Genomic DNA, 57,671 nt, shown 5'->3' with positions numbered 1-57,671 from the left:
CGCATGTGACCGCCGTGGCCGACAAGGCCGCCGACAAGGCCGTGCAGCAAAAGCTGATGCCCGTGACCGTGGGTCTTCAGGCGGACGGCAACGCCACGCCTGCGCTGCTGAAAAAGCTGCAGGCGCTGGGCGCCGATGTGTCCAACCCCGCAGCCGCTGTAGCCGCCTTGAAGCGCGCGCAGGACGGCAAGGCCGAAGCCCTGTTTTACGACAGCGTGGTGCCCGGTGCCACGTTGGCGGCGGGCCTGCAAAAGGCGCTGGACGAAGCCATTGCCAAGCTCCCTATCCCCAAGGTGATGAGCTACCAGCTCGAAACCGACTGCGAGCTGCCCGGCTGGACCAGCGTGAACTTTGTGCGCCCCGCGCACGGCCTGGTGGCGCTGCATGGCAGCACCGTGGTGCCCGTGAAGGCGCTGGGCCTGACCGCTGGCAACAGCACCACCGGCCACCGTTTTGAAGCCGCCGTGTCGCCCGTGGTGCTGGCCGATGCCGACAGCTACGCCGCCACGCTGCAAAAAGACGGCGCCGTGATTGCCAGCTTTGCCGAGCGCAAGGCCGAGATCGTGCGCCAGCTGGCTGCGGCTGCTGCGAAGGTGGGCAACGGCGCCCGCCCCATCGAAGACGAAGCCCTGCTGGACGAGGTGACCGCGCTGGTGGAGCGCCCCAACGTGGTCATCTGCCAGTTTGAAGAGCAGTTTCTGGGTGTGCCACAAGAGTGCCTCATCCTCACGATGAAGGCCAACCAGAAGTACTTCCCGCTGCTGGACGCCGCGGGCAAGCTCACCAACAAGTTCCTGGTGGTCAGCAACATCAGCCCCGAAGACACGAGCTTTGTGACCGGCGGCAACGAGCGCGTGGTGCGCCCCCGCCTGGCCGATGCCAAGTTCTTCTTTGACCAGGACCGCAAGAAGACCCTGGCCTCGCGTGTCGAGGGCCTGGGCAAGGTTGTCTATCACAACAAGTTGGGCACGCAGGGTGAGCGCGTGGAGCGCGTGCGCGCCATTGCCAAGGCGATTGCATCCCAGCTGGGCGACGCGCAACTGGTGCAGGATGCCGATCTGGCCGCGCAGCTGGCCAAGACCGACCTCGTGACCGATATGGTGGGCGAATTCCCTGAGCTGCAGGGCATCATGGGCGGCTACTACGCCCTGAACGACGGCCTGGGCGAGACCGTGGCGAACGCGATCGAAGACCACTACAAACCCCGCTTTGCGGGCGATGCACTGCCGCGCAACACCGCTGGCGTTGTGGTGGCGCTGGCCGACAAACTCGAAACCCTGGTCGGCATGTTCGGCATCGGCAACCTGCCCACGGGCGACCGCGATCCGTTCGCGCTGCGCCGCCATGCATTGGGCGTGATCCGCATGCTGGTCGAAAAAGACCTGCCGCTGGACTTGAGCGCGCTGCTGGCCGGTGCCTTGCCTGCCTTTGGCGACAAGATCACCGACGCCACGCCCGCTCTGGCCGACTTCATCTACGACCGCCTTGCCGGCAGCCTGCGTGAGCAAGGCTACAGCGCGCAAGAAGTGGACGCCGTGCTGGCACTGCGCCCGCAGCGCCTGGCCCTGGTCGAGAAGCAGCTGGCCGCAGTGCGTGCCTTTGCCGCCTTGCCCGAAAGCCCCGCCCTGGCAGCCGCCAACAAGCGCGTTGGCAACATCCTCAAGAAGGCCGAGGTCGAAGGCACGGTGGATGCCCACGTCAACCCCAACCTGCTGCAGGAAAAGGCGGAGCAGGACCTGTACGCCGCGCTGCAGCGCTTTGTGCCCGAGGCCAATGCCCAGTTCGACGCGGGCGACTACACCGCCAGCCTGCAGACCCTGGCCGTGCTGCGCGCGCCCGTGGATGCGTTCTTTGACGACGTGATGGTGAACGCCGAGCAGCTGGACCTGCGCCTGAACCGGCAGGGCCTGCTCAAGACGTTGCACGAAGCCATGAACCGCGTGGCCGATTTGTCCCGTCTGGCGGCCTGACCCCTGGTGCTGGTAGGCTGGTGGTTCTCACAAGGCAAACCCCTCCTATGAAACTCGCCATCCTCGACCGCGACGGCACCCTCAACCCGATGGGGGATGAATACATCACTTCGGCCGACGAGTGGGCGGCGGTGCCCGGCGCGCTCGAAGCCATTGCCCGCCTCAACCATGCCGGCTGGCATGTGGTGGTCGCCACCAACCAGCCGGGATTGGGCCGGGGCCTGTTTGACGTGGTGGCGCTCAACGCCATCCACGCCAAGATGCACCGGCAGGTGGCGGCGGTGGGCGGGCGCATCGACGCGGTGTTCTATTGCCCCCATGCGGCCGACGAGGACTGCAGCTGCCGCAAGCCCGCCCCGGGCCTGCTGGAGCAGATTTGCGACCGCTACGGCATGGAGCGCAACGAGGTCCGCGTGGTCGGCAGCTGCGAGGCCCACCTGCAGGCGGGTGCCGCCCTGGGGGCCCAGTTGCACCTGGTGTGCACCGGCCGGTCTGCCGCGTTGCGGCCGGGCGGGGCGTTGCCTGCGGGGTTGCCGGCGGGTACGCAGTTGCACGCCAGCCTCGGAGATTTTGTGGACCAGTTGCTGCCGGTGGTGCCAAGCGCCGCAGCCGCCGTGGCCGCAGCGCCCTTGCCGCTGTCGTGACAAGGCGCAGCAGCATCTTGATGCTATTTAATTCATAGCTGTTGGCGCATATTTCACTAGCGCTTGCGGCCAAAAAGACATCCCAATGGCTCTTATCCGTTCTGTCATTCACCTTCTCTGGATGGGCATCACCGTGGTGCCCTACGCGCTGGCCATCATGCTGGGCACGCTGCTGGGCGTGCGGGGTGTACCCCTGTACCGCATCGCCCGGGCCTGGCTGTCGCTGTGCATCAGCGGCGCGCGGGTGGTTCTGGGCATCCGCGCCGAGGTGACCGGCATGGAGAACCTGCCGCAGGGCGCCAATGAAGGCGCGATCCTGCTGGTCAAGCACCAGTCCACGTACGAGACCTTCCTGATGCCGGTGATCATGCCGCACCCCCTGGCCTACGTGTTCAAGAAGGAGCTGCTGCATGTGCCCTTCTTCGGCTGGGCCATCGGGCGGCTGGACATGATTCACATCGACCGCAACCAGCGCACGCAGGCCTTCAACAAGGTGGTGCAGCAGGGCAAGGACCTGCTGGCCAAGGGCATCTGGATCATCATGTTCCCCGAGGGTACGCGCATCGAGCGGGGGCAGAAGGGCAACTACAAGACCGGCGGTACGCGCCTGGCGATTGACACCGGTGCGCCGGTAATTCCGATCGCCGTGACCTCGGCCAAGGTGTGGCCGCGCAAGGCGTTCGTCAAGCGCCCCGGCGTGGTGGATGTGTCGATTGGCAAGCCCATCTCTAGCGTGGGGCGCCAGCCCGACGAACTGATGCGCGAGGTGGAGGCCTGGATCGAGGCCGAGATGCGTCGTCTGGACCCAGAGGCTTACCCAGCCCCTGCGGCCAACACCGCGGCCCCCAGCGGGAAGTAAACCGACCGTGATGCAGCGGCTTGTGCAACTGGCGCTGGACCTGTTCGACCCGCCCGGGGCCCCTGCAGCAGGCCCCAGTCCTGTGGCTGCAGGTTTCAAGCCCAATCAGCCACAAGCTCTAGTCGATCAAGCGCCGGTAGCTCCTAAAACTATAGTGATCCGGCCTGCGGCGCCAGCGGTGCCGCTGCCTTCGCTGTTGTCGCCCGCCGAATTCCGCCACCCCCAGGCCAGCCGCGAGGTGTTGCTGGGAGATGCCGTCGTGGCCTATGCGCTGCAGCGCGCGCGCCGCCGCAGCATCGGCTTTACCGTGGGGGCCGATGGCCTGTCGGTGCGGGCCCCCAGCTGGGTGACGCTGGGCGCAGTGGATGCCGCGCTGCGCGAGAAGTCCGACTGGATCCTGCGCAAGCTGTCGGAGGCGCGCGAGCGCCAGCAACGCATGGAAGGCGGTCGTATCGTCTGGGCCCATGGCGCAGAGCTGCCCTATCTGGGTGAGCCGCTGAGGCTGGTGCTGGACCCGAGCCACGGCTTTGCGGGCAAAGGCGGAGCGCTGGTGGCGGCGGTGGAGCCGGGCGGCGCAGCCACGACGCCCAGCCTGCACATTGGCCTGCCGCACAGCGCCAGCCCCGCACAGGTCCGCGATGCCGTCCAGGCCTGGTTGATGCGCGACGCGCGCCGCCACTTCACCGAGCGGCTGGACCACTTTGCCCCGCTGCTGGGCGTGCGCTGGGCCAGCCTGCGCCTGTCGAGCGCCAATACCCGCTGGGGCAGCGCCAAGGCCGACGGCTCCATCCGCCTGAACTGGCGCCTGCTGCACTACCGCCCGGCCATCATCGACTACGTGGTGGCGCACGAACTGGCCCATCTGCGCGTGATGGACCACAGTCCCCGCTTCTGGGACACCGTGGCCACCGTGGTGCCGGACTACGCGCAGCTGCGCAGCCATCTTCGTGATGAACCCGCCCCTCTATGGTGAATCCCCCCTGAGTCGCCTTCGGCGCCTTCCCTCAAGGGGGACGACGCCCTCGCTGCGGGGCGGCCCTTGACTTGCGTCCCTCGCGCCGGTCGCGCCCAGTCCAAACGTTTTGCCTAGTGCCCAGAAAGGATCGAAACCATGACAAATACGCTCTCCACCGTTACTCCCGCCGAAGGCTATGCCGGTGACGTGACGCCCCAACAGGCCTGGCAATGGGTGCAGGCGGGGCAGGCCGTGCTGGTGGACGTGCGCAGCGACGCCGAACGCGAGTGGGTGGGCCACGTGCCCGGCGCCGCTGCGGTGGCCTGGAAGCAATGGCCGGGCATGGCGATGAATGCCGACTTCGATGCCCAGATGCGCGCTGCTGTGCCGGAGGGTGGACGGGCCGTGCTGCTGTGCCGCAGCGGTGTGCGCTCCATTGCCGCCGCGCGCCGCGCCACCGAGTTGGGTATCACCGCTTACAACATCCTCGAAGGGTTCGAGGGCGATGCGGATGCGCAAGGCCAGCGCGGCAAACGTGGTGGCTGGCGCTTTCATGGCCTGCCGTGGAAGCAGGGCTGATTCGCTATCAAAAAAAGAGCTGCCAGCGCTTTTTCTACTAGCGCTGGCAGCTCAGAGGGCTTGAATCTGCGAGAGATTACTTGGTCAGTGGCGGAATCCGCAGCTTCTGGCCGGGATAGATCTTGTCGGGGTGGCTCAGCATGGGCTTGTTGGCCTCGAAGATCACGGGGTACTTGTTGGCGTCGCCATAGAACTTCTTGGCAATGGCGCTCAGCGTGTCGCCGCGCACCACGTCGTGGTATTGGGCTTCGGGCTCGGGGTTGGTCACATCCATCAGGTTCTCGACGCTGGTCACGCTGGCCACGTTGCCGCAGCACAGGGTGACTTTTTCCTTGGCGGCCTGGGTGGGCGCGGTGCCCTTGACGGTGACCTTGCCTTGCGTGCCGTCGAATGCCACCTGTACGTTGCTGGCGCCCAGGTTCTGGGACGCGATGTAGGTCTCGATGGCCTTGGATGCCTTGGCGTTGAGTTCATCCTGCGTGGGGGCGGCTGCCGTGGCAGCCTGCGCTTCTTTGCCGCCAAACAGCTTTTCGCCGGCTTCCTTGATGAAACTGAAAAGACCCATGTCGTACCTCCTAATGTTGCAGAAACAGGGAGGACCACTGTAGCGGGTACGGGCGGCTGCATCGTGTCGGACAGGGGCGCGACACGATTTTTCACAATTTGGGGGTCGGGGAGAGGTGGTGCCGCCGTGGCTGTCGCCCTCGGGCAGGGGCGCATCGCAAAACTCGGGATAATCCGCCGCATGACTTTTCTGGCCATCGACGTCGGTAACACCCGTCTCAAATGGGCGTTGTACGACGCTCCCCGCCCCGGGGCTGCGCTCATTGCGCATGGCGCCGAGTTTCTCGACCACATCGACCGCCTGGCCGAAGGCAGCTGGGCCTCGCTGCCCCATCCGACACGCATGCTGGGCTGTGTGGTGGCGGGAGATGCCGTCAAACGCCGCGTACAGGAACAGATGGAAATCTGGGACGTCACCCCCTCGTGGGTGGTGTCATCGGCGCAAGAGGCGGGGTTGACCAACGGCTACGACCACCCCTCGCGCCTGGGCTCGGACCGGTGGGTGGCCATGATCGGCGCACGCCACCATGTGCTGGCAAGTGGCCCCGCACGGCCGCTGGTGGTGGTGATGGTGGGCACGGCCGTGACGGTGGAGTGCATCGACACCGAGGGCCGCTTCATGGGCGGCCTGATCCTGCCCGGCCACGGCATCATGCTGCGCGCGCTTGAATCCGGCACCGCCGGCCTGCACGTGCCTACGGGCGAAGTGCGCCCGTTCCCTACCAACACCAGCGATGCGCTGACCAGTGGAGGCACCTACGCCATCGCGGGGGCCGTGGAGCGCATGTACCAGCACCTGTTGCAGCACTGCGGCCAGGAGCCTGCCTGCATCATGACCGGCGGCGCCGGCTGGAAGATGGCGCCCAGCATGACGCGGCCGTTTGAACTGGTGGACAACCTGATTTTTGACGGACTTCTGGAGATTGCCGCGCAGCGGTTTGGGGGCTGAGGGCTTTTGAGCTCCGCATCCATAGCAGCGCGACACGGCAATCTACTGCAAACCTCTGTGTAAAACTGGCGCTGCGCAAGCCAGAGACACCGAGCAAGGGCCGTCCCGCAGCGAGGGTGTCGTCCCCCTTCCCGAATGGCGTAGCCAGTCGAGAGAAGGGGGAAGCGGCAAAGCCGCTCAGGGGGATGCCTCTTACTCTTCTTCCAGTTCCGCCCGTGCCATCTCCACATCCAGCCGCTCCATGGCATCCATGGGTTCCGCGGTGGCGGCCTTTTCGTAGAGCGCAGTGGCTTCCTTCATCTTCTTGTCGCCTTCCAGCATGACGAGGGCATTGGCGTACTCAATCATGGCGATGGCCGATCCCGGGTTGAGCTTGAGGGCCTCCTGGAACAGCTTGAGGCCCGTGTCCTTCTTGGCGCCATAGGTCATGCCGCCAATCAGCGAACCCACCTTGTCGATCACCTCCGCATGGAAGGCACCCAGCGCAATGCGCGCATCGGCGTGTTTGGGCGACAGGGCGATGGCCTTTTCCAGCGACTCCTTCACCTTGCCGCCCAGGCCCTGCGCCAGCGCCTTGGCCACGCTGATGCCCTGGCTGTAGCGGCCCAGCGCATACGCATGCCAGTACCAGGCGTTGGCGTTGTTCGGTTCTGCGGCCGCCTGGGCCTCGGCCCTTTCGGCCACCTGCATGAACAGGTCCAGCCGCGTCTTTTCCTTGGGCTCCAGGTAGTTGGCGTAGATGGAGGTGGCCTTGTTGGCCGCAGTAATGCCCGCGCCACCGGACGCCAGGCCTGCAGCCGCCGCTTTCTCAAAGTCGCCGTTGTGGAACAGCGCCCACGCTTCCAGCACGGCTGCGTCCTTGGGGCAGGGTTCGGCATCACCGCCATGCAGTCGTGCCCATTGCTTCTTGACGCTCGCAGCGTCGAACTGGTAGTCGCCGGCGTGGGGGAAGGGGGTCCATTTGGCCATGGTGTGTGTCTCCGGAAGTTCTTGTGGTTGGGTGTCTGTGGTGGGCCGTCTCTGTATCAGCCAGGCACTGCGGCGTAGGCGCCGACCAGCTCCAGCAGGTGGGCCCGCTGGCCGCTTTCGAGGTAGGGCATGAGCAGGTTCAGCACATGGTGGGCTCCGCGCAGCAGCGCGGCCTGGGCGCTTTCAGGCTCCAGCGCGCGGCGCGGGTCGCGCACGTATTCAAAACTGAGCCAGTAGGTGAGCACAACGACCATGCTGGTGGCGGTGGCCTCCAGCTCGCGCGCGTCGATGTGCAGCGCGTCTGCGCGTCCCATGCCATCGAGCATGGCGCGCACGGCGCGGGTCTTGTTCTTAAGGATGGCCTGGAAGTGCGTCTCCAGGCGCCGGTTCTTGGACAGCAGGTCGTTGAGATCGCGGTACAGAAAGCGGTACTGCCAGATCAGCTCGAACAGCGAGTGCATGAAGAACCAGGCGTCCTCCACATTGCGCACACCATCTGCTGCGGCCAGCAGCTCGGTGAGCGAGCCTTCGTAGCGATCAAACAGCGCGTTGATCAGCTCGTCCTTGGCGGGGTAGTGGTAGTAGAGATTGCCAGGGCTGATGCGCAACTCGGCCGAGATCAGGGTGGTGGAGACGTTGGGTTCACCGAACCGGTTGAACAGGTCCAGCGTCACTTCCAGAATGCGTTCTGCGGTGCGGCGTGGCGCTTTCTTCACCATGTGTGTGGGCCCCTTCGCGTCGTTTGGCGTCGTTGTTGCGTTGTCTCTGATGGCTACTCTAACCCACACGGTCATGCTGCAGTGCGACATGAACGCGGGGTGTGTATGCAGTACCTAGGCTGCTTGTAGCGCACTTCATGGGTTTCACCAAAAAAAGAAAAGCGGTCCAAACGCCTTGGCGCGTGGACCGCTTGGAGCGGGCTGGGTGCTTGCCGGTGGCAAGCCGTGATCAGCTGGCCGATGGCGTGCTGGTGGCTGCGTCGGCAGCGGCACGTGTCGCGGTCTTCTTTGCAGCCGCCTTCTTGGTGGGGGCCTTGGTAGCGGGCTTGGCAGCTGCCTTTGCAGGAGCCGCCTTCTTTGCCACTGCCTTCTTGGCGGGAGCCTTGGCTGCGGGTTTGGCGGCTGGCTTGGCAGCAGCTTTGGCGGGTGCAGCCTTGCTGCCCTTGGCCAGGGCGTCCACACGGGCGCTCAGGGCTTCCAGGTCGCGGGCCGAGGGCACGCCCAGCTTGGCGAGGGCCTTGGCCACGCGGTCTTCAAAGATGTTTTCGAGCTTGTCCCACTGGCCCTGGGCCTTGGAGCCGATGTCGCTGGCCATGGTGGTCACGCGGCTGGTAGCTTCGGTGATCTTTTCTTCGGCCACGGCCTGGGTCTTGCGCTGGATGGTCAGGCCTTCCTTGACCAGGGCTTCAAACACCTTGCCACCTTCTTCCTGCGCCTTGGAGAAGGCACCCAGACCGGCCAGCCAGATCTGCTGGGCGGAGTCCTTGACGGTGCTGGACAGTTGGGCGTTGCTCTTCTTCTTGTCAGCGCTGAGTTTCTGCAGTTTCTTGACCATAAGGCCTCCATGGTGCGGTTGGTTGGGGTTGCCGGGGCGATTTTGCCTTCGACGCATGGCCGCACTGTACGCCGCACGGTGCGCAAGGTGTAGGCGCGCGCTCCTAAAAATGTAGAGCGTGCCATCTAGCCCAGCCTGCCGGCTGGGCACCTAGCATCGGCGCGGGTTTCTGCTGAATCGGGGTGTGCAGGCCTTGGGCAAGAATGAAGCTATCTCAGAGGAGTTATCCATGCAGTATTTCGTGACGGGGGCAACGGGGTTCATTGGCAAGCGGCTGGTCAAGAAGCTGCTGGAGCGCAAGGGGGCGGTGGTGCATTTCCTGATCCGCAAGGAAAGTGCGGACAAGGTGGCCGACCTGCGCAGCTTCTGGGGTGTCGGGCCCACGCGTGCGATCCCTGTGTTTGGCGATCTCACCGCGAAGAAGCTGGGCGTGGCGGCAGACGACGTGAAGAAGCTCAAAGGCCAGATCGACCATTTCTACCACCTGGCGGCGGTGTACGACCTCTCTGCTGACGAAGAAACCCAGGTGGCCGTGAACATCGAGGGAACGCGCAACACGGTGGACCTGGCCAAGGCGATTGATGCCGGGCATTTCCACCATGTCTCCTCCATCGCGGCTGCCGGGCTGTACGAAGGCGTGTTCCGCGAAGACATGTTCGAGGAAGCCGAGGGCCTGGACCACCCGTACTTCCAGACCAAACACGAGAGCGAAAAGATCGTGCGCCAGGACTGCAAGGTGCCCTGGACGGTGTACCGCCCGGCCATGGTGGTGGGCGACAGCCAGACCGGCGAGATGGACAAGATCGACGGCCCCTACTACTTCTTCAAGCTCATCCAGCGCCTGCGCCAGTTGCTGCCGCCCTGGATGCCCACCGTTGGCTTGGAAGGGGGGCGCGTGAACATCGTGCCGGTGGACTTCGTGGTCAATGCCCTCAACGTCATCAGCCACCAGAAGGACATCACCAAGAAGTGCTACCACCTGGTGGACCCAGTGGGCTACCGCGTGGGCGATGTGCTCGACATCTTCAGCCGCGCAGCCCATGCGCCGCGCATGAACCTGTTCGTCAACGCCGCGCTGCTGGGCTTCATTCCCAAGAGCGTGAAGAAGAGCCTGATGGCACTGGCGCCCGTGCGCCGGGTGCGCAACGCGGTGATGAAGGACCTGGGCCTGCCCGAGGACATGCTCACCTTCGTGAACTACCCCACGCGCTTTGATTGCCGCGAAACGTTGGCCGCGCTCAAGGGCTCCGGCGTCACCTGCCCCAATCTGAAGGACTACGCCTGGCGGCTGTGGGACTACTGGGAGCGCAACCTGGACCCCGAGCTGTTCATTGACCGCACGCTCAAGGGCACGGTGGCTGGCAAGGTGGTGCTGATCACCGGCGGATCGTCCGGCATTGGGCTGGCGGCAGCGCACAAGTTTGCTGAGGCGGGTGCGACCACCATCATCTGCGGGCGTGACCAGGACAAGCTCGACGAGGCGTGCTCGGAGGCCAAGGCCAAGGGCTACCAATTCATCGCTTACTCGGCGGACATTGCCGACATGACCGACTGCGACCGTTTTGTGCAGTTGCTCATCGACAACCACGGCGGTGTGGACTTCCTCATCAACAACGCGGGCCGCTCCATCCGCCGCGCCATCGAGTCGAGCTACGACCGCTTCCACGACTACGAGCGCACCATGCAGCTCAACTATTTCGGCTGCCTGCGCGTGACCATGGGCTTTCTGCCCGGCATGGTGGCTAAGCGCAAGGGCCATGTGGTCAACATCAGCTCCATCGGCGTGCTGACCAATGCGCCCCGCTTTTCGGCCTATGTGGCCAGCAAGGCAGCACTGGATGCCTGGACGCGTTGTGCCTCCAGCGAGTTCGCGGACCAGGGCATCACCTTCACCACCATCAACATGCCCCTGGTGCGCACGCCCATGATCGCGCCCACCAAGATCTACAACAACGTACCTACGCTGAGTCCTGAAGAGGCCGCAGACATGATCGCCCAAGCCTGCATCTTCAAGCCGGTGCGCATCGCCACGCGCCTGGGCATCACTGGCCAACTGCTGCACGCGCTGGTGCCGCGCGTGGCGCAGATCACCATGAACACGAGCTTCCGGATGTTCCCGGATTCCACCGCCGCCAAGGGCGCCAAGGATGCTAAGCCTCAGTTGTCCGCCGAGGCGGTAGCGCTGCAGCAAATGATGCGTGGCATCCACTTCTGAAGCTGCGCCGCCTTCCTCCAAGGGGCCCGTGTAGAAATCTGTTACCCAGAGGTCAGGCGGGCAGGGATAATCACAGGCTTTGCCCAACGGGCATCACACACAGCCTCCCTATGATTCTGGTAACTGGCGGCGCGGGTTTCATCGGCGCCAACTTTGTCCTTGACTGGCTCGCTGCCTCCAGTGAGCCTGTTGTTAACCTCGACAAGCTCACTTATGCGGGCAATCTGCACAATTTGGAAAGTGTGCAAGGTGATGCGCGCCATATCTTTGTGCAAGGGGACATTGGTGACTCTGCATTGGTCGCCCGACTGATGGCTGAGAACAAGCCGCGCGCGGTGGTGAACTTCGCCGCCGAATCCCATGTGGACCGTTCCATCCACGGCCCCGAGGATTTCATCCAGACCAACATCGTCGGCTCATTCCGACTGCTCGAAGCCGTGCGCGCTTACTGGACTGCGCTACCCGAGGGCGAACGTGCCGCCTTCCGGTTGCTGCACGTATCCACCGACGAGGTGTACGGCTCGCTCGCACCCACTGACCCGGCCTTCACCGAGACACGTGGCTTCGAGCCCAACAGTCCCTACAGCGCCAGCAAAGCCGCAAGCGACCATCTGGTGCGCGCATGGCACCACACCTACGGCCTGCCGGTCCTCACCACTAACTGCAGCAACAACTACGGGCCGTACCACTTCCCTGAGAAGCTGATCCCGCTAATGATCGTCAACGCGCTGGCCGGCAAGAACCTGCCGGTGTATGGCGACGGCATGCAGGTGCGCGACTGGCTCTATGTGAAAGACCACTGCAGCGCTATCCGCCGCGTGCTGGAAGCCGGTACGCCCGGCGAGACCTATAACGTGGGCGGCTGGAACGAGAAGCCCAACATCGAGATCGTGAACATGGTGTGTGCGCTGCTCGACGAGCTGCGCCCCCGCGCTGACGGCCAGAGCTACCGCACCCAGATCACCTACGTGAAGGACCGTCCTGGTCATGACCGCCGCTATGCCATCGATGCGCGCAAGATCGAGCGGGATCTGGGCTGGAAGCCCGCCGAGACCTTCGATACCGGCATTCGCAAGACTGTGCAGTGGTATCTGGACCATGCTGACTGGGTGGCCAGCGTGCAGACGGGGGCTTACCGCGCCTGGGTGCAGACCCAGTATGCGCAGGAGGCCGCCACTGCAGTCGTCACGGACGTTGCTGCATGAACATTTTGCTTTTTGGCAAGGGCGGTCAGGTCGGCTGGGAGCTGCAGCGCAGCCTGTCGGTGCTGGGCGCGATCACGGCGCTGGACCACGACAGCACGGAACACTGTGGCGACTTTGCCAACACTGCGGGTGTGGCTGAGACGGTGCGCACCCTGCGCCCCGACGTCATTGTCAATGCCGCAGCCCACACTGCCGTGGACAGGGCCGAGAGCGAGGCCGATTTCGCTCGCACGCTGAATGCCACCACTCCCGGCGCCATCGCGCTGGAGGCGGCGAAGCTCGGCGCATGGCTGGTGCACTACAGCACCGACTACGTCTTTGACGGCAGCGGCAGCCGCCCCTGGGTCGAGACCGACACGCCTGCTCCCTTGAGCGTGTACGGCCGCACCAAGCTCGAGGGCGAGCAGCTCATCGTGCAGGCGTGCCCCAAGCACCTCATTCTGCGCACCAGCTGGGTCTATGCGGCGCGCGGCGGCAACTTCGCCAAGACCATGCTGCGCCTGGCGCAGGAGCGCGATCGCCTGACCGTGATCGACGACCAGTGGGGCGCGCCCACGGGGGCGGACCTGCTGGCCGACGTGACGGCGCATGCGCTGCGTCACCTGCAGCAACGCCCGCAGGACGCAGGCCTGTACCACTGTGTCGCAGCCGGTGAAACAAACTGGAACGAGTACGCAAAATTCGTGATTGCGAAGGCGCAGCAAGCGCAGCCTGCTATCAAAATAGAAGCAAATGAAGTTGCGCCCGTCCCGACGAGCGCATTCCCCACTCCTGCCGTGCGCCCGCACAACTCGCGCCTTCATACCGGCAAGCTGCAGACCACCTTCGGCCTGCAGATGCCGCACTGGCAAGCGGGCGTGGCGCGCATGCTGGCTGAAGTTCTCTGATCGGTACTATCTACATGACGCGACGCAAAGGCATCATCCTGGCTGGAGGCTCCGGCACTCGGCTGCATCCGGCCACCCTGGCTATCAGCAAGCAGCTCCTGCCGGTGTACGACAAGCCGATGATCTACTACCCCCTGAGCACGCTCATGCTCGCGGGCATTCGGGACATCCTCATCATCAGTACACCGCAAGACACGCCCCGTTTTGAGCAACTGTTGGGTGACGGCAGCCAGTGGGGATTGAACTTGCAGTACGCAGTGCAGCCAAGTCCAGACGGCCTGGCGCAGGCTTTCCTGATCGGCGAAGCCTTTTTGAGTGGAGCTCCTAGTGCGCTGGTGCTCGGTGACAACATCTTCTACGGGCACGACTTCCACGAGCTGCTGAACAACGCCCGGCAGCGAGAAGTGGGGGCCAGTGTTTTTGCCTACCATGTGCAGGACCCTGAGCGCTATGGCGTGGCTGAGTTCGATTCCCGGGGCAAAGTGCTTTCTCTGGAGGAAAAACCAGCACAACCCAAGAGCAGCTATGCGGTCACAGGCCTGTACTTTTACGACGACCAGGTGGTTGAGATGGCCAAGAAACTTCAGCCCTCGCCGCGTGGAGAGCTGGAGATCACTGATTTGAACCGTCTGTATCTGGAGCAAGGGCAGTTGAGCGTAGAGATCATGGGGCGGGGTTATGCGTGGCTCGATACAGGTACGCATGAAAGTCTCCTGGAGGCGGGCCAGTTCATCGCCACGCTGGAACACCGCCAGGGGCTGAAGATTGCGTGCCCCGAAGAAATCGCCTGGCGTTCACAATGGATTGATAGTGCGCAGTTAGAGCGGCTATCTCAGCCGCTGGTCAAAAGTGGGTATGGTCAGTACTTGATGCGCCTGCTCAAAGACAAGATTTATTGATAGGCGCTGTTCATGCAAGCTACACGGTTGGCTATTCCTGATGTTGTACTGATAGAGCCCCAGGTATTTGGAGACGCGAGGGGGTTCTTCTATGAGAGCTTCAATCAACGGGTTTTCAACGAGGCGACAGGTACATCCCACCAGTTCGTCCAAGACAACCACAGCCGCAGCGCCCAAGGGGTGCTGCGGGGGTTGCACTACCAGATCCAGCAGCCTCAAGGGAAGTTGGTCCGTGTAGTCAGCGGTTCGGTCTTTGATGTGGCTGTTGATATCCGCCGCAGTTCACCCACCTTCGGTCAATGGGTGGGAGCTGAACTCAGTGCGGACAATCATCATCAGCTGTGGGTCCCTCCAGGATTTGCACACGGTTTTGTCGTGCTCAGCGAAACGGCCGAATTTCTGTACAAGACCACGGACTACTATGCGCCTGCACACGAGAGGTGCATAGCCTGGAACGATCCAGTTCTGGCCATCGATTGGCGGTTGACCGCAGAGCCGCGCCTGTCCGTCAAAGACGCTCAAGGGGTCAAGCTGTCTCATGCCGAGGTATTCCCCTGACGCTGGGTACCAAATCTCTATTGGCGCGGTGGATTGGTAGTACCTTGGCTCAGTGCTTGCCGCATTGACTCGTAGAGTGCGTCAGATCCGAACTGGGGGTTGTCTGGGTCGAACGAAAAGATGTTGTGGCCTCGTGCCACAAGCTTGCCCTCCCAGCGGGGCTCCATGAAAAAAGACAAGAATTCAGCCCCCCTGGCAGCATGCTGGTCCAGTGTGCGCTGAAGCATCGGCGTATTCATGGCCTTGAGTGGGTGAAATTCTGTGACTGCGTAACCCCGGTGTCCCGTGGCCTTGTACCACTGTCCAAACGCCTGCCCGTAACTCGCATCTCCGTACAGGCTTACCCCGAGGCGTATTCCTTGTTGCTCGCGCAGCGACGCATCAATGGCGAACTTGTGAGCATCCCAACTAGGATTCGCGAAAGGAACGATCTGGTGTGTGTAGTGAGGTACGTTACTAAGACATGACTCACGAACTACATCGTTAAAGAACCGAAGGTAGTCCACCACCTGCTGTCCTCTGAACTGGTGCCACAACGGTACCAAGGGGTTGTAGTAGTAAGAGGATTCATCAACAGGCATGTCGATGCTCGCAGGGGGTGACGGTATGGCGGTCGTACTGGGTGGAAGTGGTTGTTGAGGTAGCTGCTTGGGAGGTGTTTGCGCCCTGTCCATGATGGCAATGCGCCGCGTGCCGAGAGGTGTGAGGCGTCCCGGGGTCTCTTCCAGGAATACGTCGATGCGATGTATGCCGGCAGGCAGGCGTCGGAAATCCATGTCCAGTCGCCAGCCGGTGTCGGCGTTGCCAAACTCTGGCTTTGCTTTCAGTACATCCTGTCGCCCCTTGTCCACCGGCGTTTTGCCCACGAACACGCCGTTGCGAAACACATGCACCCAAGCCGGTCCCGATCCTTCGGTGCGCGAGACATAGGCCCATCCGGAAATGGGCAGGGTTCCTTGCGCAAAAGAATCGATGTGCTCGGTGTATCGCTGCAGTGGTTCAACGCGAATGTCTTTGGAAGGAGGTATTACTTCGTCAAAAGAGGCGTAATCGGCCCCCACCGCTCGGTTGAGCTTTCCAACGCTTTGAAACTCGTCGCGCAGGAATGTACGAAATGCAGCAATGGATTGCGGGCTGTAATCGGTAACGCGGTAGGGGGGGGTGAATCCCATGCCACTTTCAAAATCAGGAAACAGGTGATGCAGTTCGCCTAGAAGAGTGACTCCACGAATTTTGGCGATGTCGTGTGCGGGTAATCGACACACCGCATCCAACATTGCGCGTGCAGCTTGAACGCGGCGCTTGGTCAGCTCCGTGTGAGGGGTTGCAAAAGTCCAGTTATGGATAGGCGCACCGTAGTAACTGCTTTGTACGAGGGGGCCGTCACGTGTTTGCGCAAGGTTGCCAGCATCCTGGGCCAGCGCCTTTTCCAGTGAGGCGTTTGTAGAGAAGTGTGTCGAAAACAGGTACAGGATCAAAGGCCGGTCGGTATCACGGATCGTTCGCACCAAGCGATCAACCATGGGGCTATCAATTTCCCAACCGCCATGGATGTCCTTGCGAAACAGTTGTAGCAAAGGTACTGGCAGTGTGTAACCCAGTGGATACGCGTTCTGTGCGCTGGACGAGGGGCGCAGCGTGGAAAGCGTTGATTCCACCAATGCCGCTGCTGAGCCTCGTGGGCCCATGCAACTGCGTGCTAGATCCCCCGTGTGGGGCTCCTGGGTGGTGTCTGTAGGCGCAGCAATGCACGTATCGATGGCGCCAATCATGGGTGCGAGCAGCATTGGCGCTTTGCTGTGCAAGTTGTTTTTCGTGTGGTTGTACAGCAGGTGTACTCCTGCAGCGCCTGCAACGAGCACGCAGCACGCAGCGAGGATGGTGGAAAGCGCCGTCGTGCGACTGGCTGGATTAAAAGGACTCATATTTGCATGCCTGGATCGGATTACCAAGTGCCGACGAATGTAAAGCACTGGCACTTGTGCACTTCTTAACTGATTGCGCAACGGTCGGGCGAAAGTGGGCTTTGCGTCAGTGTTTCATGGTGCAAAGCTATCTAATTTGTAGCGCTTGCGCCGGATCTGTGCTTCCACTGCCCATCCTGGCTCGGGAACGCATTCTGCAGGGGTGGGTGCTGGACTTGGCCGCAGCTACACTCCTGCCAACGCCTCTGTCGGATGGGGGCTCTTGCACGCCCATCGTTTTGGCCTCATGTCGGGGGGCTATATCAACATTTTTCATGACGACAAATACACTTTTGGTCGAGCCGGCCGGCGAGGTCATCGACTCGCGCCCCCGGATTGGCGAACTTCTCGTTCAGGCCGGGAAACTCTCGTCGCGTGACCTGGAGCGCGCGCTATCTGCCCAGCAGGAAATGGGCGGCATGCTCGGACGTGTGCTGGTTAGGCTGGGACTGGTTTCCGATGGTGATGTGGCCGGCGTCTTGTCCGTGCAGCTGGGTGTTTCATTGGTGCAGGCGGAAGGTTTTCCTGACCTCATGCCGGAGGTTGAAGGGTTGCTGCCTGAGTTTCTTCAGGCCCATGCCATTTATCCGCTGCGCCTGGAGGATGGTGTCTTGCACGTCGCCATGTCTGTGCCGCAAGACGCGTTTGTGGTCAAGGCGCTCCACCTTGCTACAGGCCTTGCGATTCGGCCTCACCTCGCTCTCGAAAGCGATATTGAAAGAGCGCTTGTCGAACCGGTTGAAGAACCCGAGGATGCTGACGACGGCTTTGGCGACGGACTGGATGGTGGTGACTTTGTCGAGCATCTCAAGGATCTCGCCAGCGAGGCCCCTGTCATCCGCTTGGTCAATACCATTATCGGTCGCGTGATTGACTTGCGTGCCTCTGATATTCACTTGGAGCCATTCGATGATGGTTTGCATGTTCGCTATCGCGTTGACGGTGTGATCCACCCCGGTGAACTGGTACCCCCACGCCTGTCTGCAGCTGTCAATTCGCGCGTTAAACTCCTGGCGCACCTCGACATTGCCGAGCGCCGTTTGCCGCAGGATGGCCGTATCAAGACACGTGTGAAGGGCCGTGAACTGGATTTGCGCGTGTCTACCGTCCCGACGGTTCACGGCGAAAGTGTGGTTATGCGGGTCCTTGACCGGGCCAGTGTGCGGCTGGAACTCGAAAAGATGGGTTTCGAGAAAGACACGTTGGTGCGCTTCAACCATTTGCTGGCTCGCCCACACGGCATTTTGCTGGTCACTGGCCCTACCGGCTCAGGCAAGACCACCACCCTGTATGCAGCCTTGGCCAAAATTGACGCCAGTGAGCAGAAAATCATTACCGTCGAAGATCCGGTGGAGTACCAGCTCGAAGGCATCAACCAGATCCAGGTCCACTCGCAGATCAATTTGACATTTGCAAATGCGCTGCGCTCCATACTCCGTCAGGATCCGGACATCATCATGATCGGTGAAATGCGTGACGGGGAAACAGCGCAAATTGCCGTGCAGTCCGCCCTGACGGGCCATTTGGTGCTGTCCACGCTGCACACCAACACCGCCGCTGGTGCGGTGATTCGTATGCAAGATATGGGTGTAGAGCCCTATTTAATCACCTCCGCTGTCAACGGTGTTTTGGCCCAGCGCCTGGTCCGCACACTTTGCGAGCATTGCAAAGAGGCGTACGAGCCGGGCGCTGAGGTGCGCGAGAGTACCGGGTTGTCGCGCTTTTGCGCCCCTGGAAAACTTGTGTACAGGGCGGTTGGCTGTGAGCAGTGTCGTCAATCGGGCTACCGGGGGCGCACGGGCATTCATGAGCTGCTCCTGATCGATGAACCCATGCGTCGAGCCATCATCGAAGGGCGTGATGCCAATGTACTTAACTCGATTGCAGCCCAAAGTGGCATGCTCAGCCTGTATGAGGATGGCCTGCGAAAGGTTGCTGCAGGCTACACCACACTCGATGAGTTGGCTCGGGTGACGCAGGACCAGTCTGATGCCTGAGTTCGCATGGCGAGCCGCCAACAGTGCGGGCAAAGTCGAAGAAGGGCGCCTGACCGCGTCCACTCCTGCCCAGGTGCTCAAGCAATTGCGCGATCAAGGCATGACGCCACTGCATATCGGTGATGCCAGTGCAGCGGCGTCTCTGTCTGATGCCTCCGGTCAGGCCCATTCCTATGGAGGCTTTGCGCGCCCCAAGGGACGCCAGGCCAGGGGGCCTGTTACTTCGCCAGATGTTTTGGCTCTTACATCTGAATTGGCCATCATGCTGCGCGCGGGATTGGCGCTCGACAACGCTTTGCGAGTGCTCATCGACATGAGCCACAAGCCGAGTGTCGCCACTCTGGTGCAGGGCATTCTTGACGCAGTCAAAGGCGGTACGCCGCTCAGTCGTGCATTGGCGGCCCACAGAGACCTGTTTGGCGATTTTTATATCAACATGATCCGGTCTGGCGAAGCCAGTGGCCAGATGTCTGCAGTGCTCGATCGCCTGGTTGAGCATATGGAACGTCAGCGCGCATTGAGGGAGAGTGTTATTTCGGCGACTATTTATCCAGCCATCCTGCTGGGAGTGGCTGTACTGTCGCTGATCGCCATGCTTGGTTTCGTGGTACCGCAGTTTGAGAAGTTGTTCACTGATATGGGCGATGCGCTGCCGGTGCCTACGCGTCTCGTGATGGGGTTGGGGCATGCGTTTACCCAGTATGGTCTGGTGATGGGACTCGTGTTTGCGGGTGTGGGGGTAGTGGCACTACGCTGGCTCAAGTCACCTGCAGGTCGCCGTTGGTGGCAAACGTTGGTTTTGCGCTTGCCACTCATGGGGCCCCTTGCACTCAAATACCAACTGACTCTGTTCTCTCGTTCCCTTGGGACGCTGCTCGGTAACGGCGTACCAATGCTAACGGCGCTTCACATCGCCACAGAAACCGTGGGCAACACTGTGCTTCAGCAAGCGCTTGGGCGAGTGGCGCCTATCGTCAAAGAGGGGGGGAAAGTCGTGCAGGCCATCACGGCCACTGGCATTTTTGCGCCGTTGGCCATCAACCTCATTCGTGTAGGTGAGGAGACGGGGCGCATTGGACCCATGATGCTGGAACTGTCGAATATATTGAACCGGGAGGTCGAAACTGGCATCAAACGCCTGTTGACGCTCGTCGAGCCAGTGCTCATTCTGGTGCTTGGCGTGCTGATCGCGGCCATTATTGTTTCCATCTTGCTCGGAATTCTGTCCATCAATGACCTCGCCATATAATTTTTGTTTGTCCAAGGATTCCTCTCTCATGGTGAGTACAAGTGTTGGCCGCGCTCGCGGCACCGTGTTTGCGGCCCGGCGTTCGCGAGGCTTCACGCTGATTGAGTTGCTGGTGGTGCTGGCAATCCTGACGCTGCTGGCAGGCTTGGTGGGGCCCCGTGTTCTAGGTCAACTGGGTGGGGCCAAGTCCAAGACAGCAGGCGTGCAGATCGCCGATCTGGACAAATCGCTGGAGCTTTTCAAGCTCGATGTGGGGCGCTATCCAACCACTGAAGAAGGCTTGGATGCTCTGGTCAAGCGTCCTGGCTCTGTCAATGGTTGGTCCGGCCCTTACCTCAAGGGGGGGGTTCCCTCCGATCCTTGGGGGCGTCCTTACAAATACGCAAATCCTGGCCCGAATGGCGGCATAGAAATTCTCTCGTTGGGGGCCGATGGGGCATCCGGCGGTGAGGGTGAGAACGCCGACATTCGCAACACGCCCTGAGTGCATCTTCCTCGGTTGGATTCACCGTGCGGCGTGAACGCGGCTTTACGCTGGTTGAGTTGCTTGTAGTGTTTGGCATCATGGCACTCTTCATCGGGTTGGTGCCTGTGGCCTATGAGCGCATGCGAGAGGCATCGCAGTACCGTGATGCCGTACGCTCTATGTTCAATCAGTTGCGCTCGGCCCGCGCCACGGCTGTTAGTGAGGGCCGCGAGGTCCGCTTCACGGCAGACTTGGCTCGACGCCGCTATGGCGTCGAAGGTATGGAAGTCAAGGCTTTGCCTGAGCCGCTGCAGTTGCGTGCAGTCGTGGCAGACCGCGAGATTGGCCCTCAGGGGCTGGTGTCTATCCGGTTTCTTCCGTCCGGTGGTGCCACTGGCGGCAGCATAGAAATCCTGCGCTCTCCTGGCTCTGGAACGCGCTTGCGTGTGGACTGGTTATCCGGAAGAGCCACGCAGGAAGCATTGCTGCCATGAGGGCATTCAAGAGGCAACGTGGTCTCACGTTGCTCGAATTGTTGGTCGCGTTTGCCATCATGGCCATGTCGCTGGGCTTGCTCTACCGAGTTATGGGTGGCAGTGTTCGCAGTGCTGGGGACATAGAACGCTACCAGCGTGCAGTCGTCCTTGCCCAATCACTGTTGTCGTTGCGCGATACCGTGCCCGAGGGCGGGTGGCAACAATCGGGCGAATCGGCCGGTTACCTTTGGCAGATCCAGTCCGTACCTTATGCCACTGGGCTGTCGGGCCCCAACATTCCGGCGCTGCATGAGGTGAGTATCTCAATTACCTGGTCAGAGGACCGGCGTCCGCGCAGTTTTGATCTCACCACTTTGCGTCCTGAGCGCAAGCCCCCAGTACAGGTCCGCCCGTGATACAGAGTTTTATAACTCGTCGATCCGAAGAGCGAGGCTTTACTTTGGTGGAGCTCTTGGTCGTCATGACGTTGCTTTCGCTCGTGATGGTGGCTATGGCGTCTGCCTTGCGCACGGCATCACAAACGGAGGAGCGGGTGGATGTTCGCCTGCAGCGCGTGGATGATTTGCGCACCGTCAGTGGTTTTCTGCGTTCGATATTAGGACGAGTTTCTGCCCAAAAGATCGGCACCCCTGTGGCTAATGGTGCAAGTCCTTATTTTTTCAGTGGCTCGGTGTCGTCCATGAGTTGGGTTGGCGTCATGCCCGCCCGCTATGGAGCTGGTGGCCGGTACCACTTCCGACTCGAGTTAACAGATGCCGGGATCCTATTGTTGCAGTACATGCCTTGGGAGGGTGCAGCTGTGCTGCCTGATTGGGCCTCGGGAGAGAGTACGCCGCTTCTTGCCGGGGTGACGGGGCTGACGTTTCAGTACGAGGATGCCGCCGTCGAGCCTCCTGATTGGTCTGCCCCATGGACGATAACCGACCGATTGCCTGATCGGGTCTCGATTTCAGTGCGGACGAATTCTGGTCCCTGGCCAGAAATTGTCGTGCCGTTGAGGGTTTTGCCGGGTAGCGATCCTAGGACGAGCGGGCCTGTGTTTGGAGGTACCTGAACATGGCTCGAGATAGCGTGAATCTGCCTGTGCGTAGCCAGCGTGGCATGGCATTGTTGGCGGTGCTGTGGATCGTTGCGGCCTTGAGCATTATTGCGACGGGGACCATGCGTACCGTACGAACAGAAAGCCGAGCCATTGTGCAAGCTCGGCAGCAAGTGGAGGCGCAAGCACTGGGTGACGGTGCCATTCAGATGGCCTTGCAGGCGCTCGTTGCAAACAATCAGCCTCTGACGAAGGCTACCTTGACCGAGATTGCATACCGTAACGTCACCATGCAGGTACAGGCGATGCCTCTGAACGGGCTCATCGATATCAATATGGCGGGGTTGCCGCTGTTGGAGCGACTCCTGTCTGTAGCCGGCGGGCTCCCTGCTGAAGCAGCGCAGGCAACAGCCCAGGCCATAGTCCAGACGCGCATGCGCCGAGACACCAGAGGCGGCCCCCAGCGCTTTGAGGCAGAAGAGGACCTACTGCGAGTACCCGGTGTTGACTACGACCTCTATGCTAAACTGGAAGGCGTTTTGACCGCAGACTTGCAGGGTTCGGGGCGTGTGAACCCACTGGCGGCACCCGTCGAGGTGCTTGCGGTTCTGGCTGGCGGCAACACAGCTGCTGCTATGCAGATTGCAATGGCCCGAGATGCGGGCCAAATCGGCGTCGACACCACGGCATTAGATGGTAGTCTGCTGGATGCATCTGTATCCCGCCGCGTTCGAGTCCAGGCTCGCGTGCCCTTGGCCGATGGGGGGTACGTGCGCGTCTCGCGCAGCGTTGACCTCAATGCCCGCACACCTAATGGCGCGCCTTGGCACACCTTCCGGACTGCTGTGCGCCTTGAGCCCCGTAAATCGTAAGCCCCCCGATTCATCTACTAAATGCCAACCATTCAAACCGACGCCCGTTTTCTGGGGCTTGACCTGAGCGCCTTGGGGCGTAGCGTCCGACAGGCGTGGTCGGACATGCAGGGCTCACCGCCGTTTTCGTGGCTTACTCCGGATGCTTCTGTGATTCTGCTCCAGCAAGATGGTGGTGAGTCGCTGTGGAGGGGGGGCTCGCGTCGCGGCGTGAGCGGCAAGGGCATCCAGGCTCCATTCGTAGCAGTGGAGTTGCCCGATGAATTGCTGTTGCGCCGCACCTTGACAATCCCTGCCATGGGAGAGGTTGACACCGCAAGTGCAGCCGCACTTCAGGTGCGTACGGTCAGTCCCTTCATTGAGCAGGACCTTGTGTGGGGCTATCGTACCCGGCCTGGTGCAGCGGGTGGGGCGAACTTTCTGGATCTCGCATTGGCGTCCCGTAAGCAGATTGCGCAGTATCTTGAGGCGCAAACTAAGCGCTTGGGGGGCAAGACTCCAGAGGTCTGGGTAGACCTGGCTGCAGGGGCTCCCATCGTCTTCAATGGTTACGGCGAAGGAGCTCGGCTTGCTTCGGGCGCGCGAGGGCGATGGGCCCGTTACGGTCTTTTGGCCTCTGCGCTGATCTTGATGGCGGCCATTTTTGTAACTCCTACTTTGCAGTTGCGGGCGCGTGCTATCGAGGCTGTGGGTGCTTATGACGACGTCGTGCACCGCACGCCTGCTTTGGTGAAGGAGCGCGAAGTGCTCATGCAGTCGGTAGAAAAGCTCAACGTATTGTCTGAGCTGCTTGCAGGCCGTGTGGAGCCGATGAGAGTGCTTGATCGGCTTACTAAAGTGCTGCCCGACGACACGGCTCTCCAGGGGTTCACGCTCAAGGGGCCGAAGGTCACGATCACGGGCTTGACTGCCAATGCCTCTGCACTCATGCAGATCCTTGGCGAGCAACCAGGTATTCGCGATGTTCGTGCACCTACCCCCACTACGCGTGTTGCGGGCGCGAACTCCAAGGAAAACTTCGTCATCGAGTTTTCGCTTGACCCGCAAGAGTTTGGGGTTGCCTTGGTACCTCAACCTGCGGCCATGACGGCATCAATGCCTGCTTCAACCGTTACATCCGCAGCTCCTGCAGGAGTTGTGAACGCTCCGTCTACCCCGGTGGCTAAGCCTGCCTCCGCACCAAGCGCGGCTGCAAGTGCGTCGACGGCTACCGCTCCGCCCGCCGCCCCGGGCGCTCTTGTTCCTGTGTTTGGCGGAAGTCCGCCCCAAGTGCCTGCAAAGTCTTCCTCGGCAAAACCCGAGCGCAAAGGAGCTCCATGAACACGCTCGCAGTACGCCGAACGGCACTTGTCGTGCTGCTGCTGGCCGTTGTACTGCTCCCTGTCATTGGCGGAGCGGTGTATGTGCGGACCAAACACGCCTGGGGTAAGGAGCGTCTTGCGCAGATTGAACCCCGGTATGCGCGGCTGCTGGGGCTTGAATCGCAACGGGGCGAACTCGAAGCCGCACGCCAAAGAGCAACCGAGTTGCGCGCGCAGTACGTGTACCCTGCAGCTTTGGACGGAACCCAAACAGGCAACCAGGCTCAGCAAAAGGTGCGTGACCTGTTTTCATCCGCAGGGCTGCAGGTCATTACCAGCCAGGTTCTCCCTCCGAAGGAAGAGAAAGGTTTTGACCGTATTCCACTCGTCCTGCGTGCAGAGGGTGAATTGCTGGGTTTGCAAAGCGCGTTGGCAGTGCTTGGTGCTCAGCAGCCGGTCATTGTGATCAATGAATTGGATGTACAGGTATTGGGAGGGCTGGCAAACATCAACCCCAAATTGCCTCCGCGCCTGTCGGCGCAATTCACTCTGAGCGTGCTGAGAGAGCGGCCATGAAGAAATACTCGCTGCATGTTCTGTTGTTCGTCAATGCCGCATTGGCATTGGTGTTGGCGAGGCTTTGGATTGATTCATCGGGGCACCTGCGCAACATTCGCTGGCAAGCGCCGGCCCCGCAGACAGCGGACTATCCATCAATGGTGCCGGCGCTGCCGCGTGCGGTGCCGACCGATACCTCCCAGTTCATTGCCATGCTGGATCGGCCTGTCTTCTCGCCCACGCGGCGTCCTCCGCCTCCGCCCCCGCCGCCGGAGGAAAAAGCGCCAACTGACAATCTCAGCACTGCGCAGCTCTCAGGGCTCTTTATGGGGGATGGCGATGGAGGTGCCATCATCCAGATTGCGGGCAAACACAGGCGCGTCAGGTTGCGCGAGGTGGTCGAAGGCTGGGCGCTTTCGGTCATTCAAGACCGCAGTGTTACCTTTACGCAGGGCGGGCAGAGTCGAGTGCTCCAGCTGCCGCGTGCAGCATTGACCGCGTACACCGGTTTGCCCCCCAGTGCGGGCACCGCGGCCCCCCCGGTCGCTCCTCGGCCGGCTGCGGCGCAGAATTTGCCGCCGTCAGCCGCTAACAACGGTACGCCTGTTCCGCAACCGACGGCGCGTCCAACCGGGCGCCCGCTGGTGCCCGTCTTTGGCGGTAGCGCACCGCAATAACACAAACTGCTCGCCCCGCGCCGTGTCCAACTTCACCCCACAAGGGCTTGTGTAACTCTATGACTTCCACCCGATTTGTACTGACCGCCATTGCCCTTGCGGCTGCTCAGGCGGCACTAGCTCAGGATGTGCAGCCCGCTTCTGTAGAGGCTGCCCAGTCGCCTGCTGCGCGCACCCAGGCCCCTACCGCTCCGCGAGGCGCGGTCGCTGCGCCAGACGCGCCCGGTGCGGAGGTTGCTCCTTCCTCTGCCAGTCCGTCGCCCACCACTGCGCAACCCCGTTACATTCAGGGCAATGATCAGGTGTTGGCGCCCGCGCGGCCGGTTTCACCTATTGAAGGGGCTCCGCTCTCGTTCAATTTTGAAGAAGCGCCCGTTGCCGAGGTGGCTCGAACGATTTTGGGGGACATCCTCAAAATTCCTTACGTGCTGCACCCGCCGCTTGCCGGAACTGTCACCCTGTCCACGCGCACCCCCATCCAGCCAGACCAGGCTGTATTTTTGCTGGAAAGCGCATTGCAGGCCAATGGGCTTGCCATGGTGCGGGACGTACGGGGCACGTACCACGTCGGCAAAGCCGATGCACTCAAGAGCATCGGTAGCGCCGTACGCCAGTTCGCGGGCGGTAGCGGCGCACCCCTGCCTCCAGGGTATGGAGCCATCGTAGTTCCGCTGCGCTTCATTGGTGCGGGGGAGATGGCTACTATTCTCCGGCCGCTGGCACCCGCCGACGCCATCGTTCGTGTGGACAATGTGCGCAATCTGCTGGTGCTTGCCGGCACCCGTAGTCAGGCGGAGGGTTGGCTGGATCTCGTCAATACGTTTGATGTGGACCTGCTCAAAGGCATGTCCGTGGGGCTCTTTCCGCTGAAGTACGCCACCATCAGGGAGGTCGAGGCGGCCTTGCGGCTGGTCAGTGGTGCGGCCCAGGTGCCGTCGGGCGCCCCCAGCGGTTCCTCCCTGGCAACCACGGCAGGCGCAGCATCTGCGGCTTCGGGCGCGTCCGCAGCGGCTGCTATGCTGGGCGAGGGCAACCCGCTGTTTGGAGCCCTGCGAGTCATGCCGGTGGAGCGGCTCAATAGCATCTTGGTGGTGACACCTCGCGCTGCTTACCTGGAAGAGGCGCGCAGATGGATCGAAAAGCTCGACCAACCCAGCGACAACGGTGCCGAAGCGCAATTGTTCATCTACCGTGTCCAGAATGGCAATGCCAAGCACCTAGCCAGTGTGCTGTCCGGCATCTTTGGCTCTAGCCAGACCAACACGGCCACAGCCAACAGCGGCGTAGCTCCGGGTCTGGGTGGGGCGGCGGGTACGTCACAAGTGCAATCGCCCTTTGGCGGCACAGGCTCTGCATTCGGCAATAGCGCCTGGGGCAACTCCGGCAATACCGGCTACGCCACGACGAACCGCACCGGCTCGACCATGAGTGGCTCTAGCGCCTTTGGCAATACCAACTCCTTCCAGAACCGCAATAGCCAAACAGCAAACACCACATCCCAGGGCATGGTGGCAGCCAATGTGGGCGGAGTTCGCGTCATGGCGGACGAGCTCAACAACTCCATCCTGGTGTGGAGCACACGCGCTGAGTTCCAGAAGATCGAATCCACCCTGAAGCGGCTGGACCAGCCGCCTACCCAGGTGCTCATTGACGCCTCGATCGTCGAAGTAACATTGAACGATACGCTGCAGTACGGCCTGCAATGGGCATTTAGTGGTGGGACAGGGGGGGGCAACACCGGGGTGGGGCAGTTGTCCACGGGTACCAACAACTCCACAAACAGCGGCAGCCTCAATGTGGCCGCCGGCAGCGGGTTTACCTACTCTCTGATCAATTCGGCTAGCAAGGTGCGAGTTATTTTGAACGCGTTAGCGGGCCAGAACTTGTTGAAGGTGGTGTCCAATCCCTCACTGATGGTGTTGGACAATCACACTGCAATGATGGCTGTCGGGGACCAGGTGCCTGTGCTTAGCAGTACTACCGACTACATAAACAATAGCAACGCTTTGACCAGCACCGTGCAGTATCGGGACACGGGCGTGAATCTAGCGGTGACGCCGTCGGTGAATGCGGGCAACTTAGTCACCATGCAAATCGATCAGAGCATGACCGATCTTTCATCAGCCACAGGCGCTAACAGCCAGCCTGTTTTTCTGCAGCGGCAGATCAGCAGTAAGGTTGCAGTGCGCAGTGGCGACACCATTGTTCTGGGCGGTTTGATTAAAGACAATCGCTCGTCTCGGAAAAATGGCGTGCCCTTGCTCAAGGATGTGCCGCTACTGGGTAACTTGTTCAGCAACACCGACAACAGCGCAAGCCGCACCGAGTTGTTGGTGATACTTAGCCCCCGGGTGGTCCGCACCGACCCCGAAATACGCGAAGTGAGCGAAGACTTACGTGATCGCCTTCGAGGGCTGAACATCATTGAAATGCGCGATGGCGCCAAGGCGCGCCCTGCTCCTGCCGTGCAGTCCGTCAGCCCGCAGTAACTCGCGTGGTAGTTAGTGTTAGTAATCAATCAAACGTAGATTGTTAATAGAAGGAAACCATCAAGATGAAGACTCTTTCGTGGATTCGCCAGCGCCAACCTCTCTGGATGCCCGCGCTGGCCACAGTGGCTGCCATGGCGTTGGCTGGTTGCGCTACTTTGGCGGCTCCGCCAGAGAAGGTGGTGGAGAAGCGCGCCACCGAATACTGGAAGGCGCGCATTGCCGGCGATTACGCCAAGGCCTATTCGCTGTCCACACCCGCCTACCGCAAGCTGCATACTGCCGAGCAGTTTCGCGCGCAGTTCGGTGAGGGCGCATCCTTGCAGGGTGCAGAGCCCATCAATGTCACTTGCGAGCCAGAAAAATGCACGGTGCGCATCAAAATCAGTGCCGCACCTGCTCTGGCGGGCATGAATTTGGGTACCATTGCAACCCACCTGAGTGAGACTTGGCTGTTGGAAGACGGCCAGTGGTGGCGCTACCAAGATCTGTAAGCGATTGAGGCAGCTCCCTTGCAGGCCAAGGGGATGATGTTTGGGTTATTTGGGACTGTTGTATTTGGTCAACAAACACCAGCAGGCCCGCGTAATCAAGTGTAGTTCCCAAGAGCGCTGTGCTACGATTCTCTAGCGTAATCAATCGTGGTAGTTGCGCTTACCAACTTTTTAACTGGAGTTCTTGTATGAAAAAAAATGTGATGGCCCTGAGCATTGCTGCCATGATTGGTGGCCTGGGCTTCGCGGGTGCTGCGTCGGCTGACGTCGTCGTCGGTACCGATGCAGCCCAAACTGCTGCTACCTACGCCGGCAAGATCATTGCCAAGCCAACGGCAACTGCTCTGGCAGTGACGGCTGGTGGTGTGGGCCACGCTCTGGTGGTGCCTTACTTCAATGCGCAAAACGGCAACATGACCGTGCTGCACATCACCAACACCGACCAAACCAACGGTAAGGTCGCCAAGGTGCGTTTCCGCTCCGCTTCCAACTCTGACGACCTGCTGGACTTCCAGGTTTTCCTGTCGCCTGGCGACGTGTGGACGGCTGCTGTGACGGCTGATGCCAATGGCCTGGCTCAAATCACCACCGCAGACAACACCTGCACGGTGCCCGCACTGACCACCCAGTCCTTCAACAACTCCACCAGCCGCCTGCCTGGCTACCTGACGGAAGCTCAGCGCACTGCACTGACCCGCGAAGGTTACGTGGAAGTGTTCAACGTGGCTGACATCACGGCTCTGAAGTCTTTCGACACCAACGGTGCTCTGAATGCTGCTGGTCCTAACCGCTCCCCTCTGTACACTGCTACCAAGCACGTGTCTGGCGTGGCTCCTTGCTCTGTTGCCGGCTCTACTGCTCGTTCGACTCTGAACGCTGCCGCTATCGCCGACTACACCACTGAAGCTCAAGTGGCTGCTGCTGGCCTGGACAGCCCCACCGGCGGTCTGATGGGTGACTGGTACATCATCAATGTGCCCCAAACCACCGTGTTCTCGGGTGCTGCAACTGCTATCGCCGCCACCGTTGGTGCTGGTGGTGCGAATGGCGTGGGCAACTTCCGTCACTTTGCACAGCTGGGCAACAGCCTGGTTACGGGCAGCGCTGACGGTGCAAACGGCGTGACGGCTGATCCGTTGTTCCGTTCTGCGAACGTGTTTGATGCAACGGGTGCTGTTGTCGCTGCAGCTGCGCTGCCGATGCTGAACTACGACGCGCCTGACATGTCTACGCCTTTCTTCGGTGCGGCTACCTCTGCTAATACGCTGGCACAAGCGACGAACCTGCTGACGGCCCTGGCTGTGAAGTCGGTGACCAACCAGTACGCTCTGGACGCATCGATCACCGCGAAGACTGACTGGGTGTTCTCCATGCCCGCACGTCGTTACAACGTGGCTGCCAACTACGCAGCTGTGACTGGCACGAGCGGCGCTACTGGCCCAACGTCGTCCAACGCTAAGTACCGTCTGTTCACTGACTTGAACGCTTCCGCCACGCAAGCTGGTGAGTGGTTCTATCCTGCAGTGAATGGTGCTGTTTACGCTACGGGTGGCGGTACCTACAAGGCTGGTGGCAACACCACTGTGGACACCAACGGCAACATCTGCGTGTTCGCCGATGGTCAAAAGTTCTTCGACCGTGAAGAAACCTCTGCTACTGCAGGTCCAGTGTTCTCCCCTGGTACCGCTAGCTCCGTCTCCTTCTGCGGCGAAGTCAGCGTGCTGGCCTTCTCTGACACGGGCAACTCCGTGTTGGGCGCTTCGGTTGCTCGTAGCACCATCACTTCCGGCATCTACACGAACGGCTGGGGCGTGATCGACACGACCAACGCTGCTCAAGGTCTGCCACTGCTGGGTAACTCCTTCATCAAGCTGACCAACCCACAAGCTGGTGTCGGCGTGTCGGGTACCTACGGTATCTCTTGGCCACACCGCTACACGAAGTAATTCGTGGGCACTTAATCGCGGCAACGCGATCCAAAAAAGGCGGGGGATTCCCCGCCTTTTTTTCATTTCATATCTCCTTTTTATCCATGAAGCTTCTGACTACAACTTGCATCTCGCCGCTGCGCGGTATTACCTTGGCTGCTGCTTTGCTCGCCTGTGGTTCGATGGCCCAGGCAGCGGGCCCTGTGCCCTTGACTCAGGGCGGGAAATTTGCCATTACCAGCGTTGATCTGGAGGCAGATGCACTGATGCGCATGCCCGCAGAAATGCGCCCTATGGTGCTGGGCAACAAGCAGAGCGTGAGCCAAGTGGCCATGAATATGTATGTGCGCCGTGCGCTGGGCCAGCAGGCCTTGAAGGAAGGACTGGACAAGGACCCGCAGGTGGTTGCCATGCTGCAACTGGCGCGCGACAAGGTTCTGTCTGACATGATGCTGGCGCGCATTGATCAGCAGGCGGCCCCCAGCGACGCTGCTGCCCTTGAAATGGCTCGCAGCATTTACCGTGCGAAGCCTGAACGCTTCCAGGTGGGCGAGCAGGTACAAGCGCGGCACATTCTCATTGGAGGGGTCACCCCGGAATCGCGTGCCAAAGCCGAAAAATTGCTTGCGGACATCAAGAAGGGTGGCGATTTCGCCAAGCTGGCAGAAGAGCACTCCACGGACAAGGGCAGTGCAGCTCGTGGCGGCGATCTGGGTTTGTTCCCAAAGGGCCGGATGGTGCCCGCCTTTGATGAAGCTGTCTTTGATCTCAAGAAAAAAGGCGACCTCAGTGGTGTGGTGGAAACCCAGTTTGGATACCACATCATCCAGTTGGAAGACCGCAAGCCGCCAAGCAATCGCTCCTTCGACGAGGTGAAAGATGAGTTGCTCAAGGAAGTGCGCGCCAGCGTCACGCAAGATGCTCGCGTGAAGGCAGCACAAAAGCTGCAAGACGGTGTGGAGCCCAATGCCAAGGCCATTGAAGACTTTGCGGCAGGCTACGCCAAAGGAGCTAGCATCCCGGTGCCAGCCAAGTAATATGGGTAGCGGGCGGCCAATTGCCCAAGGCCTGATCGCCTGAAGCCAAGGCCAGACGAGCCACGGTGGGCGGCTGTCCGCCTGCAACCTTCTTCTGATGAATATTCTCTGGAGCGAAGCGCGCGCGCTGTGGCGTGCGCGCACATTGGTGTGGGTGCTCACGCGCCGGGAGGTGGCTTCACGCCACTCCGGTACGGCACTGGGCATTGTCTGGCCCTATCTGCAGCCACTGCTCACTGTGGCTGCGTACTATCTGGTGTTTGATGTGGTGTTTGGCATGCGCCTGGGCGAGCAGGCCCCTACAAGGGCCGTTGGCGCGTATCTGGTAGTTGGCGCCTTGCCGTGGATGGCGTTTTGCGATGCCGTACAGCGCGGCATGACGAGCTTGATCGACGCTGGCAGCCTGCTGCACAAGAACCCTCTGCCACCTGTGCTGTTTACGTCACGCTCAGTGTTGGCCAGCTTCTCTATTTATGGCCCGTTGCTGCTGCTGGTAGCGGTGGCTTACATTCCTGCGCATGGGCTGAAGCCAGCCATCCTGGCTCTGCTGCCTTTGCTGCTGCTGCAAATGCTGTTGTGCATGGTGCTGGGTTACGCACTGGCCATACTGGCTGCGGCGCTGCGAGACGTTGCGCAGCTGGTGGGCTTTCTGCTCTCCGTGGGCATTTATCTGTCACCCATTTTGTTTCCCATTCAGCTCTTTCCCCAAGCCTGGCGCTGGGTGCTATGGCTCAACCCGATGACGGGTCTGGTCATGGGATATCAGCAAGTGCTGCTGCAAGGTCTGTGGCCCCAGTGGAGCGTATGGTGCGCAACACTTGTGTGGGTGTGTGCACTGTCAGTGGTGCTGAACGCCCTGGTGGCCCGCAGCCGTGACCAATTGGTGGACTGGTTGTGAGCGCCAAAAACTCCCCCAATACGCCGAGCGTGGTGCCTGACACCGTGCTGTCAGTGGCTGGCGTAGCTAAAGAATACAAGCTTTATCCCACCCCCCGGGCCAGGCTGCGTGCGCTGTTGACGGGCAAAGCCACCCACCGCAGCCACTGGGCACTGAGCGATGTGTCGTTTGAATTGCGGCGTGGCGAATGTATTGGTGTGATCGGTGACAACGGTGCAGGCAAAAGCACTTTGCTCAAACTGTTGGCGGGTACTTTGCAGCCCAGCCATGGGCGTATTGATCGCGTAGGCAGGGTGACTGCCATTCTGGAGCTGGGCGCTGGCTTTCACCCCGACTTCAGCGGCCGCGACAATCTTTACTTCGCGGGCAGCCTGATCGGTATCAATCATGATGAGATGGCGCGCCTGGAGCCTGAAATCATCGATTTCTGCGAACTGGGTGAGGCGCTGGACCGGCCGGTAAAAACCTATTCGTCGGGCATGACCGTGCGCTTGGCGTTTGCCCTGGTGACTGCGGTGCAGCCCGACGTTTTGATCATCGACGAAGCGCTGGCCGTAGGGGATCAGAATTTTCAGAAAAAGTGTGTCGAGCGCATCACGGCGTTTCGTAACAGCGGCTGCACCATCCTGTTCTGTTCACACAGCCCCTACCACATTCGCCATCTGTGCGACCGGGCACTCTGGCTCAAGGGGGGGCGGGTGGAGCAGTTCGGCAATACAGAGGCGGTGCTTGCCGCGTACGACGTACACACGCGAGCGCGTGAAGCCGCGGCCGAGGGCGACGCTCCTGGTGGGCCCGTGCCAGCTGTGACCGAAGGTGCTGGTGCAGGGCATCCTCCAGATGGTTCAATGGCTGACCAGTCGCGGCATTTCACCGCCCCAAAGGCGGCAAGTGATGGCGGCAGTGCCTGCATTCTGTCGGTGGATGTGGCGCACCTCAATGATGCGGTGGGCGACCAGCCGCCGGTGCTCCAAGGCCATGATCTGGTGGTGACCATCCGTGCCCGAGGGCGGGGGATGGAGCGCCCGAATATCGGGTTCATGATCGAGCAGTCAAAGGGCGTGGGCATCACATCACTTGCTACGCACGAAGATGGAGCAGTGCCTGTCCAACTTGACGACGGCACCTGGCAATCCGTCCTGACCTTCCCGGATCTCCCTCTACACAGCGGCGACTATGTGATCAGTGCTTTTTTGTTCGACGAAACGGGGCTGGCAGTGTATGACCAGTGGTTTCAGTTTTTGCACTTCCGCTTCATTTTCCCCAAGCCGCTGCCTGGTTTGGTGCGGCTGCCCCACCGCTGGGGTTAACGCCCGCAGACCCTCCCGCAGATCCTCGGCTGACTCATTTGCGTACAGCGGGGCTGTCAAAGCACCAAGGCGCAGGATGTCGCGCTTGCATGTGCACCTGCCCTGCGCTCCCGAGTCTGCATCTTCCAGCTGCTCCCCGATAATCTGTGGTTTCTCGTGCATTCCAACACCATGACAGTTCTTCCAACATCGACATCCACCCTTGGCCAACAACTGCTGCGAGAGGGGAGTGAGCTGCTGGCACGGGGCGACAGGGAGGCTGCAGCGCAAGTGCTGGTGCGTGCGCGCGATGAACGCGATGTGGTGCTGGCCGCCCACGCACTCATAGAGGCGAATGACCTGATCGGGTCCTTCAACAACGTCATGGGGCTGAACTGCACCATCTCTGAGCAAGACGACATTTTCGGCTTCTTTCGAAGTCACCACTCAAGCCGTAACCCACTGCGCGACTACCTCGCGGACGGCTGGAGAACGTTGTCGGAGCTGATGCTGCTGCTGGAGGCGGTGGACCAGCCACTGTTGAGGACGCCCCGTGTGTTGGAATTCGCCAGCGGCCATGGCCGGTTTACCCGGCACTTGGTCAAGGCGCTGGGTTCTTCGCGGGTCGTGGTGTCGGATGTAGTGCCGAATGCGGTGGAGTTTTCTCGTAGCACGTTTGGTGTTGATGGCTTCTTGTCGACCAGCGTGCCTGAGAGTGTGCAATGGCCTGCCCGCTATGACCTGGTATTTGTGTTGTCTCTCTTCAGCCATTTGCCAAGCGCGACGTGGTCGCGTTGGCTCAAGGTGTTGTACGAAGCGGTTGCCCCTGGCGGGCTGCTGGTGTTCAGCACCCACGGTATCAAGGCGGCCGACTTTGATCATGTGACGCTGGACGAGGACGGCTATTTTTTTGCGGCTTCCAGCGAGTCCACCGCCATCGACGAGCAGGAATACGGCACCACTTTCACCTCAGAGGCGTTTGTCCTGGCGCGCATTGCCGAAACAGTGGGGGCCGACAGGCTGGTGCACAAGGCACCAGTTCATTTCTGGAACCACCAGGACGCTTACGTGCTGCGCAAACCGTGAAAGGAGCACTTGGGTGGAGCGTTGGCAGTGTGGCCAAGCAGCCCAGACTGCTTGCAACATGGTGCTGCTGCGGGAACGTAGGAAGCGATGGATCACAGTGCTATCCCTGGAGAAGCAATGAACAATAGTTGGTGGTTAAAGTTGCAGGAGCGGCTGTGGGGTATGGCTCCATGGGATGCAGAGCGCATCAGTGACGAGTGGTTTCGGGCGCATTTCGATTACGCCGCCAACGTGGTCCACCAGTGGATGGGCAGCGCGCTTGATATGCGCACTGCAAGACTGCTAAATTTTGGCTGCGGCGATGGCATTACCGATTTGTCTCTGGTGCTGCGCCATGGCGCTACCGCCATTCATGGCATCGATATTCGCAGGGAATACACCAAACTGCCGCGCATTGCCAGCGAGCAACTGGGCATGCGCCGTATCCCGGCTGCGCTGACGTTTGAGACCATCGCGCCGGGCGCGCGCCTGTCGGATCGCCATTCGGGTATCGATGGCATTATGAGCTGGTCTACTTTCGAACATGTGCAGCGCGACCAGTTGCTGCCGATCTTGCAGGATCTGCACGCCTGTTTACGCCCGGGGGGGGTGTTTTTCTTGCAGATCGAACCGTTGTTTCATTCACCCTATGGTTCGCACCTGCGCCGCTATGACGAAGTGCCGTGGCACCATTTGCTGGTGCCCGAAGAGGTGCTGTGGTCCACCATCGAAGCCCACGAAGGGCCGATCAACGCGGAGGAAGTCGACTTTGGGTTTGCTGACTTTGGCGTAGACGGCTACAAACGCTTCGTATTCAAGGAGTACCAACAGCTCAACCGCTTGACGGCGGATGAACTGGTGGATCTTGTGCGTCAGGCTGGTTTCGTGGTGGAGCAACAGGAGCGACGCAGCGTAGACCTGCTGCCACCGCAGCAATTACTTGTTCAATACAGTGAATCAGTGCTGCGCAACAATGAGATTTTTTTGCTGTTGCGCAAGGGTGCTTAGGAAGACAAGTCGTTCACGAGGGCTTGCGTGCCATGACTACAAAGCCATGTGCGGGCTGGCCCTTTTGGGTACGCAGTACGGTGTTTTCGACTTCCACCACAAATCCGGCATCCCGGCACAGGCTCTCGACATGGCTGCGCTTGTGGACGTACCGTTCAGTAGACCTATTCAGGACGAGGTCAGGTCCATCCTCTGGCCCACTTTCGCATGAGAAGAACAGTCTTCCACCTGGCACCAGGGTGCGCCACACCGCGGGAATGACTTTACTCAAGTCGCCCACATACACGCAGACATCCAGTGCAACGACTACATCGTAGGACGTAGCTTCAGCCTCGCTGAGTGCGTCGTGCAGGTCAGCGACGGTCAATGTGTCGTACAGGTTGTAGCGGCGTGCCTGATCAAGCATTTTTGGGGATAAATCCACGCCCGCCAGGCGACCTTGTAGTCTGCCCAGTTGGGCCCCCAGCAGTCCTGTTCCGCAGCCTAAGTCGAGCAGGTTGAGCTTCCTGTCCGGATAAAAAGCGATGATTTTCTTGGCAATCTGCTGTGGCAACCTGTAGTTCAAGCCCTGGACCAGCTGGGCGTCGAAAAAATGTGCAGCGTTGTCGAAAAGTTGCCGGTTGAGTTCGGTGGGCTGGTGTGCTGGAGTTTGTCCTTGTGCGCGCTCTTCGTAGTAGGCGTAGACGGGATTGGTGGGGTCGAGCGCTCGCAGATGGGCTGTTGCGAGAGCAGCTTCTTCCAGACGCCCTGCAATCAAGAGCATGTGCATGCGCCCTTCGAGCGCTGCGCGATCCTCGGGCGAGTCTGCAATGAGCCCGTCCCAGAGAGCAAGGGCCTCGTCATACTGCTCCATCTGACCCAGGGCGGAGGCGAGCATCATTCGCAACTTGGCATCGGAGGGTTGCCGGGCCAGGCCTTGCCGGATACGGCGCACGGCGAGGGCGAAGTCACCAGTGAGTTGTGCGACGTCAATTGCACCATCCAGCACGACGCGGCTCTCGCTGTCAAGTTGAAGCGCTGTGGCGGCGTTCTCGCTCGCTTCTTCATACTGACCCTGTCTCGCCTGCAACTGCGCCAGCACAATAATTCCGGGAGCCCAGTTGGGGGCGAGCGACAGCCCGGTTTGCATGAGTTGAAACGCTCCGGCCACGTTGCCAGCTTTTTCTGACATGACCCCTGCCATCATGTATACGCGTGGGTCGTTGGGGAATTGGGCTCGTGCTTGATTGAGCGCGTCGGCAGCCTGAGCAAGTTGGCCTTGCTCTATCAGCGTGCGGGCGGCTTCGATGAGCGGAAGGTTGGGGTCGGAAATACTGTTCATGGTGGTGATTGAAGTAATTTACTTTTGCAGCCAATTCTTGATTCGACGCTGCCAGTGCGCAGGAATACGGCGGGCTGCAGTGCGCAGCAGAGGGAGCGAACGCAGGTAAGCGAGTGCGTTCAGCGCCTCAGAACGTGCTGACGCGCCCCTGGGTGCCAGGTATTGGGCTAGCAACGCGGCAGCCAATGGTGGCTGCGCGTCTGCTTTGGCCGACATGCCCATCAAATAGTCGTGCTGGTATGTCCAGGGCGCGCTGCTATCAGGTACAGGTTGGGCGAACGTGGGTGCTGGCGGCAAGCCAGGCACGAAATGCTCGGCACGCAAAGCTGTGAAAAAGCGGACCCATTGCTTTCCTTCCTGGTCCCACGGACATACCCAGCTCCAAGGCCTGCCAACAATGCGTTCTGCAAATGCGCCGATGTCCGGAACGGCCACCGGCAAGCCTGCCTGCAAAGCGGCGCTGAGCGTATAGCTGTAGGTCTCAGGCCAGAGGGCGGGGAACCAGACTATGTCGGGTTGCAGCCAAGCCAGCAGTCCCGGCAAGTCCTCGTCCTGGTAGGCGCCATGTACGGTAAGCCGTGCGCGTGGCTGGGTTTGCAGGTGGCGGTAGCCATAGCCGAGCAGATGGAACTCCACAGGCGCACCTGTTCTGGCGGCTTCCTGGGCCGCCGCTTCAAGCACGTCAGCACCCTTGATGGCACTGAGTGCGCCGAGGACCACCACTTTGAGTGGTGCGTCCGGGGGCAAATTTTTGGCCTGCGGCAGTGGCGTTCCCTTGCTGCCAGGCGTGGCCATGTCCGTGTGGGGAATGGCCCGCACACGCGCACTGGGGGCAAATGCAGCGATGCGCCGTGCAGTGTCTGCGCTGGGGGCGATAACCAGGCGAGCGCTAGTCAAAAAGTGACGGTTGCGGTGTCGCCAGTCCGCCACCGTGCCGTTGCCCATGGGGGCGGGGTCATGCGGGGAGCAACAAGCGCATTGCCCAGGGGCGGGTTCCCCAGCAAATCGGTTGTCGCTGCCCGTCAGGGAGATGTGAGCGCAATAGCTGTAGTAGTCGTGCGCGGTGAAGTCATAGTCCACCCCCAACTGTGCTGGCAGGTCCAGAACCAGCGGATCATGGCCAAGGATATGGTGGTAGTGGATATGCCGCACACCCAAGATACTGAGCACCTGAACGAGGTCTGCGAACTGGTCGGAGAGCCGGAACAAGAGTTCAAAGCCTTCATCCTTGCCAGCCAGTTCCAGGCGTACGCGCTGGTCTGGTGCGGGCGTGAGTGTGAGGAAGGTCGCTTGGTCACTCAAATGTTGCGCGAGTTCGCGCACATGGCGAAGGGTGCCGCCCGCCCTGTCGTGCAGCACAGCCAGCACGACGGGGCGTTGAGCCCGCTGTATGCGTGCCATATCCAGCGCGAGGCGATAGGGTTGCGCCGGATCTGCCTGCACAAATGCCATGACCTCTCGCTCGTAGCGGGGGTGCAGGCGTCGCAGGGTTTCCATGGCGGCCCGCTCGCGCGGGCTTTTGCTGTCGCCAAAGCTCACGCCACCGGTGTGCAGCACAAAGGTGTCTAACAGATGGAGATTGCGCCAGCCCGCCTTTGCCGCACGTTGGCAGAAGTCGTTTTCTTCGCCGTAACCCTTGCCGAAGTTCTCTGTGTCAAACAGTCCCACCTGCTGCAGGCAGTCGCGGCGGATGTACATACAAAACCCTACACCGGTGGGCACGTCCACCACGGCGCCCGGATTGGTTTGCGCACACAGTGCGTCCAGCCGTGCCGTGTCGTAGTCCGGCGGCAATGCGTTGTCCTTGCAAAAACGAGGGTAGCTGCAGATCGTGGCGTTGTTGGAAAACGGCGTAACCGAGCCTACCTTCTGGTCTCCGTAGGCTGCGCGGCGAATACGGTCGAGCCAATCATTGGCGACCTCAGTATCGCTGTTGAGTAGCAATACATCGTGGCTGTCGCTCAGCGACATGCCTCGGTTCACCGTTCCTACAAAGCCCAGATTTTCCGGGTTTTCCAGCAGCGTGATGCGGCTGTCTTGCTGTGCACGTTCCCGCAGCCATTCGGTGACTTCTGGTTCCGGGCTGGCGTCGTTGATGACGATCAGGCGCCAAGGCGTTTCGCATTGGCTTGCCAGGGCTGAATCGATACACAGTTGTGTATCGGCCAGCCCTCGGTATACGGGCACGATAACGTCTACAGGATGAGTGCTTGGCGCCAGTGGCACGGGTGCAGGCTTTGCGGGTTGCACGGTTGCCGGGACGCGGCCCAGCAATCGATCAATGTGCATCTTGGCGTGGACCAGGGGGCGGGTGGCTCTGAACACGGTGGAGTTTTCTATGGTCTTGAGGTGGTCGGCCAGTGCTTGGTAGTCCTTGTTCAGGCGAGTAGCTTCCTGCTGCCACGTGGCGCGTTGCTGTGCAAGTGCCTTATTGCATTCTTCTAGAAGGCTGGCTCTGCCACTCACCGCCTGTAGTTGGTTCTGCTGTTGCTCTATCCGGCTCTGTGCATCACGTGCACGGCTCTCCAGTAGGTCGATGCGGTCTCCCAGCGGTTTTACCGTACTGGACAGCGCCAGATAGTCGGCAGACATGGGCCAGCCCAGTTCAACGTCCAGCCGCGCGCCCGAGAGGCTGGCAGACGTAAAAGCCTCGGCGGGGATGGGCAGCTCCAGCCAGGGGTCAGTGCCGGTGAGAAGTAGCAAGCTTGCGCCGGACGCTGGTGGCATAGGGGCTTGCCAGGCAATTTGGCTGTGGGGGGTGGACGCCAGCAAGGTGCGGCTGGAGGTGTCTGCCGACCACTGCCAAAGTGCATCGCCTTGCTCGTTGCGCAGGGTGATGCCGTACAAGTGCAAAAAACCAGCTCGGTCTGCTGGGTCGAGTCTGAGCCGTGTGATGGCCTCGCCAACCGCGGGTATTTGAAAGCTTACGGTTTGATGCTCGGAGCCAATGACGCCGGTGGCGCTGAGCTTGTCACTTTCCGCATAGCCATCATGTCGCCCTATATACAACTGTGCGGTGAAGAGTGCGTTTGCAGCATCAAGGTCAGCGGGAGCGTGTTCGGCGATCGGCACATAGGTCACAGGCCGTGCAACGCCTATGAACTGGTAGGTCAGGGCATCGGGAATGCCGAGCAGGTAGCGGGCGACATTGGGTGGCAGGCGATCAAAGGCCACCTGAAATTCCGAGTCGGGCAATTGCCTAGTGATGGTATCGACAGCGTCCAGATCCCAGCGCTGTTCGGACAGAAACCTCACTAGCGAGCGGCGCGTGAAGAATCGCAGGTGGGTGCGATCGAGCAGGCCTTCCTCTCGGTAGCGGAACTCCCCTTCCAGCAATTCAGCCAGAAGCCCGCTGTAAGCGGCATTGGGCACCGATATGAGTAATCGGCCTTCTGGCGTTAGGAGTTCGCGGCACATCTGCAAAACAGACTCTGGCCGCTTGAGGTGTTCCAGAACATCGGCGCAAACGATGTAGTCATATTGCTTGGTACCGAACATGCTGAGCAAGTCGGCTGTCTCTAGGTCGGCCACCTCCACCTGTCGATAGTGGGGTTGGGCATGCGCAGCCTCTGCTTGACTGAGGGTAACACCATCCGTCGTGCAATCGCGGGTTTCCTTGAGATATTGCCCAAGAGCTCCGCTGCCACACCCCAGATCCAGCACGCAGGCGCCGCGCCTGATCAGGCCGGCCAGGACCGACAGCGAAGTGCGCTCCCCGTCTGCGATGGAGCGCAAATACACGTGCAGATCGTCAATAGAATTCGTCATCCGGCGATTATGACGGGCCAGATACGGCGACTTCGCACGCTGCGCAGGGGACAATACCGGTCGATGTCAGTCATTCAGCCTTTGTTTCAGCCTGGTTTGGTGGTCTCTGTGGTCAGTCACGGACATGGCGACATGGTCCATGCTCTGTTGCTGCAGTTGGCCCGGGTTTCGGCAGCCTCCATATCCCGCGTGGTGCTGACGCAGAACCTGCCAGAGCCGGAGCCCGTTCCTCCGGCGGGGGGCTGGCCATTTGAATTGTTGCGTGTAGTCAATGAGGCACCCCTCGGGTTCGGCGCCAATCACAATCGGGCTTTGGCCACAGTCACTGAGGCGTTTGTGTGCGTTCTCAACCCCGACGTGATGCTGGTAGGCCACGAGGATCCCTTCCAAGTGCTGGTTTCAGCGTGCAGTGCGCCGAACATCGGTTGTGCGTATCCTGTTCAGATCGATCCAGAGGGGCGGGTACAGGGCAGTGAGCGCGAAGTTCCCTCTCCCGTTGCGCTTTTGCGCCGCAGGCTTATGGGCCGCCAGGAGATACGGGTGGATTGGGTAAATGCCGCCTGCATGGTTTTGCCTTCTGCCGTTTGGCGCTCCTTGGGCGGGTTCGATGAGCGCTATTTCATGTACTGCGAAGATGTGGACCTTTGCCTGAGGTTGCGGTTACGTGGGCTGCATTTGGCCAAGGCGCCGGTTCAAGTCATTCACGCCGGGCAGCGTGCCAGTTCGCGTAGCCTGAAGCATTTGGGCTGGCACATCCAAAGTCTATGGCGATTGTGGAATTCGCCGGTCTATGCCCGAGCGCTACAGTTGCTAACCTCGGCGTCTGCCGACAACGGTACCATCGGCGCTCCATGATTTGGTTGTCTGTGGTTGGCTTTTTGGTTGCGGCGCTGGCTGCAGGGCTCATTGTGAGATGGGGGCGGGAGCATGCGGCGGTGTACAGCGATTCGATGCCCCAGCGCTTTCACCTCGGACATGTTCCTCGATTGGGCGGCGCAGCGTTGGTGATGGGTACGTCCGTAGGGTGGGCGTTGGGCGTACTGCAGTCCGTCTATTGGGGCGACCCAGGCTCTCTCCGGCTCGACTTTTGGGTGGCGGGCTGGCTGGTGGTCGTGCTTCCGGCAGTGATCGGTGGCATTGCGGAAGACCTTACCCAGCGCCTTTCAGTGCGTTACCGCCTCACTTTGACCGGGGCATCTGGCGCATTGGCGGTATGGCTTTTGGGTATCAATCTGCCACGCCTGGGCTGGCCCTGGCTTGATGCTGTCCTGGTTGCTGCCCCCTGGCTTGGCATCGCCATAGTAGTGCTTGCAGTCGCAGGCCTGCCCCATGCCTTCAATATCATCGACGGCTACAACGGGCTGGCGGGAATGGTTGCCTTGATCGTGTGCCTCGCTTTGGCGCACGTGGCGCTGCAGGTGGGTGACCGGGCGCTGGCTGCGCTGCTGGTATCCACTGCTGCAGCCACAGGCGGTTTTTTGGTCTGGAACTATCCGCGCGGCATGTTGTTTGCCGGAGATGGGGGGGCCTATGTGTGGGGCGTGGTGATTGCCATGGCCAGCATCTCGCTGGTGCAGCGCAATGCGGACGTATCGCCTTGGTTCCCGATGCTCCTGCTGATCTACCCGGTGTGGGAGACGATTTTCTCCATTTACCGCAAGGCGGTGCGGGGCGTTTCACCGGGCGTGGCCGATGCGCTGCATTTTCACCAGCTCATCTACCGCCGCATTGTTCGTGGGGTGTTTCACGATGATGAGTCCCGCCGGGTGCTGATGCGCAACAACCGTACGTCGCCCTATCTGTGGGGTTTTACGCTTCTGACGGTGGTGCCTGCAGTGCTGTTCTGGAACAACACGCCCCTGCTCATGGCGTTTTGTGGGCTTTTTGTGGTCAGCTATGTCATGGCGTATCTGGCCATCGTGCGGTTCAAAGTGCCGAACTGGCTGCGCCACTGAAGCCTTCTTGTGTTCGCGCGCCTGGCGAATGCGGCACAATTTGCGCCTCACAGTTTTCTCCGGATGGCACGCCCCCATGACCGACCTTCTTTCGATTGCCCCACGCGACAAGGCTGAAATCCTGGCCCAGGCGCTGCCTTACATCCGCAAGTTCCATGGCAAGACCATGGTGATCAAGTACGGCGGCAACGCCATGACGGACCCGGCCCTGCAGGCCGACTTTGCCGAGGACGTGGTGCTGCTCAAGCTGGTGGGCATGAACCCGGTGGTGGTGCACGGTGGCGGCCCGCAAATCGAAACCGCGCTCAACCGACTGGGCAAGAAGGGCGAGTTCATCCAGGGCATGCGTGTCACCGATGCCGAGACCATGGAAGTGGTCGAATGGGTGCTGGCCGGCGAGGTGCAGCAGGACATCGTGGGACTGATCAACCAGGCCGGTGGCAAGGCCGTGGGCTTGACCGGCCGTGACGGCGGCATGATTCGCGCACAAAAGCTCAAGATGGTGGACAGCAAGGATCCCACCATCGAACACGACGTGGGCCAGGTGGGTGACATCGTTTCCATCGACCCCAGCGTGGTGAAGGCGCTGCAAGACGATGCGTTCATTCCCGTCATCAGCCCGATTGGCTTTGGCGAGAACAACGAAAGCTACAACATCAATGCGGATGTGGTGGCCAGCAAGCTGGCCACGGTGTTGCAGGCTGAAAAACTGATGCTGCTGACCAACACCCCCGGTGTGCTCGACAAGGCCGGCAACCTGTTGACCGACCTGACAGCCCGCCGCATCGACGAGCTGTTTGCCGACGGCACCATCTCGGGCGGCATGCTGCCCAAGATTGCCGGTGCGCTGGATGCCGCCAAGGCGGGTGTAAATGCGGTGCACATCATTGACGGGCGTGTGCCCCATGCCATGCTGCTGGAGATCCTGACTGACCAGGCCTACGGCACCATGATCCGGTCTCACTGACCCCGCGTGAGGTCTCCATGCGTCTGCTGTTGGTCGAAGACGATGTGATGGTGGCCAGCGGCATCAAGCTGGGGCTCACCGATGCGGGTTATGCGGTGGACTGGGTGGGCAGTGGCGAGCGGGCCGAAGAGGTGCTGCGCGCCGAGTCGTTTGATGCAGCCATCATCGACATCGGGCTGCCCGCCATGGACGGCCTGGAGCTGACACGCCGCCTGCGCCGCCCAGACATGGCAAGCCCCGCGATGCCAGTTTTGATCCTGACGGCGCGTGACGCGCTGCATGACCGGGTACAGGGGCTGGATCTGGGGGCGGATGACTACATGGTCAAGCCGTTCGAGCTGCCCGAGCTGCTGGCGCGCCTGCGTGCGCTGTTGCGCCGTTCACAGGCCGCGACCACGGCCGTGCTGAGTTTTGGCCCGCTGGAGCTGGACACGGCCGGGCGCCGGGCCAGCATGCGCACACCGGCTGGAGAGCAGGTCATCGAACTGGGCCCGCGCGAGTGGACGGTGCTCGAATACCTGCTCATCAACGCCCCCAAGCCTGCTAGCAAAGACAAGCTGCTGCAGGCACTGACCGGGTGGGACAAGGAGATCACCCCCAACGCGGTGGAGGTGTATGTCTCGCGCCTGCGGGGCAAGCTGGAACCCCACGGTGTGGCGCTGCGGTCCATACGGGGCTTTGGCTACCGGCTTGAACTGCAGGCAACCTGAGCAGGAATTTTCCACGCCCAGTTCGCCGCCTCGCCATGCTTTGGAAAAACTCCTCCCGGCGGCCCGGCCTGCGGGCCATGACATCGGACTTGCGCACCCGGCTACTGCTGATGCTGGTACTGCCCCTGTGTGTGCTGGTGCTGGCAGGGGTCTGGCTGGACTACCGGTCGGCCGATGAGGCAGCTGGCCAGCACGACCAGCGTCTGGTGCGGCTGCTGCCCGCGCTGGCCGATTCGGTGCTGGCGCCGCCCATCCACGACAACGACCCACCGCTGCTGCTGCTGGCGCCGCCCATCGAAGAGTTTTTGCGCCAGAACGCGGGCTTTGCGGCCTATAGCGTGCGCGATACCTCGGGGCGCCTGTTGCTCGGAGAGGGCTGGGTACACGGCGCCGTGCCCACCACACAGGCCCCGGAGTTCCACAGCGTGGAGTTCGGCGGCGTGACGTACCGGGTGGCGGCGCAACGCGGGCGCACGGGGGCGGGCGAACTGGTCGTGGCCCTGGCCGACGGATCGGACCCTCGCCAGAAATGGGCGCAGCAACTGCTCCTGAGGGTGTTGTTGCCCAACCTCGTATTGCTGATTGCCGCGGGTTTTGCGATCCATTGGGCGGTGCGGCAGGCCTTCAAACCCCTTGTGGGGCTTGCGGAGGCGGTGGAGCGCCGCTCTCCCCGCGATCTCAGTCCCATCGACGAGGCCGCCTCGCCCGACGAGGTGCGGCCCCTGGTGCACTCGCTCAACCGCCTGTTTGCGCTGGTCAACGCACAGGCCGAAGGGCAGCGGCGATTTGTGGCCGACGCGGCGCACCAGTTGCGCACGCCGCTGGCGGGCTTGCAGGCCCAGGTGGAGGCCTGGGCCATGATGGCCAAGGCGGCAGCGCCGCCACGCACGTCTTTCCCGGATTTCGACCGGAAAATGCCGCTAGCGCATGAAGATCGTGCACAAGGCGCTATTGTTTTGGGAGCGGATCAGATCGAGAAGCTGCGCAACGCCACGCGCCGCACCTCTCAGCTGGCGCACCAGCTGCTGGCGTTGTCTCGCGCGGACGCCCGCAGCCTGGACGCTCAGCCGCCGCAGCGGGTGGACCTCAAGGATCTGTGCGAGTCGCTGCTGGAAACATTTTTGGACGCAGCCACCGGCAAGGGCCTGGACCTCGGGCTCGATGTCCAGCTGGTGCATGTGACAGGCCATGGCTGGCTGCTGCGCGAGCTGCTGTCCAACCTGGTGGACAACGCCATCAAATACACACCTGCGGGGGGCGTGGTGACCATCCGCTGCGGACTGCGCCAGGGGCGCGCGGGCCCGCCCCGGCCCTACGTGGAGGTGGAGGACGACGGTCCTGGCGTGCCGGAGTCTGAGCGTACCCGCGTGTTGCAGCGGTTCTACCGCGTGCCCGGCGCGGGAGGCGAGGGCACGGGCCTGGGCCTGGCCATTGCGGACGAGATTGCCCGGGTACACCGTGCCGCACTGACGCTGGGCACGGGCCCCCAGGGGTGCGGGCTGCTGGTGACGGTGGTGTTTCCGCTGTAGTCGTGCGAGGTCCCCGGGCCGTCCGGACCGACAAGGGGCCTGTGCGAGAATCATTTCCACACACGATTGACTTGTGCAAACAGGTGGCGGCCCGGCCCCTCCTGGCTGCAGCAAGATGTGACATCGTGATCCACGCCCTGCCGTGATCCGACCATGCCCCGTGGCATGGGCACCGGGAGCAGGGCCCCACCGGAGTCCCTGTCCTGCATGTCTGAAATCTCGCCCCTCCCCGAGCCTGCCAGTACCGCCGACGCGGGTGATGTTGCGGCTGCACGCAAGCGGCCCAAGCCCGGGGAACGGCGCGTCCAGATCCTACAGGCCCTGGCCGCCATGCTGGAGCAGCCTGGGGCCGAGCGCATCACCACTGCCGCGCTGGCCGCGCGCCTGTCGGTCAGCGAGGCGGCGCTGTACCGCCATTTCGCCAGCAAGGCGCAAATGTTCGAGGGCTTGATCGATTTCATCGAGCAGTCGGTGTTCACACTGGTGCAGCAGATCACGGGGCGCGACGTGCCTGACCCCACACAGCCTGCCGACGTGGGCGCTCGCCAGGCGGCGCGCATCGTGGCGCTGGTGCTGCAGTTTGGCGAGCGCAACCCGGGCATGGTGCGGGTCATGGTGGGCGACGCACTGGTGTTCGAGCACGAGCGCTTGCAGCAGCGCATGAACCAGTTCTTTGACCGCATCGAATCCACCCTGCGCCAGTGTCTGCGTGCTAGCACCGCCGCATCCAGCACGCCCACAGTCGATGCCCAGGTGGCGGCCAGCGTGTTGACGGCCTTTGTGGTCGGGCGCCTGCAGTGCTACGCCCGCTCGGGGTTTCGGCGCCTGCCCACCGAGCACCTGGAAGCCAGCCTTGCGCTGATGTTGTAGCGGTCCGCGCTGTTGAGGCGGCGCATCACGGCGGGGGTGGCGCGGCTGCAACGGGTGGTTTGGATGGGTCTCCCTATTTTTTCCGGGGGCTTGGGGGCTGCAGGGAATTTGCTGCAGAATAGAACGAACGTTCGTTTTTATTCGTGCCCATGTCCTCCATCCCCGAATCCCGCCAGGTCACCCGCATCCCGCGCGCTCGCAGTGGTACCGGCCGTGCCTTGCAAAAAGGCCAGCAGACCAAGGCGGCCATCGTCGAGGCCGCGCTGGGCTTGGCCACGCACATCGGGCTGGAAGGCCTGTCCATCGGGGCGCTGGCAGACGTCACCGGCATGAGCAAGTCGGGCGTTTTCGCCCACTTTGGCTCCCGCGAAGAGCTGCAGATCTCCGTCATCCGCGAATACCACACCCGCTTCGAGCAGGAAGTGTTCTACCCCGCCATGTCCGCCCCCCGTGGCGTGGCGCGTTTGTCGGCGCTGTTCGACAACTGGATGAAGCGCACCTCCATCGAAATCGACTCGGGCTGCATTTACATCAGCGGCGCGGTCGAGTTCGATGACCGTACCGGCCCCGTGCGCGATGCGCTGGCCAGTTCGGTGCTGACCTGGCATGCCGCCATGCGCCGCGCCATCGAGCAGTGCAAGGAACTGGGCGAGCTGCGTGCCGACACCAAGGAAGAGCAGATGCTCTTCGAGATCCACGGCCTGATCCTCGCGCTGCACTACGAGGCGCGGTTCCTGCAGACCCCGGGCTCCATCGACCGGGCCGTCGTGGGCTTTCACAACATTCTGGCGCGCTACAGCGCGCCGACAGCGGCAGCCAAGGCACCCACAGTGGCGCGCCGCAAAGTTTCCAACCAAACCACCACATCCAAGGAGTAAACCCATGCCTACCTATACGCCGCCCCTGCGCGACATGCAATTCGTCATGCACGAAGTGCTCAAGGTCAGTGATGAATTCAAGGCGATGCCACCCCACGCCGAAGTGGATGTGGACACCATCAATGCCGTGATCGAAGAGGCCGGCAAGTTTGCTGCCGAAGTCGCCTTCCCGCTCAACATCAGCGGCGACACCGAAGGCTGCGTGCTGAACAAGACCACGCACGAAGTGAAGACCCCCACCGGCTTCAAGGACGCCTATGCCAAGTACGTCGAAGGTGGCTGGGCGGCGCTGAGCTGCGACCCCACCTATGGCGGCCAGGGCCTGCCCTTCGTGCTGAACCAGTGCCTGTACGAGATGCTGAATTCGGCCAACCAGGCATGGACGATGTACCCCGGCCTGTCGCACGGCGCCTACGAAGCCCTGCACGCCCATGGCACCGACGCCCAGAAGGCCCTGTACCTGCCCAAGCTGACCAGCGGCGAATGGACCGGCACCATGTGCCTGACCGAACCCCACTGCGGTACCGACCTGGGCCTGATGCGCACCAAGGCCGAGCCTCTGCCTGACGGCACCTACAAGATCACCGGCAACAAGATCTTCATCAGCGCTGGCGAGCACGACATGGCCGCCAACATCGTTCACCTAGTGCTGGCCCGCCTGCCCGATGCGCCCAAGGGCAGCAAGGGCATCAGCCTGTTTGTGGTGCCCAAGTTCAACGTGAATGCCGACGGCTCGCTGGGCGAGCGCAACCCGATCTTCTGCACGGGCCTGGAGCACAAGATGGGCATCCACGGCAACGCCACCGCGCAGATCGCACTGGACGGCGCCATCGGCACCATGGTGGGCCAGCCCAACAAGGGCCTGGCTGCCATGTTCGTGATGATGAACGCCGCCCGCCTGGGTGTGGGCAACCAGTCGCTGGGCCTGACGGAAGTGGCTTACCAGAACGCGCTGGCCTATGCCAAGGACCGCATCCAGTCGCGCAGCCTGTCGGGCCCCAAGGCCAAGGACAAGGATGCTGACCCCATCATCGTGCACCCCGATGTGCGCAAGATGCTGCTTACCGCCAAGGCCTACGCCGAAGGTGGCCGCGCGCTGCAGATCTTCTGCACGCTGTTGCTGGACAAGGTGCACAGCCACCCCGATGAAAAGGTGCGCAAGGATTCCGAAGAACTCGTGGCCCTGCTGACTCCCATCGTCAAGGCCTTCATCACCGACAACGGCCACATCAGCACCAACGCGTGCATGCAGGTCTTCGGCGGCCACGGCTTCATCAAGGAATGGGGCATGGAACAGTACGTACGGGACAACCGCATCAACATGATCTATGAAGGCACCAACACCATCCAGTCGCTCGACCTGCTGGGCCGCAAGGTGCTGGGCAACAACGGTGCCACGCTGAAAAAGCTGGGCAAGCTGATTGGCCAGCTGGTGGAAGAAGAAGGCGTGAACGAGCGCATGGCCGAGTTCATCAACCCCGTGGCCATGCTGGGCGACCAGATGACCAAGTTCACCACCGAGATCGGCTTCAAGGGCATGCAAAACCCCGACGAAGTGGGCGCTGCTGCGGTGGACTATCTGCGCGTGGCCGGCCACCTGGTGTTCGGCTACCTGTTCGCCCGCATGGCCCAGGTCGCCCTGCGCGAGATCGCCGCCGGCAACACCGACCCGTTCTACGGCGCCAAGCTGCAGACCGCGCGCTTCTACTTCGCCAAGCTGTTCCCCGAAACCGCCACGCTGATGCGCACCGCCCGTGCCGGCAGCAAGGTGCTGATGGACACCGATCTGGCCCTGGCCTGATCGGTGCCGGATGCGGATTTCAAGCCTTTTTGCCAGGGAGCGCAGATGTTCAAAGCGGTAGCAGCTATTGTTTTGGTAGCGGGTGCGCTGCCGGCCTGGGCGCAGATGACGCCCGAAGGCCTGTGGCGCAACATCGACGACAAGACCGGCGAGGCCAAGGCCGAAATCCGCATCCGCGACATCGGCGGCGGCGTGTTGAACGGGGCGCTGGAAAAGCGCCTGTCCAAAGACGCCAAGCCCGACGAGGTCTGCGACGAATGCTCGGATGACCGCAAGGGCAAGCCCATCCTGGGCTTGGAGATCATCCGGGGTGCCAAGAAGGCTGACGGCAAAGAGGTGTGGGAAGGCGGCAAGATTCTCGACCCCGAGAACGGCCGCAACTACACCCTGCGCATGACCCCCGTCGAGGGCGGCAAGAAGCTCGAAGTGCGCGGCTCGATCGGCCCGTTCGGCCGCACGCAAACCTGGATCCGCGTCCAGTAAACCCCATTCCCGTGGCCTTGCGCGCCCCATGCGGTGTTGCGCAACGCCCCAACCAGGAACCCAACCCATGTCCCGATTCCAAGTGAAAAAAGTCGCCGTACTCGGCGCAGGCGTGATGGGCGCGCAGATTGCCGCCCACCTCGTCAACGTGAAGGTGCCCGTGGTGCTGTTCGACCTGCCCGCCAAGGAAGGTCCCAAGAACGGCATCGTCACCAAGGCCGTCGAAGGCCTGAAAAAGCTCAAGCCCTCGCCCCTGGGTGTGGCCGATGACGCAGCGCTGATCCAGCAGGCCAACTACGAAGAGCACATGCACCTGCTCAAGGAATGCGACCTCGTGATCGAGGCCATTGCCGAGCGCATGGACTGGAAGCTCGACCTGTACACCAAGATTGCTCCCCACGTGGCCAAGCACGCCATCCTGGCGTCCAACACCTCGGGCCTGTCGATCACCAAATTGAGCGAAGTGCTGCCCGAGAGCATCAAGCCCCGTTTCTGCGGCATCCACTTCTTCAACCCCCCGCGCTACATGACGCTGGTGGAGCTGATCAACACCCCCACCACCCAGCCAGAAGTGCTGGACCAGCTCGAAGCCTTTGTGACCAGCGGCCTGGGCAAGGGCGTGGTGCGCGCGCACGACACGCCCAACTTCGTGGCCAACCGCGTCGGCATCGCCGGCATGCTGGCCACCATGAAGGAGGTCGAGAACTTTGGCCTGACCTACGACGTGGTGGACGACCTCACGGGCAAGAAGCTGGGCCGTGCATCCAGCGGCACCTTCCGCACCGCCGACGTGGTGGGCCTGGACACCATGGCCCACGTCATCAAGACGCTGCAGGACAACCTGAGCATCGAGACCGATCCGTTCTACGAAAGCTTCGGCACGCCCGCCGTGCTGAAAAAGCTGCTGGAACTGGGCAACATGGGCCAGAAGACCAAGGCAGGCTTCTTCAAGAAGGTCGGCCGCGATGTGATGCGCTTTGAGCTGGAAGGCGAAGAGTACGTGCCCGCCGGCCAGAAGGCCGACGAGGTGTACGCGCGCATGCTCAAGAAGCCCGCTGCCGAGCGCCTGCGCCTGCTACGCAACGCCGAAGGTGCGCCCGGCCAGTTCCTCTGGGCCATCCTGCGCAACAGCTTCCACTACGCCGCCGTGCACCTGGGCACCATCGCCGACAACGCCCGCGACGTGGACCAGGCCATGCGCTGGGGCTTCGGCATGAAGCAGGGTCCCTTCGAGCTGTGGCAGGAAGCCGGTTGGCTCGAAGTCGCGAAGATGATCCAGGAAGACATCGACGCTGGCAAAGCGCTGTGCAAGGCACCGCTGCCCGAGTGGGTCTTCAAGGGCCCCGTGGCCGACGCCGGTGGCGTGCACACCGCGCAAGGTTCGTGGAGTGCATCGCAGAACAAGTTTGTGCCCCGCCGCCAGTTGCCCGTGTACGAGCGCCAGATCTTCCCCGAGGCCCTGTTGGGCGAAACCAGCCTGCCCGACTGGCGCACCGCTGGCACCACGATTGCTGAATCGAAGGCGCTGCGCACCTGGACGCTGGACGGCCAAGTACTCATCGCCAGCATCAAGAACAAGATGCACGCCATCAGCCCCGAGGTGATGGAAGCGCTGATGGAAGCGCTGGAACTGGCCGAGTCTGAGTACCAAGGCATGGTCATCTGGTCCGGCGACGCTCCTTTCAGCGTGGGTGCGGACCTGGAAGCCACGATGCCCGCCTTCATGGTCGGCGGCGCCGATGCGGTGGAAAGCATCGAGCAGGAGCTGCAAAACCTGATGATGCGCATCCGCTATGCGCAGGTGCCTGTCGTCGCAGCCATCCATGGCATGGCGCTGGGCGGTGGCTGTGAGCTGGCCGTGTATTCGGCCAAGCGCGTGGCCCACATGGAAAGCTACATCGGCCTGGTCGAAGTGGGCGTGGGCCTGGTGCCCGGCGCCGGCGGCCTGACCTACATCGCCCGCCGCGCGGCCGAGAACATGGCAGCTTCCACATCCAAGGACATCCTGCCTTTCCTGACCGAAGGCTTCACCGCCGCCGCCATGGCCAAGGTGGGCACCAGCGCTCTGGAGTCGCGCAAGCTGGGTTACCTGCTGGACAGCGACGTGATCGTGCCCCACAAGGATGAGCTGTTGTTCGTCGCCATCAACGAAGCCAAGTCCATGGCCGCGAGCGGCTGGCGTGCGCCGCACAAGCGCCTGTTCCCCGTGGCCGGCCGCAGCGGTCTGGCCACCATCAAGGCCCAGCTGGTGAACATGCGCGACGGCGGCTTCATCAGCGCCTACGACTTCAAGATCGGCGCCATGATCGCCGAAGTGGTCTGTGGCGGCGATGTGGATGCTGGCTCGATGGTGAGCGAGGAATACCTGCTCACGCTGGAGCGCAAGGTGTTCTGCCACCTGATCGCCCAGCCCAAGACGCATGAGCGCATCCTGGGCATGTTGTCTACCGGCAAGCCGGTTCGCAACTGATCCGGACGTCGATGGATACCGGTAGACCGACATGAGCGAACACGCCCCCAACAAATTGCAGCGCTCGCTGATGCGCCTGGACGAGGCCCCCGCCTTCATGCGCGGGTTCGTGCAGAACATCATCTTGCGCCGGGCTGTGCCCTTTACCGGCACGGCCGGGGTGAAGTTCGTGTCGCTCACGCCTGAGCGGGTCGAAGTGCATCTTGCCAACGAGCACCGTGTGCAAAACCACATTGGTGGTGTGCACGCCTCGGCCATGAACCTGCTGGCCGAAACGGCCACCGGCATGGTCGTGGGCATGAACGTGCGCGACGACTGCCTGCCGCTGGCCAAGGAGCTGAGCATGGCGTTCAAGAAGCGCGCCACGGGCGGCTTGAAGGCCGTGGCCACGCTCACCGCCGAGCAGCGCGCCGCCATGTTGGCCAGCGACAAGGGCGAGGTGCAGGTGAAAGTCACCGTCACCGACGAAGCCGGTGTGGAGCCGGTCGAATGTGTATTTACGTGGGCCTGGGTTCCTTCCAGCCGCCCCCCCAAGAATTGAAGGAGTTTCACCATGGCTCAAAAACAAGTCCAGGACGCCTACATCGTCGCCGCCACGCGCACGCCCATCGGGCGCTCGGGCCGCGGCTATTTCAAGAACACCCGCCCCGACGATCTGCTGGTCGCCGCGATCAAGAGCGCCATGCTGCAGGTGCCCACGCTGGACCCCAAGGCGATTGAAGACGCCATCATCGGCTGCTCGTTCCCCGAAGGCGAGCAGGGCATGAACATGGCCCGCATCGCCATGGGCCTGGCGTTTGACCACCCCGTGGGCGGCGTGACCGTGAACCGCTTTTGCGCATCGGGCATCACCGCGCTGCAGATGGCGGCTGACCGCATCCGCGTGGGCGAGGCCGACGTGCTGATCGCCGGCGGCGCCGAGTCCATGAGCCTGGTGCCCATGGGCGGCAACAAGCCCTCGTTCAACGCCGAGATCTTTGCGAAGGACGAAAACGTGGGCATTGCCTACGGCATGGGCCTCACGGCCGAAAAGGTCGCCCAGCAGTGGAAGGTGAGCCGCGAAATGCAGGATGCCTTCGCCCTCGAGTCCCACCTGCGTGCCATCAAGGCGCAAAAGGCCGGTGAGTTCACCGACGAAATCACGCCCATCGAGATCGTGGACCGTTCGCCCAACCTCGCCACCGGCGAAGTGGTGGAAAAGCGCCGCACCGTGAGCCTGGACGAAGGCCCACGCCCCGATACATCTCTGGAAGGCCTGGCCAAGCTCAAGCCCGTGTTTGCGGCACGTGGCAGTGTCACGGCGGGCAACAGCTCGCAGACCAGCGATGGCGCCGGTGCCCTCATCGTGGCAAGCGAAAAGGCCGTGAAGCAGTTTGGCCTGACGCCCCTGGCGCGTTTTGTGAGCTACGCAGCGCGCGGCGTGCCGCCCGAGATCATGGGCATTGGGCCCATCGAAGCCATTCCGGCAGCCCTGCGTTATGCGGGTCTCAAGAGCGATGACATTGGCTGGTATGAGTTGAACGAGGCGTTTGCGGCCCAGTCGCTGGCGGTGATCAATACGCTGGGTCTGAACCCTGCGAACGTGAACCCGATGGGCGGCGCGATTGCGCTGGGGCATCCGCTGGGGGCCACGGGTGCGATCCGCGCAGCGACGGTGGTGCATGCGCTGCGTCGGCACAAGCTGAAGTACGGCATGGTCACGATGTGTGTAGGTACCGGCCAAGGCGCCGCCGGCATCATCGAAGCTCTTTGAGTTAGCTGGCTACTGCGCGGGTCATCTGCGTCGTTGGGCGGTGCTCGGAATCCTCACGTACAGGAAGTACGTTCCGGTTCCTGCGCTCCGTCCGCCTAGCAGCTGATCCCGCTCGCTACGCCCTGGAGGACGGGGTGTGAAGGCTGGGGTACGAGACCAGCCCGTTGTGTTTTCCATTCAAGCCGGCGCAGATCGGTTTCGAACCAAGGAGACAGACATGAACAAGCAAACCTTGCAGGTCAACGGGGCAGTGTCTTTGGCGCTGCGTGTCTACGAACCTGAGGGCGCACCGCGCGCCAGCGTTGTCATCGGCGGCGCGATGGGGGTGCGGCAGTCGTTCTACGAGGCCTTTGCGCTGTGGATGGCGCAGCAGGGGTTTCGGGTCACCACGTTCGACTACCGAGGCCATGGCGATTCGCTGCAGGGCGCGATGCGCGATGTGAAGGCGGATCTGTTTGATTGGGCGCAGGACTATGAGGCGGTGATCTCTGGCGCCAAGGCCGCGTTGCCTGCGCAGCCGCTGTACTTACTGGGCCACAGCCTGGGCGCGCAATTGCCAGGGCTGCTCAAGAAGCCCGAACAGGTGGCGGGCCTGCTCAGCGTGGCCGCAGGCAGCGGCTACTGGCGTGACAACGCGCCGCAGCTCAAGCGCATCGTTCCGTATTTCTGGTGGGTGCTGGTGCCGCTGGCCACGCGGCTGTGCGGGTACTTTCCGGGGCGCACGCTCAAGAAGGTGGGCGATCTGCCTGCGGGGGTGATCCTGCAGTGGCGGCGCTGGTGTCTGGACCCCGCTTACAGCGTGGGGGCCGAGGGGCCTGCGGTGGCGCGGAGTTATGGCGCGGTGCGGTTCCCGGTGCTGGCGCTGTCGATGGCGGACGACGAGCTGATGACCTTGCGTGGCACGCACAACCTGGTGAACCTGTACGCCAACACCGAGCGCCGGGTGGAGAGCATCACACCGGCCGACCTGCAGGTGCGGCGCATTGGGCACTTTGGTTTCTTTCGCGACCAGTTCCGCCAAAGCCTGTGGCCGCGCGCAGCGGCTGCGCTGGCCGCACTGGGCGGTGGCGGAATGCCCCATGGCGAAGTCTCCGGTACGACGGCCTGAGCGGTCGTTTCGCGGCACACTTGCAGCATGACTTCCTCTTCATCCACTTCTTCGTCTGCGTCTTCGTCCTCCGCTACCCACCCGCTGGACGAGGCGCTGCAACTGACGGCTTCGTCCGCTGCGACGGGCCAGTACGAAGGGCAGACCCACCCCGGCTACTGGAACATGGTCGGCCCGTTTGGCGGCATCACCGCTGCCACGCTGCTGCAGGCCATCTTGCAGCACCCCGACCGGCTGGGCGATCCGCTGTCGCTCACTGTCAACTATGCGGGCGCTTTGACCGCTGGTGCGTTCACGGTGCAGGCAACTCCTGTTCGCACCAATCGTTCCACCCAGCACTGGACGCTGTCGATTCTGCAGGCCGGTGCCGACGGCGCGCAGGTGGTTACCACCACGGCCACCGCCGTCACGGCCGTGCGCCGCGAGACCTGGAGCGTGGGCGATGTGCCCATGCCGCAGGTGCCCCCACCTGCAGAGCAAAAAGCCATCGTCGCCCCCTTGGGCGCCGTGGAATGGCTCAACCGCTACGAGATGCGCCCCATCGCTGGCTTCATCCCGCGCACCTGGGACGGCAGCGGCGACCACAGCCTGACGCAGCTGTGGATGCGCGACACACCACCGCGGCCGATCGACTTCGTGGCGCTGTCCGGATTGGCTGATGTGTTCTTCCCCCGCGTGTGGCTGCGCCGTGCGCGCCAGGTGCCTGCGGGCACGGTGTCGATCACCGTGTACTTCCACGCCACGGCAGAGCAGCTGCAGGCCACGGGCACTGGCTTCCTGCTCGGCCAGGCGCGCGGGCAGGAGTTCCGCAACGGTTTCTTTGACCAGACCGTGCAGCTGTGGAACGAGGCTGGCACCATGCTGGCCACCAGCCATCAGATCGTTTACTACAAGGAATAGGAAGTCGGCCTGTTGCCCTGTGCCGTACCGCATTCCTCTCGTCCCAATCCATCCGACCCGGAACTTTCACCACCATGACCGAAGCCACCCAAGACATCCTTGCCCACACCGAAGCAGGCGTGACCACCATCACCTTCAACCGCGTGGATAAGAAGAACTCCATCACGCGCGACATGTACGCCGCTATGGCTGATGCGCTCGATGCCGCCAAGGCCGATGCCAGCGTGCGCGTGGTGGTGTTCCAGGGCGACGTGGCGATCTTCAGCGCGGGCAACGACATCGGCGACTTTCTGCAGCAGCCGCCTGCCACGCAGGACTCGCCCGTGTTCCGTTTTCTGCGCGGCATCGCCACCTTCCCCAAGCCCGTGATCGCCTCGGTGTGTGGCCCGGCCGTGGGCATCGGCACGACGATGCTGTTCCATTGCGACCTGGTCTATGCGGGCGACAACGCGGCGTTCTCCATGCCGTTCGTGAATCTGGGCCTGTGCCCCGAGGCGGCGTCGAGCCTGCTGGTGCCGCAGATGCTGGGGTACCACCGCGCTGCGGAAGCGCTGCTGCTGGGCGAGCCTTTCATGGCCGAGGCGGCGTTGGAGGTGGGGCTGGTGAACCGTGTGGTGCCGCCGACCGAATGCAATGGGGTGGCGCAGGCGCAAGCGAAGAAGCTGGCTGCCAAGCCGTTGTCGTCGCTCATCGAAACCAAGCGGTTGATGAAGGGCGGGCAGACGGCGAAGGTGCTGGAGGTGATGGCGGAAGAGGGTGAGAGCTTTGGGCGCATGTTGCGTGAGCCTGCAGCGCGGGAAGCGTTCTCGGCGTTTATGGAAAAGAGAAAGCCAGATTTCAGCGCGGTTTGATTCGCTAGTTCTGAGGTGTTTTGGGCTACTGGCGCTTGTAAATAAAGCGCTGGAAGCTATTGTTTTTATAGCTCGTTCGCGCCCCATCCGTTCGGGTTGGCCTACCGAAGCTTGTTTTGGCGGTGGCTACTGCATGCCCGTGTGAAGTGCGGGAGCCGGGAGTCGCCCGGCGTGCGAGTTCCTTTCTTTCGCGTCGCCGAAAGAAAGTCACCAAAGAAAAGGCGACCCCACTGTCTGCGGCCCCTTCGCGGTGCGAAGGGGCAAACCTGCGGCGGGGCGGCTGCGGGGTGCGCCGTGGAACTCACTGCGCTGCGTTGCAGCTTCGTTCAGACATCCACGGCGAGTCAGAGCACGAAGCACGCGCGCTGCGACGCGCGTGCCACCCCACAACCGCCCCGCCGCAGGCGCAGCCAGCAGGGGTGGGACAGCCGAACATCCAAACAACCGAACAGCCGGACATCCATTCGGGCCATTGCTGCGCTCGGCCGCGCCTGCGCGGCGCAAAGCGCTTGCGCCCGCGATGTGGGGCCGAGCGCAGCGATGGCCCGTGTGGATGTTCTGCCCCCCGTGCCCCTTTGGATGCGCCGAGGAGCGTAGGGTTTGGCGGATCAGGGCTCGCGTGTGTCTGAGCGACGCGCAGCGGCGCGAGTTGAGCGAGACCCCGCCAAACCT

The 57,671-nt window shown here is 61.9% G+C and carries 51 protein-coding genes (1 of these 51 running past the window's edge); 44 read left to right on the top strand and 7 right to left on the bottom strand.

Translation table 11 applies throughout. The features are described from left to right. The 5 genes from glyS to AC07X4_RS07200 all read left to right on the top strand — a co-directional run. A protein-coding gene (gene glyS, locus AC07X4_RS07220) for a glycine--tRNA ligase subunit beta (RefSeq protein ID WP_494739667.1) crosses the window boundary here: on the top strand, positions 1-1,970 show its 3' portion. Its footprint begins 172 nt before the window's first position; 1,970 of the gene's 2,142 nt are visible here — the last part of the coding sequence; its start codon lies beyond the left edge, outside the window; it ends in the stop codon at positions 1,968-1,970. Positions 1,971-2,017: 47 nt separating this feature from the next. Next, the gene (gene gmhB, locus AC07X4_RS07215; RefSeq protein WP_056059492.1) at positions 2,018-2,614 is read left to right on the top strand and encodes a D-glycero-beta-D-manno-heptose 1,7-bisphosphate 7-phosphatase; all 597 of its coding nucleotides are present in this window, start codon (positions 2,018-2,020) and stop codon (positions 2,612-2,614) included. An 85-nt stretch (positions 2,615-2,699) separates the two neighbouring features. Then, entirely contained in the window at positions 2,700-3,473 is a 774-nt protein-coding gene (locus tag AC07X4_RS07210; protein ID WP_056059490.1) for a lysophospholipid acyltransferase family protein, read from the top strand. Between the two features lie 10 nt (positions 3,474-3,483). Then, positions 3,484-4,446, top strand: coding sequence for a M48 family metallopeptidase (locus AC07X4_RS07205; RefSeq protein WP_494739666.1), 963 nt, complete (start codon positions 3,484-3,486; stop codon positions 4,444-4,446). A gap of 138 nt (positions 4,447-4,584) precedes the next feature. Then, positions 4,585-5,007: a rhodanese-like domain-containing protein gene (locus AC07X4_RS07200; RefSeq protein ID WP_444823946.1), complete on the top strand. Its 423-nt coding sequence runs from the start codon at positions 4,585-4,587 to the stop codon at positions 5,005-5,007. 76 nt (positions 5,008-5,083) lie between these two features. Here AC07X4_RS07200 and lysM read toward each other — a convergent pair whose 3' ends face one another. Beyond that, positions 5,084-5,572 (bottom strand): peptidoglycan-binding protein LysM, encoded by a 489-nt coding sequence (lysM, locus tag AC07X4_RS07195; protein WP_494739665.1) that lies wholly within the window; start codon positions 5,570-5,572, stop codon positions 5,084-5,086. Between the two features lie 180 nt (positions 5,573-5,752). Here lysM and AC07X4_RS07190 point away from each other — a divergent pair, with 180 nt between their 5' ends. Continuing rightward, a complete protein-coding gene (locus AC07X4_RS07190; protein WP_056059481.1) occupies positions 5,753-6,520 on the top strand; it encodes a type III pantothenate kinase in 768 nt (255 codons plus the stop codon). 192 nt (positions 6,521-6,712) lie between these two features. On the opposite strand, the gene AC07X4_RS07185 is transcribed toward AC07X4_RS07190, so the two are convergent. From AC07X4_RS07185 to AC07X4_RS07175, 3 genes are all read right to left on the bottom strand, one after another. Continuing rightward, complete coding sequence (locus tag AC07X4_RS07185) at positions 6,713-7,489, bottom strand: tetratricopeptide repeat protein (RefSeq protein WP_494739664.1); 777 nt, start codon at positions 7,487-7,489, stop codon at positions 6,713-6,715. 56 nt (positions 7,490-7,545) lie between these two features. Beyond that, on the bottom strand, positions 7,546-8,208 hold the full coding sequence (locus AC07X4_RS07180; RefSeq protein ID WP_494739663.1) for a TetR/AcrR family transcriptional regulator: 663 nt from the start codon (positions 8,206-8,208) through the stop codon (positions 7,546-7,548). Between the two features lie 229 nt (positions 8,209-8,437). Further along, positions 8,438-9,043, bottom strand: coding sequence for a phasin family protein (locus AC07X4_RS07175; RefSeq protein WP_494739662.1), 606 nt, complete (start codon positions 9,041-9,043; stop codon positions 8,438-8,440). A gap of 229 nt (positions 9,044-9,272) precedes the next feature. On the opposite strand from AC07X4_RS07175, the gene AC07X4_RS07170 reads away from it, so the two are divergent. The 5 genes from AC07X4_RS07170 (at position 9,273) to rfbC (ending at position 14,807) form a co-directional block, all read left to right on the top strand. Next, entirely contained in the window at positions 9,273-11,258 is a 1,986-nt protein-coding gene (locus AC07X4_RS07170) for an SDR family oxidoreductase (protein WP_494739661.1), read from the top strand. 110 nt (positions 11,259-11,368) lie between these two features. Then, on the top strand, positions 11,369-12,463 hold the full coding sequence (rfbB, locus tag AC07X4_RS07165) for a dTDP-glucose 4,6-dehydratase (protein WP_494739660.1): 1,095 nt from the start codon (positions 11,369-11,371) through the stop codon (positions 12,461-12,463). Then, positions 12,460-13,350 (top strand): dTDP-4-dehydrorhamnose reductase, encoded by an 891-nt coding sequence (rfbD, locus tag AC07X4_RS07160; protein WP_494739659.1) that lies wholly within the window; start codon positions 12,460-12,462, stop codon positions 13,348-13,350. Before rfbB ends, rfbD begins: the two co-directional genes overlap by 4 nt. Before the next feature lie 14 nt (positions 13,351-13,364). Continuing rightward, positions 13,365-14,249 (top strand): glucose-1-phosphate thymidylyltransferase RfbA, encoded by an 885-nt coding sequence (gene rfbA, locus AC07X4_RS07155; protein WP_108497317.1) that lies wholly within the window; start codon positions 13,365-13,367, stop codon positions 14,247-14,249. Positions 14,250-14,261: 12 nt separating this feature from the next. After that, positions 14,262-14,807, top strand: coding sequence for a dTDP-4-dehydrorhamnose 3,5-epimerase (gene rfbC, locus AC07X4_RS07150; protein WP_494739658.1), 546 nt, complete (start codon positions 14,262-14,264; stop codon positions 14,805-14,807). A gap of 17 nt (positions 14,808-14,824) precedes the next feature. On the opposite strand, the gene AC07X4_RS07145 is transcribed toward rfbC, so the two are convergent. Beyond that, complete coding sequence (locus AC07X4_RS07145) at positions 14,825-16,732, bottom strand: hypothetical protein (RefSeq protein ID WP_494739657.1); 1,908 nt, start codon at positions 16,730-16,732, stop codon at positions 14,825-14,827. A gap of 314 nt (positions 16,733-17,046) precedes the next feature. Here AC07X4_RS07145 and gspE point away from each other — a divergent pair, with 314 nt between their 5' ends. The 18 genes from gspE (at position 17,047) to AC07X4_RS07055 (ending at position 35,635) form a co-directional block, all read left to right on the top strand. Further along, positions 17,047-18,768, top strand: coding sequence for a type II secretion system ATPase GspE (gene gspE, locus AC07X4_RS07140; RefSeq protein WP_494739656.1), 1,722 nt, complete (start codon positions 17,047-17,049; stop codon positions 18,766-18,768). Next, positions 18,761-20,017 carry a type II secretion system F family protein gene (locus AC07X4_RS07135; protein ID WP_056059459.1) on the top strand — a complete coding sequence of 419 codons (1,257 nt, stop codon included), beginning with the start codon at positions 18,761-18,763 and terminating at the stop codon, positions 20,015-20,017. The genes gspE and AC07X4_RS07135 overlap by 8 nt, the downstream gene beginning before the upstream one ends. Before the next feature lie 28 nt (positions 20,018-20,045). Next, positions 20,046-20,501: a type II secretion system major pseudopilin GspG gene (gene gspG / locus AC07X4_RS07130; RefSeq protein WP_056059457.1), complete on the top strand. Its 456-nt coding sequence runs from the start codon at positions 20,046-20,048 to the stop codon at positions 20,499-20,501. A gap of 26 nt (positions 20,502-20,527) precedes the next feature. Further along, positions 20,528-20,977, top strand: coding sequence for a GspH/FimT family pseudopilin (locus tag AC07X4_RS07125; protein WP_494739655.1), 450 nt, complete (start codon positions 20,528-20,530; stop codon positions 20,975-20,977). After that, positions 20,974-21,375 carry a type IV pilus modification PilV family protein gene (locus tag AC07X4_RS07120; protein ID WP_494739654.1) on the top strand — a complete coding sequence of 134 codons (402 nt, stop codon included), beginning with the start codon at positions 20,974-20,976 and terminating at the stop codon, positions 21,373-21,375. The genes AC07X4_RS07125 and AC07X4_RS07120 overlap by 4 nt, the downstream gene beginning before the upstream one ends. After that, on the top strand, positions 21,372-22,034 hold the full coding sequence (locus tag AC07X4_RS07115; protein ID WP_395458057.1) for a prepilin-type N-terminal cleavage/methylation domain-containing protein: 663 nt from the start codon (positions 21,372-21,374) through the stop codon (positions 22,032-22,034). The genes AC07X4_RS07120 and AC07X4_RS07115 overlap by 4 nt, the downstream gene beginning before the upstream one ends. A 17-nt stretch (positions 22,035-22,051) precedes the next feature. Next, positions 22,052-22,891: a type II secretion system minor pseudopilin gene (locus AC07X4_RS07110; protein ID WP_494739653.1), complete on the top strand. Its 840-nt coding sequence runs from the start codon at positions 22,052-22,054 to the stop codon at positions 22,889-22,891. 21 nt (positions 22,892-22,912) lie between these two features. After that, on the top strand, positions 22,913-24,211 hold the full coding sequence (locus AC07X4_RS07105) for a PilN domain-containing protein (protein WP_494739652.1): 1,299 nt from the start codon (positions 22,913-22,915) through the stop codon (positions 24,209-24,211). Then, positions 24,208-24,768, top strand: coding sequence for a type II secretion system protein GspM (gene gspM / locus AC07X4_RS07100; RefSeq protein ID WP_056059445.1), 561 nt, complete (start codon positions 24,208-24,210; stop codon positions 24,766-24,768). Before AC07X4_RS07105 ends, gspM begins: the two co-directional genes overlap by 4 nt. Beyond that, positions 24,765-25,427, top strand: coding sequence for a hypothetical protein (locus AC07X4_RS07095; protein ID WP_494739651.1), 663 nt, complete (start codon positions 24,765-24,767; stop codon positions 25,425-25,427). Before gspM ends, AC07X4_RS07095 begins: the two co-directional genes overlap by 4 nt. A 59-nt stretch (positions 25,428-25,486) precedes the next feature. Then, on the top strand, positions 25,487-27,916 hold the full coding sequence (gene gspD, locus AC07X4_RS07090) for a type II secretion system secretin GspD (RefSeq protein WP_494739650.1): 2,430 nt from the start codon (positions 25,487-25,489) through the stop codon (positions 27,914-27,916). Between the two features lie 65 nt (positions 27,917-27,981). Then, positions 27,982-28,410, top strand: coding sequence for a hypothetical protein (locus AC07X4_RS07085; protein WP_494739649.1), 429 nt, complete (start codon positions 27,982-27,984; stop codon positions 28,408-28,410). A gap of 188 nt (positions 28,411-28,598) precedes the next feature. After that, entirely contained in the window at positions 28,599-30,356 is a 1,758-nt protein-coding gene (locus tag AC07X4_RS07080; protein ID WP_288851657.1) for a cell surface protein, read from the top strand. After that, positions 30,332-31,375, top strand: coding sequence for a peptidylprolyl isomerase (locus tag AC07X4_RS07075; RefSeq protein WP_494739648.1), 1,044 nt, complete (start codon positions 30,332-30,334; stop codon positions 31,373-31,375). Before AC07X4_RS07080 ends, AC07X4_RS07075 begins: the two co-directional genes overlap by 25 nt. 97 nt (positions 31,376-31,472) lie before the next feature. Continuing rightward, on the top strand, positions 31,473-32,273 hold the full coding sequence (locus AC07X4_RS07070; protein ID WP_056059437.1) for an ABC transporter permease: 801 nt from the start codon (positions 31,473-31,475) through the stop codon (positions 32,271-32,273). Further along, complete coding sequence (locus AC07X4_RS07065) at positions 32,270-33,583, top strand: ABC transporter ATP-binding protein (protein WP_494739647.1); 1,314 nt, start codon at positions 32,270-32,272, stop codon at positions 33,581-33,583. Before AC07X4_RS07070 ends, AC07X4_RS07065 begins: the two co-directional genes overlap by 4 nt. A gap of 171 nt (positions 33,584-33,754) precedes the next feature. Further along, the gene (locus AC07X4_RS07060) at positions 33,755-34,648 is read left to right on the top strand and encodes a class I SAM-dependent methyltransferase (protein ID WP_494739646.1); all 894 of its coding nucleotides are present in this window, start codon (positions 33,755-33,757) and stop codon (positions 34,646-34,648) included. A 117-nt stretch (positions 34,649-34,765) separates the two neighbouring features. Next, on the top strand, positions 34,766-35,635 hold the full coding sequence (locus AC07X4_RS07055; RefSeq protein WP_288851653.1) for a class I SAM-dependent methyltransferase: 870 nt from the start codon (positions 34,766-34,768) through the stop codon (positions 35,633-35,635). 13 nt (positions 35,636-35,648) lie between these two features. Here AC07X4_RS07055 and AC07X4_RS07050 read toward each other — a convergent pair whose 3' ends face one another. Both AC07X4_RS07050 and AC07X4_RS07045 read right to left on the bottom strand, forming a co-directional pair. Continuing rightward, the gene (locus AC07X4_RS07050; protein ID WP_056059431.1) at positions 35,649-36,956 is read right to left on the bottom strand and encodes a methyltransferase; all 1,308 of its coding nucleotides are present in this window, start codon (positions 36,954-36,956) and stop codon (positions 35,649-35,651) included. An 18-nt stretch (positions 36,957-36,974) separates the two neighbouring features. Beyond that, complete coding sequence (locus tag AC07X4_RS07045) at positions 36,975-40,724, bottom strand: methyltransferase domain-containing protein (RefSeq protein ID WP_494739645.1); 3,750 nt, start codon at positions 40,722-40,724, stop codon at positions 36,975-36,977. Between AC07X4_RS07045 and AC07X4_RS07040 the strand changes: the two genes are divergently transcribed. The 15 genes from AC07X4_RS07040 (at position 40,698) to AC07X4_RS06970 (ending at position 56,999) form a co-directional block, all read left to right on the top strand. Further along, on the top strand, positions 40,698-41,579 hold the full coding sequence (locus tag AC07X4_RS07040; protein ID WP_494739644.1) for a glycosyltransferase family protein: 882 nt from the start codon (positions 40,698-40,700) through the stop codon (positions 41,577-41,579). The genes AC07X4_RS07045 and AC07X4_RS07040 overlap by 27 nt on opposite strands. Further along, positions 41,576-42,679: a glycosyltransferase family 4 protein gene (locus tag AC07X4_RS07035; protein ID WP_056059425.1), complete on the top strand. Its 1,104-nt coding sequence runs from the start codon at positions 41,576-41,578 to the stop codon at positions 42,677-42,679. Before AC07X4_RS07040 ends, AC07X4_RS07035 begins: the two co-directional genes overlap by 4 nt. 76 nt (positions 42,680-42,755) lie before the next feature. Then, a complete protein-coding gene (argB, locus tag AC07X4_RS07030) occupies positions 42,756-43,646 on the top strand; it encodes an acetylglutamate kinase (protein ID WP_056059422.1) in 891 nt (296 codons plus the stop codon). A gap of 17 nt (positions 43,647-43,663) precedes the next feature. Continuing rightward, positions 43,664-44,356 carry a response regulator transcription factor gene (locus AC07X4_RS07025; RefSeq protein ID WP_056059420.1) on the top strand — a complete coding sequence of 231 codons (693 nt, stop codon included), beginning with the start codon at positions 43,664-43,666 and terminating at the stop codon, positions 44,354-44,356. A 77-nt stretch (positions 44,357-44,433) separates the two neighbouring features. Then, on the top strand, positions 44,434-45,885 hold the full coding sequence (locus tag AC07X4_RS07020) for a sensor histidine kinase (protein WP_494739643.1): 1,452 nt from the start codon (positions 44,434-44,436) through the stop codon (positions 45,883-45,885). A gap of 207 nt (positions 45,886-46,092) precedes the next feature. After that, on the top strand, positions 46,093-46,755 hold the full coding sequence (gene slmA, locus AC07X4_RS07015; RefSeq protein WP_494739642.1) for a nucleoid occlusion factor SlmA: 663 nt from the start codon (positions 46,093-46,095) through the stop codon (positions 46,753-46,755). Between the two features lie 149 nt (positions 46,756-46,904). Next, positions 46,905-47,633, top strand: coding sequence for a TetR/AcrR family transcriptional regulator (locus AC07X4_RS07010; protein ID WP_099731283.1), 729 nt, complete (start codon positions 46,905-46,907; stop codon positions 47,631-47,633). Between the two features lie 4 nt (positions 47,634-47,637). Further along, positions 47,638-49,434 (top strand): acyl-CoA dehydrogenase C-terminal domain-containing protein, encoded by a 1,797-nt coding sequence (locus AC07X4_RS07005; RefSeq protein ID WP_116748879.1) that lies wholly within the window; start codon positions 47,638-47,640, stop codon positions 49,432-49,434. Positions 49,435-49,479: 45 nt separating this feature from the next. Beyond that, positions 49,480-49,917 (top strand): DUF2147 domain-containing protein, encoded by a 438-nt coding sequence (locus tag AC07X4_RS07000; protein ID WP_108499667.1) that lies wholly within the window; start codon positions 49,480-49,482, stop codon positions 49,915-49,917. Positions 49,918-49,984: 67 nt separating this feature from the next. Beyond that, a complete protein-coding gene (locus AC07X4_RS06995) occupies positions 49,985-52,387 on the top strand; it encodes a 3-hydroxyacyl-CoA dehydrogenase/enoyl-CoA hydratase family protein (RefSeq protein ID WP_494739641.1) in 2,403 nt (800 codons plus the stop codon). Positions 52,388-52,418: 31 nt separating this feature from the next. Then, a complete protein-coding gene (locus tag AC07X4_RS06990) occupies positions 52,419-52,928 on the top strand; it encodes a DUF4442 domain-containing protein (protein ID WP_060984111.1) in 510 nt (169 codons plus the stop codon). Between the two features lie 12 nt (positions 52,929-52,940). Then, positions 52,941-54,140, top strand: a complete 1,200-nt coding sequence (locus AC07X4_RS06985; protein ID WP_494739640.1) for an acetyl-CoA C-acyltransferase — start codon at positions 52,941-52,943, stop codon at positions 54,138-54,140. Positions 54,141-54,357: 217 nt separating this feature from the next. After that, on the top strand, positions 54,358-55,248 hold the full coding sequence (locus AC07X4_RS06980) for an alpha/beta hydrolase family protein (protein WP_494739639.1): 891 nt from the start codon (positions 54,358-54,360) through the stop codon (positions 55,246-55,248). Between the two features lie 27 nt (positions 55,249-55,275). Continuing rightward, entirely contained in the window at positions 55,276-56,148 is an 873-nt protein-coding gene (locus tag AC07X4_RS06975) for an acyl-CoA thioesterase (RefSeq protein ID WP_494739638.1), read from the top strand. A 74-nt stretch (positions 56,149-56,222) separates the two neighbouring features. After that, positions 56,223-56,999, top strand: a complete 777-nt coding sequence (locus AC07X4_RS06970) for an enoyl-CoA hydratase (protein ID WP_010462523.1) — start codon at positions 56,223-56,225, stop codon at positions 56,997-56,999. Positions 57,000-57,671 lie beyond the last annotated feature (672 nt).

Source organism: Acidovorax sp. GW460-11-11-14-LB4 (assembly GCF_059423685.1).
Note: the sequence above shows the minus strand (reverse complement) of the source record. Positions and strands in the feature narration are given on the sequence as shown.

Coding starts and splice junctions, on each gene's coding strand:
- AC07X4_RS07205 (WP_494739666.1), top strand. CDS start 3,484: ATGCAGCGGCTTGTGCAACTGGCGCTGGACCTGTTCGACCCGCCCGGG.
- AC07X4_RS07010 (WP_099731283.1), top strand. CDS start 46,905: ATGTCCTCCATCCCCGAATCCCGCCAGGTCACCCGCATCCCGCGCGCT.
- AC07X4_RS07055 (WP_288851653.1), top strand. CDS start 34,766: ATGAACAATAGTTGGTGGTTAAAGTTGCAGGAGCGGCTGTGGGGTATG.
- AC07X4_RS07105 (WP_494739652.1), top strand. CDS start 22,913: ATGCCAACCATTCAAACCGACGCCCGTTTTCTGGGGCTTGACCTGAGC.
- AC07X4_RS07085 (WP_494739649.1), top strand. CDS start 27,982: ATGAAGACTCTTTCGTGGATTCGCCAGCGCCAACCTCTCTGGATGCCC.
- AC07X4_RS07120 (WP_494739654.1), top strand. CDS start 20,974: ATGAGGGCATTCAAGAGGCAACGTGGTCTCACGTTGCTCGAATTGTTG.
- rfbC (WP_494739658.1), top strand. CDS start 14,262: ATGCAAGCTACACGGTTGGCTATTCCTGATGTTGTACTGATAGAGCCC.
- AC07X4_RS07060 (WP_494739646.1), top strand. CDS start 33,755: ATGACAGTTCTTCCAACATCGACATCCACCCTTGGCCAACAACTGCTG.
- AC07X4_RS07210 (WP_056059490.1), top strand. CDS start 2,700: ATGGCTCTTATCCGTTCTGTCATTCACCTTCTCTGGATGGGCATCACC.
- AC07X4_RS07080 (WP_288851657.1), top strand. CDS start 28,599: ATGAAAAAAAATGTGATGGCCCTGAGCATTGCTGCCATGATTGGTGGC.
- AC07X4_RS07070 (WP_056059437.1), top strand. CDS start 31,473: ATGAATATTCTCTGGAGCGAAGCGCGCGCGCTGTGGCGTGCGCGCACA.
- AC07X4_RS06970 (WP_010462523.1), top strand. CDS start 56,223: ATGACCGAAGCCACCCAAGACATCCTTGCCCACACCGAAGCAGGCGTG.
- gspM (WP_056059445.1), top strand. CDS start 24,208: ATGAACACGCTCGCAGTACGCCGAACGGCACTTGTCGTGCTGCTGCTG.
- AC07X4_RS06985 (WP_494739640.1), top strand. CDS start 52,941: ATGGCTCAAAAACAAGTCCAGGACGCCTACATCGTCGCCGCCACGCGC.
- AC07X4_RS07020 (WP_494739643.1), top strand. CDS start 44,434: ATGACATCGGACTTGCGCACCCGGCTACTGCTGATGCTGGTACTGCCC.
- AC07X4_RS07005 (WP_116748879.1), top strand. CDS start 47,638: ATGCCTACCTATACGCCGCCCCTGCGCGACATGCAATTCGTCATGCAC.
- AC07X4_RS07050 (WP_056059431.1), bottom strand. CDS start 36,956: ATGAACAGTATTTCCGACCCCAACCTTCCGCTCATCGAAGCCGCCCGC.
- lysM (WP_494739665.1), bottom strand. CDS start 5,572: ATGGGTCTTTTCAGTTTCATCAAGGAAGCCGGCGAAAAGCTGTTTGGC.
- AC07X4_RS07190 (WP_056059481.1), top strand. CDS start 5,753: ATGACTTTTCTGGCCATCGACGTCGGTAACACCCGTCTCAAATGGGCG.
- AC07X4_RS07200 (WP_444823946.1), top strand. CDS start 4,585: ATGACAAATACGCTCTCCACCGTTACTCCCGCCGAAGGCTATGCCGGT.
- AC07X4_RS07035 (WP_056059425.1), top strand. CDS start 41,576: ATGATTTGGTTGTCTGTGGTTGGCTTTTTGGTTGCGGCGCTGGCTGCA.
- AC07X4_RS07135 (WP_056059459.1), top strand. CDS start 18,761: ATGCCTGAGTTCGCATGGCGAGCCGCCAACAGTGCGGGCAAAGTCGAA.
- AC07X4_RS07185 (WP_494739664.1), bottom strand. CDS start 7,489: ATGGCCAAATGGACCCCCTTCCCCCACGCCGGCGACTACCAGTTCGAC.
- AC07X4_RS07170 (WP_494739661.1), top strand. CDS start 9,273: ATGCAGTATTTCGTGACGGGGGCAACGGGGTTCATTGGCAAGCGGCTG.
- rfbD (WP_494739659.1), top strand. CDS start 12,460: ATGAACATTTTGCTTTTTGGCAAGGGCGGTCAGGTCGGCTGGGAGCTG.
- AC07X4_RS06975 (WP_494739638.1), top strand. CDS start 55,276: ATGACTTCCTCTTCATCCACTTCTTCGTCTGCGTCTTCGTCCTCCGCT.
- AC07X4_RS06990 (WP_060984111.1), top strand. CDS start 52,419: ATGAGCGAACACGCCCCCAACAAATTGCAGCGCTCGCTGATGCGCCTG.
- gspD (WP_494739650.1), top strand. CDS start 25,487: ATGACTTCCACCCGATTTGTACTGACCGCCATTGCCCTTGCGGCTGCT.
- AC07X4_RS07025 (WP_056059420.1), top strand. CDS start 43,664: ATGCGTCTGCTGTTGGTCGAAGACGATGTGATGGTGGCCAGCGGCATC.
- AC07X4_RS07180 (WP_494739663.1), bottom strand. CDS start 8,208: ATGGTGAAGAAAGCGCCACGCCGCACCGCAGAACGCATTCTGGAAGTG.
- AC07X4_RS06995 (WP_494739641.1), top strand. CDS start 49,985: ATGTCCCGATTCCAAGTGAAAAAAGTCGCCGTACTCGGCGCAGGCGTG.
- slmA (WP_494739642.1), top strand. CDS start 46,093: ATGTCTGAAATCTCGCCCCTCCCCGAGCCTGCCAGTACCGCCGACGCG.
- rfbB (WP_494739660.1), top strand. CDS start 11,369: ATGATTCTGGTAACTGGCGGCGCGGGTTTCATCGGCGCCAACTTTGTC.
- gspE (WP_494739656.1), top strand. CDS start 17,047: ATGACGACAAATACACTTTTGGTCGAGCCGGCCGGCGAGGTCATCGAC.
- AC07X4_RS07145 (WP_494739657.1), bottom strand. CDS start 16,732: ATGAGTCCTTTTAATCCAGCCAGTCGCACGACGGCGCTTTCCACCATC.
- gspG (WP_056059457.1), top strand. CDS start 20,046: ATGGTGAGTACAAGTGTTGGCCGCGCTCGCGGCACCGTGTTTGCGGCC.
- AC07X4_RS06980 (WP_494739639.1), top strand. CDS start 54,358: ATGAACAAGCAAACCTTGCAGGTCAACGGGGCAGTGTCTTTGGCGCTG.
- AC07X4_RS07175 (WP_494739662.1), bottom strand. CDS start 9,043: ATGGTCAAGAAACTGCAGAAACTCAGCGCTGACAAGAAGAAGAGCAAC.
- argB (WP_056059422.1), top strand. CDS start 42,756: ATGACCGACCTTCTTTCGATTGCCCCACGCGACAAGGCTGAAATCCTG.
- AC07X4_RS07000 (WP_108499667.1), top strand. CDS start 49,480: ATGTTCAAAGCGGTAGCAGCTATTGTTTTGGTAGCGGGTGCGCTGCCG.
- rfbA (WP_108497317.1), top strand. CDS start 13,365: ATGACGCGACGCAAAGGCATCATCCTGGCTGGAGGCTCCGGCACTCGG.
- gmhB (WP_056059492.1), top strand. CDS start 2,018: ATGAAACTCGCCATCCTCGACCGCGACGGCACCCTCAACCCGATGGGG.
- AC07X4_RS07095 (WP_494739651.1), top strand. CDS start 24,765: ATGAAGAAATACTCGCTGCATGTTCTGTTGTTCGTCAATGCCGCATTG.
- AC07X4_RS07045 (WP_494739645.1), bottom strand. CDS start 40,724: ATGACGAATTCTATTGACGATCTGCACGTGTATTTGCGCTCCATCGCA.